56 protein-coding genes and 2 tRNA genes (1 of these 58 running past the window's edge) are annotated in these 56339 nt (G+C 65.2%); 29 read left to right on the top strand and 29 right to left on the bottom strand.

The window, feature by feature from the left end:
• The 3 genes in view from B4400_RS18015 to B4400_RS18005 are tightly spaced (at most 46 nt apart) and all read right to left on the bottom strand, a layout consistent with a single transcriptional unit that may run on beyond the window.
• Positions 1–448, bottom strand: the 5' portion of a protein-coding gene (locus B4400_RS18015; RefSeq protein WP_078310178.1) for a serine/threonine-protein kinase. 362 nt of this gene lie to the left of the window's left edge; 448 of the gene's 810 nt are visible here — the first part of the coding sequence; its start codon is at positions 446–448; its stop codon lies beyond the left edge, outside the window.
• Positions 449–494: 46 nt separating this feature from the next.
• A complete protein-coding gene (locus B4400_RS18010; RefSeq protein WP_078310175.1) occupies positions 495–3434 on the bottom strand; it encodes an MMPL/RND family transporter in 2940 nt (979 codons plus the stop codon).
• Entirely contained in the window at positions 3431–3853 is a 423-nt protein-coding gene (locus tag B4400_RS18005; protein ID WP_139361468.1) for an MmpS family transport accessory protein, read from the bottom strand. The genes B4400_RS18010 and B4400_RS18005 overlap by 4 nt, the downstream gene beginning before the upstream one ends.
• A gap of 164 nt (positions 3854–4017) precedes the next feature.
• Here B4400_RS18005 and B4400_RS18000 point away from each other — a divergent pair, with 164 nt between their 5' ends.
• The gene (locus tag B4400_RS18000) at positions 4018–4680 is read left to right on the top strand and encodes a TetR/AcrR family transcriptional regulator (RefSeq protein WP_078310171.1); all 663 of its coding nucleotides are present in this window, start codon (positions 4018–4020) and stop codon (positions 4678–4680) included.
• Here the strand turns inward: B4400_RS18000 and B4400_RS17995 are convergent.
• Positions 4677–5597 (bottom strand): bifunctional helix-turn-helix transcriptional regulator/GNAT family N-acetyltransferase, encoded by a 921-nt coding sequence (locus B4400_RS17995; RefSeq protein ID WP_078310167.1) that lies wholly within the window; start codon positions 5595–5597, stop codon positions 4677–4679. The two genes, B4400_RS18000 and B4400_RS17995, sit on opposite strands and share 4 nt — an antisense overlap.
• A gap of 83 nt (positions 5598–5680) precedes the next feature.
• Here B4400_RS17995 and B4400_RS17990 point away from each other — a divergent pair, with 83 nt between their 5' ends.
• Both B4400_RS17990 and B4400_RS17985 read left to right on the top strand, forming a co-directional pair.
• Entirely contained in the window at positions 5681–6631 is a 951-nt protein-coding gene (locus B4400_RS17990; RefSeq protein WP_078310164.1) for a 4-(cytidine 5'-diphospho)-2-C-methyl-D-erythritol kinase, read from the top strand.
• A 231-nt stretch (positions 6632–6862) separates the two neighbouring features.
• Positions 6863–8512: a fatty acyl-AMP ligase gene (locus B4400_RS17985; RefSeq protein WP_078310162.1), complete on the top strand. Its 1650-nt coding sequence runs from the start codon at positions 6863–6865 to the stop codon at positions 8510–8512.
• Between the two features lie 6 nt (positions 8513–8518).
• On the opposite strand, the gene B4400_RS17980 is transcribed toward B4400_RS17985, so the two are convergent.
• Together B4400_RS17980 and B4400_RS17975 are read right to left on the bottom strand one after the other, a co-directional pair.
• Complete coding sequence (locus B4400_RS17980; protein WP_078310159.1) at positions 8519–9166, bottom strand: maleylpyruvate isomerase family mycothiol-dependent enzyme; 648 nt, start codon at positions 9164–9166, stop codon at positions 8519–8521.
• Entirely contained in the window at positions 9153–10052 is a 900-nt protein-coding gene (locus B4400_RS17975; RefSeq protein ID WP_078310156.1) for an alpha/beta hydrolase, read from the bottom strand. Before B4400_RS17975 ends, B4400_RS17980 begins: the two co-directional genes overlap by 14 nt.
• Before the next feature lie 85 nt (positions 10053–10137).
• On the opposite strand from B4400_RS17975, the gene B4400_RS17970 reads away from it, so the two are divergent.
• Positions 10138–10746, top strand: coding sequence for a TetR/AcrR family transcriptional regulator (locus B4400_RS17970; protein ID WP_078310153.1), 609 nt, complete (start codon positions 10138–10140; stop codon positions 10744–10746).
• On the opposite strand, the gene B4400_RS17965 is transcribed toward B4400_RS17970, so the two are convergent.
• From B4400_RS17965 to B4400_RS17950, 4 genes are all read right to left on the bottom strand, one after another.
• Entirely contained in the window at positions 10747–11769 is a 1023-nt protein-coding gene (locus tag B4400_RS17965) for a beta-ketoacyl-ACP synthase III (RefSeq protein ID WP_078310150.1), read from the bottom strand.
• 30 nt (positions 11770–11799) lie between these two features.
• The gene (gene pth / locus B4400_RS17960; protein WP_078310581.1) at positions 11800–12366 is read right to left on the bottom strand and encodes an aminoacyl-tRNA hydrolase; all 567 of its coding nucleotides are present in this window, start codon (positions 12364–12366) and stop codon (positions 11800–11802) included.
• Positions 12367–12393: 27 nt separating this feature from the next.
• Positions 12394–13047 carry a 50S ribosomal protein L25/general stress protein Ctc gene (locus B4400_RS17955; RefSeq protein WP_078310147.1) on the bottom strand — a complete coding sequence of 218 codons (654 nt, stop codon included), beginning with the start codon at positions 13045–13047 and terminating at the stop codon, positions 12394–12396.
• A 178-nt stretch (positions 13048–13225) separates the two neighbouring features.
• Complete coding sequence (locus B4400_RS17950; RefSeq protein ID WP_078310144.1) at positions 13226–14110, bottom strand: oxidoreductase; 885 nt, start codon at positions 14108–14110, stop codon at positions 13226–13228.
• Positions 14111–14150: 40 nt separating this feature from the next.
• Here B4400_RS17950 and B4400_RS17945 point away from each other — a divergent pair, with 40 nt between their 5' ends.
• On the top strand, positions 14151–15329 hold the full coding sequence (locus B4400_RS17945) for an erythromycin esterase family protein (RefSeq protein ID WP_170915051.1): 1179 nt from the start codon (positions 14151–14153) through the stop codon (positions 15327–15329).
• Here B4400_RS17945 and B4400_RS17940 read toward each other — a convergent pair.
• The 4 genes from B4400_RS17940 to B4400_RS17925 form a co-directional block, all read right to left on the bottom strand.
• On the bottom strand, positions 15316–15996 hold the full coding sequence (locus B4400_RS17940; protein ID WP_078310141.1) for an LpqN/LpqT family lipoprotein: 681 nt from the start codon (positions 15994–15996) through the stop codon (positions 15316–15318). The genes B4400_RS17945 and B4400_RS17940 overlap by 14 nt on opposite strands.
• Positions 15989–16975, bottom strand: coding sequence for a ribose-phosphate diphosphokinase (locus tag B4400_RS17935; protein WP_078310138.1), 987 nt, complete (start codon positions 16973–16975; stop codon positions 15989–15991). Before B4400_RS17935 ends, B4400_RS17940 begins: the two co-directional genes overlap by 8 nt.
• A 183-nt stretch (positions 16976–17158) precedes the next feature.
• Positions 17159–18607: a bifunctional UDP-N-acetylglucosamine diphosphorylase/glucosamine-1-phosphate N-acetyltransferase GlmU gene (gene glmU / locus B4400_RS17930; RefSeq protein ID WP_078310136.1), complete on the bottom strand. Its 1449-nt coding sequence runs from the start codon at positions 18605–18607 to the stop codon at positions 17159–17161.
• Between the two features lie 16 nt (positions 18608–18623).
• Positions 18624–18695, bottom strand: a tRNA-Gln gene (locus B4400_RS17925).
• 151 nt (positions 18696–18846) lie between these two features.
• Between B4400_RS17925 and B4400_RS17920 the strand changes: the two genes are divergently transcribed.
• The 6 genes from B4400_RS17920 to B4400_RS17895 all read left to right on the top strand — a co-directional run bounded on the left by B4400_RS17920 (position 18847) and on the right by B4400_RS17895 (position 21269).
• Complete coding sequence (locus B4400_RS17920; protein ID WP_070936308.1) at positions 18847–19440, top strand: TetR/AcrR family transcriptional regulator; 594 nt, start codon at positions 18847–18849, stop codon at positions 19438–19440.
• 128 nt (positions 19441–19568) lie between these two features.
• Positions 19569–19748 (top strand): hypothetical protein, encoded by a 180-nt coding sequence (locus B4400_RS17915; protein WP_078290626.1) that lies wholly within the window; start codon positions 19569–19571, stop codon positions 19746–19748.
• A 94-nt stretch (positions 19749–19842) separates the two neighbouring features.
• Positions 19843–20139 carry a hypothetical protein gene (locus B4400_RS17910; protein ID WP_078310577.1) on the top strand — a complete coding sequence of 99 codons (297 nt, stop codon included), beginning with the start codon at positions 19843–19845 and terminating at the stop codon, positions 20137–20139.
• 102 nt (positions 20140–20241) lie between these two features.
• Positions 20242–20481 (top strand): hypothetical protein, encoded by a 240-nt coding sequence (locus B4400_RS17905; RefSeq protein ID WP_078310133.1) that lies wholly within the window; start codon positions 20242–20244, stop codon positions 20479–20481.
• 129 nt (positions 20482–20610) lie between these two features.
• Positions 20611–20880: a hypothetical protein gene (locus B4400_RS17900; RefSeq protein ID WP_078310130.1), complete on the top strand. Its 270-nt coding sequence runs from the start codon at positions 20611–20613 to the stop codon at positions 20878–20880.
• 89 nt (positions 20881–20969) lie between these two features.
• Entirely contained in the window at positions 20970–21269 is a 300-nt protein-coding gene (locus tag B4400_RS17895; RefSeq protein WP_078310128.1) for a hypothetical protein, read from the top strand.
• Positions 21270–21297: 28 nt separating this feature from the next.
• Here the strand turns inward: B4400_RS17895 and lysA are convergent, their stop codons facing one another.
• Positions 21298–22644 carry a diaminopimelate decarboxylase gene (gene lysA / locus B4400_RS17890; RefSeq protein WP_078310125.1) on the bottom strand — a complete coding sequence of 449 codons (1347 nt, stop codon included), beginning with the start codon at positions 22642–22644 and terminating at the stop codon, positions 21298–21300.
• Between the two features lie 107 nt (positions 22645–22751).
• Here lysA and mfd point away from each other — a divergent pair, with 107 nt between their 5' ends.
• The 4 genes from mfd (at position 22752) to efeB (B4400_RS17870) (ending at position 30793) form a co-directional block, all read left to right on the top strand.
• Complete coding sequence (gene mfd, locus B4400_RS17885) at positions 22752–26405, top strand: transcription-repair coupling factor (protein WP_078310122.1); 3654 nt, start codon at positions 22752–22754, stop codon at positions 26403–26405.
• Positions 26402–27385 (top strand): nucleoside triphosphate pyrophosphohydrolase, encoded by a 984-nt coding sequence (locus B4400_RS17880; RefSeq protein WP_078310119.1) that lies wholly within the window; start codon positions 26402–26404, stop codon positions 27383–27385. Before mfd ends, B4400_RS17880 begins: the two co-directional genes overlap by 4 nt.
• 109 nt (positions 27386–27494) lie before the next feature.
• The gene (gene efeU, locus B4400_RS17875) at positions 27495–29549 is read left to right on the top strand and encodes an iron uptake transporter permease EfeU (protein WP_078310116.1); all 2055 of its coding nucleotides are present in this window, start codon (positions 27495–27497) and stop codon (positions 29547–29549) included.
• Between the two features lie 17 nt (positions 29550–29566).
• Positions 29567–30793 carry an iron uptake transporter deferrochelatase/peroxidase subunit gene (gene efeB, locus B4400_RS17870; protein ID WP_078310114.1) on the top strand — a complete coding sequence of 409 codons (1227 nt, stop codon included), beginning with the start codon at positions 29567–29569 and terminating at the stop codon, positions 30791–30793.
• Here efeB (B4400_RS17870) and efeB (B4400_RS17865) read toward each other — a convergent pair.
• Genes efeB (B4400_RS17865) through efeU (B4400_RS17855) form a run of 3 tightly spaced genes read right to left on the bottom strand, consistent with a single transcriptional unit; the run spans position 30790 to position 34098 of the window.
• The gene (gene efeB, locus B4400_RS17865) at positions 30790–32061 is read right to left on the bottom strand and encodes an iron uptake transporter deferrochelatase/peroxidase subunit (RefSeq protein ID WP_078310112.1); all 1272 of its coding nucleotides are present in this window, start codon (positions 32059–32061) and stop codon (positions 30790–30792) included. The two genes, efeB (B4400_RS17870) and efeB (B4400_RS17865), sit on opposite strands and share 4 nt — an antisense overlap.
• On the bottom strand, positions 32042–33196 hold the full coding sequence (gene efeO / locus B4400_RS17860) for an iron uptake system protein EfeO (protein ID WP_078310109.1): 1155 nt from the start codon (positions 33194–33196) through the stop codon (positions 32042–32044). Before efeO ends, efeB (B4400_RS17865) begins: the two co-directional genes overlap by 20 nt.
• The gene (gene efeU, locus B4400_RS17855; protein ID WP_078310106.1) at positions 33193–34098 is read right to left on the bottom strand and encodes an iron uptake transporter permease EfeU; all 906 of its coding nucleotides are present in this window, start codon (positions 34096–34098) and stop codon (positions 33193–33195) included. Before efeU (B4400_RS17855) ends, efeO begins: the two co-directional genes overlap by 4 nt.
• A 221-nt stretch (positions 34099–34319) precedes the next feature.
• Here efeU (B4400_RS17855) and B4400_RS17850 point away from each other — a divergent pair, with 221 nt between their 5' ends.
• From B4400_RS17850 to B4400_RS17820, 7 genes are all read left to right on the top strand, one after another.
• Complete coding sequence (locus tag B4400_RS17850; RefSeq protein ID WP_078310574.1) at positions 34320–35039, top strand: lytic transglycosylase domain-containing protein; 720 nt, start codon at positions 34320–34322, stop codon at positions 35037–35039.
• A gap of 83 nt (positions 35040–35122) precedes the next feature.
• On the top strand, positions 35123–36415 hold the full coding sequence (gene eno / locus B4400_RS17845) for a phosphopyruvate hydratase (RefSeq protein ID WP_078290586.1): 1293 nt from the start codon (positions 35123–35125) through the stop codon (positions 36413–36415).
• 29 nt (positions 36416–36444) lie between these two features.
• On the top strand, positions 36445–37074 hold the full coding sequence (locus tag B4400_RS17840) for an FtsB family cell division protein (protein ID WP_078310103.1): 630 nt from the start codon (positions 36445–36447) through the stop codon (positions 37072–37074).
• A complete protein-coding gene (locus B4400_RS17835; RefSeq protein ID WP_078310100.1) occupies positions 37071–37550 on the top strand; it encodes a DUF501 domain-containing protein in 480 nt (159 codons plus the stop codon). Before B4400_RS17840 ends, B4400_RS17835 begins: the two co-directional genes overlap by 4 nt.
• Positions 37547–38500 (top strand): Ppx/GppA phosphatase family protein, encoded by a 954-nt coding sequence (locus B4400_RS17830; RefSeq protein ID WP_170915048.1) that lies wholly within the window; start codon positions 37547–37549, stop codon positions 38498–38500. Before B4400_RS17835 ends, B4400_RS17830 begins: the two co-directional genes overlap by 4 nt.
• A 217-nt stretch (positions 38501–38717) precedes the next feature.
• Complete coding sequence (locus B4400_RS17825; RefSeq protein WP_078310093.1) at positions 38718–39608, top strand: alpha/beta fold hydrolase; 891 nt, start codon at positions 38718–38720, stop codon at positions 39606–39608.
• Complete coding sequence (locus B4400_RS17820) at positions 39605–40477, top strand: sulfite exporter TauE/SafE family protein (RefSeq protein WP_286151203.1); 873 nt, start codon at positions 39605–39607, stop codon at positions 40475–40477. Before B4400_RS17825 ends, B4400_RS17820 begins: the two co-directional genes overlap by 4 nt.
• Here B4400_RS17820 and B4400_RS17815 read toward each other — a convergent pair.
• The 4 genes from B4400_RS17815 to B4400_RS17800 all read right to left on the bottom strand — a co-directional run bounded on the left by B4400_RS17815 (position 40404) and on the right by B4400_RS17800 (position 44515).
• On the bottom strand, positions 40404–41591 hold the full coding sequence (locus B4400_RS17815) for an MAB_1171c family putative transporter (protein ID WP_078310088.1): 1188 nt from the start codon (positions 41589–41591) through the stop codon (positions 40404–40406). The two genes, B4400_RS17820 and B4400_RS17815, sit on opposite strands and share 74 nt — an antisense overlap.
• A complete protein-coding gene (locus tag B4400_RS17810) occupies positions 41588–42106 on the bottom strand; it encodes an ImmA/IrrE family metallo-endopeptidase (protein ID WP_078310084.1) in 519 nt (172 codons plus the stop codon). Before B4400_RS17810 ends, B4400_RS17815 begins: the two co-directional genes overlap by 4 nt.
• A 2-nt stretch (positions 42107–42108) precedes the next feature.
• The gene (locus tag B4400_RS17805) at positions 42109–42588 is read right to left on the bottom strand and encodes a transcriptional regulator (protein WP_078290593.1); all 480 of its coding nucleotides are present in this window, start codon (positions 42586–42588) and stop codon (positions 42109–42111) included.
• Between the two features lie 85 nt (positions 42589–42673).
• Positions 42674–44515 carry a fatty acyl-AMP ligase gene (locus tag B4400_RS17800; RefSeq protein ID WP_078310082.1) on the bottom strand — a complete coding sequence of 614 codons (1842 nt, stop codon included), beginning with the start codon at positions 44513–44515 and terminating at the stop codon, positions 42674–42676.
• Between the two features lie 312 nt (positions 44516–44827).
• On the opposite strand from B4400_RS17800, the gene B4400_RS17795 reads away from it, so the two are divergent.
• The 4 genes from B4400_RS17795 to B4400_RS17780 all read left to right on the top strand — a co-directional run bounded on the left by B4400_RS17795 (position 44828) and on the right by B4400_RS17780 (position 47459).
• Positions 44828–44901, top strand: a tRNA-Leu gene (locus B4400_RS17795).
• Between the two features lie 133 nt (positions 44902–45034).
• The gene (locus B4400_RS17790; protein WP_078310079.1) at positions 45035–46240 is read left to right on the top strand and encodes an FAD-dependent oxidoreductase; all 1206 of its coding nucleotides are present in this window, start codon (positions 45035–45037) and stop codon (positions 46238–46240) included.
• Between the two features lie 26 nt (positions 46241–46266).
• Positions 46267–46839 carry a DUF4389 domain-containing protein gene (locus B4400_RS17785; protein ID WP_078310572.1) on the top strand — a complete coding sequence of 191 codons (573 nt, stop codon included), beginning with the start codon at positions 46267–46269 and terminating at the stop codon, positions 46837–46839.
• Positions 46836–47459 carry a class I SAM-dependent methyltransferase gene (locus B4400_RS17780; protein WP_139361463.1) on the top strand — a complete coding sequence of 208 codons (624 nt, stop codon included), beginning with the start codon at positions 46836–46838 and terminating at the stop codon, positions 47457–47459. Before B4400_RS17785 ends, B4400_RS17780 begins: the two co-directional genes overlap by 4 nt.
• Positions 47460–47474: 15 nt before the next feature.
• Here B4400_RS17780 and B4400_RS17775 read toward each other — a convergent pair whose 3' ends face one another.
• Together B4400_RS17775 and B4400_RS17770 are read right to left on the bottom strand one after the other, a co-directional pair.
• On the bottom strand, positions 47475–49874 hold the full coding sequence (locus B4400_RS17775) for an FtsX-like permease family protein (RefSeq protein WP_286151232.1): 2400 nt from the start codon (positions 49872–49874) through the stop codon (positions 47475–47477).
• A gap of 128 nt (positions 49875–50002) precedes the next feature.
• Positions 50003–50701: an ABC transporter ATP-binding protein gene (locus tag B4400_RS17770; protein ID WP_078310564.1), complete on the bottom strand. Its 699-nt coding sequence runs from the start codon at positions 50699–50701 to the stop codon at positions 50003–50005.
• Positions 50702–50907: 206 nt separating this feature from the next.
• Between B4400_RS17770 and B4400_RS17765 the strand changes: the two genes are divergently transcribed.
• Positions 50908–52230, top strand: coding sequence for an acetyl-CoA hydrolase/transferase family protein (locus B4400_RS17765; RefSeq protein WP_078310561.1), 1323 nt, complete (start codon positions 50908–50910; stop codon positions 52228–52230).
• Positions 52231–52232: 2 nt separating this feature from the next.
• Here B4400_RS17765 and B4400_RS17760 read toward each other — a convergent pair whose 3' ends face one another.
• Positions 52233–52892, bottom strand: coding sequence for a DUF3060 domain-containing protein (locus B4400_RS17760; protein ID WP_078310075.1), 660 nt, complete (start codon positions 52890–52892; stop codon positions 52233–52235).
• 297 nt (positions 52893–53189) lie between these two features.
• Here B4400_RS17760 and B4400_RS17750 point away from each other — a divergent pair, with 297 nt between their 5' ends.
• Together B4400_RS17750 and B4400_RS17745 are read left to right on the top strand one after the other, a co-directional pair.
• Positions 53190–53579, top strand: coding sequence for a VOC family protein (locus B4400_RS17750; RefSeq protein ID WP_078310067.1), 390 nt, complete (start codon positions 53190–53192; stop codon positions 53577–53579).
• Positions 53580–53623: 44 nt separating this feature from the next.
• The gene (locus tag B4400_RS17745) at positions 53624–53998 is read left to right on the top strand and encodes a hypothetical protein (protein ID WP_078310063.1); all 375 of its coding nucleotides are present in this window, start codon (positions 53624–53626) and stop codon (positions 53996–53998) included.
• Between the two features lie 31 nt (positions 53999–54029).
• Here B4400_RS17745 and B4400_RS25065 read toward each other — a convergent pair whose 3' ends face one another.
• The 4 genes from B4400_RS25065 to B4400_RS17720 form a co-directional block, all read right to left on the bottom strand.
• Positions 54030–54644 carry an LGFP repeat-containing protein gene (locus B4400_RS25065; RefSeq protein ID WP_139359880.1) on the bottom strand — a complete coding sequence of 205 codons (615 nt, stop codon included), beginning with the start codon at positions 54642–54644 and terminating at the stop codon, positions 54030–54032.
• 130 nt (positions 54645–54774) lie between these two features.
• A complete protein-coding gene (locus B4400_RS17730; protein WP_078310059.1) occupies positions 54775–55251 on the bottom strand; it encodes a hypothetical protein in 477 nt (158 codons plus the stop codon).
• Positions 55244–55831, bottom strand: a complete 588-nt coding sequence (locus tag B4400_RS17725; protein ID WP_078310056.1) for a hypothetical protein — start codon at positions 55829–55831, stop codon at positions 55244–55246. The genes B4400_RS17730 and B4400_RS17725 overlap by 8 nt, the downstream gene beginning before the upstream one ends.
• Before the next feature lie 177 nt (positions 55832–56008).
• Positions 56009–56339: lipoprotein LpqV (locus tag B4400_RS17720; RefSeq protein ID WP_212566661.1), on the bottom strand; the 331-nt coding region annotated here is incomplete at its 5' end.

Genomic DNA, 56339 nt, shown 5'->3' with positions numbered 1-56339 from the left:
AATCGGTGAGTACGGCGCTACCCGAGTGCCTGCGCATGATGTTGGACGGCTTCACATCGCAATGCACCACCTGGGCTTCGTGGATGTAGTCGAGCGCTCCGGCGATCTGTTGCAGGGCAGACAGTTTGATGGGCATGATCCAGCTCTGATCCGTGCCCACCAAGTCATTCGCCGAGCCGCCGGTGAGCGCCTCCATGGCCAGCCAGTCCTCACCGCGTTCGTAGACCGTGATGATGCGGGGATGTGAGAACCGTTGGGCCAATTCGAATTCTCGGTGCAATCGGTCGATGTTCTCCGGATTTCGATGCCGTGGATCCAGCACCTTCAGCGCGACCGTAACCCCGCCCTCGTCATCGTCACGGTGTGCGAGGTAGACCTGTGCCGTCCCGCCACGGCCCGCAAGGGAGTCGATGACGTAGCCGTTGAAGTCGCCACCCGGTGCAGGCATGTACCGAGGGTGTCATGAGTCGCGCAGCGTAGTGGCGGATTTCGGCTTAGTACGCGTGTCTGGGGAACTCCGAAGACGGGTCTGGTCCCGCACCGGCCGGCGCCGGGGGCGGCGGTACGTCTGTCGCCGGCTGCGGTGTTCTCGGCGGTGGCAGCGGCCGGGTGCGCACGTTCAGCGGCCACCAGAACCAGCGGCCCAGCAGGGTCGCGATGGCCGGTGTCATGAACGACCGCACCACGAGGGTGTCGAAGAGCAGGCCCAGGCCGATGGTGGTACCCACCTGGCCGATGATGGTCAGGTCGCTGATGGCCATGGCCATCATGGTGAAGGCGAAGACCAGGCCGGCGGAGGTCACCACACTGCCGGTACCGCCCATCGCCCGAATCATGCCCGTCTTCAAGCCACCCGGCAGTTCTTCCTTGAGTCGGGAGACCAGTAGCAGGTTGTAGTCGGAGCCCACGGCGAGCAGCACGATGATCGCCATCTGCATGACCATCCAGTGCAATTCCTGGCCCAGGATGTACTGCCAGATGATAACCGACAAGCCGAATGACGCGCCCAGGGAGAGCAGTACGGTGCCGACGATCACCAGCGAGGCCACGAAGCTACGCGTGATGAGCAGCATGATCAGGAAGATCAGGCACAGCGCGGAGATACCGGCGATCATCAGGTCGTAACGGGCGCCGTCGGACATGTCCTTGAATGTCGCTGCGGTGCCGCCTAGTTCGATCTTGGCGTCCTCGAGGGGGGTGCCCTTGACGGCTTCGATCGCGGCCAGCTTGATGGGTTCGATATGCGAAAGGCCTTCGGGCGACGTGGGATCACCGCGATGCGAGATGATCATCCGCAGCGTCTTGCCGTCGGGGGACAAGAACATCTTGAGACCGCGTTTGAAATCCGGATTGTCGAAGATCTCCGGCGGCAGGTAGAACGAATCGTCGTTCTTGGCCTTGTCGAAGGCCCGTCCCATGGCGGTCGAGTCCTTGCTCGTCTCGTCCTGCAGGTCGTACATGCCCGCCATGGTGCTGTGCATCGTCAGCATCATGGTCTGCATCGATTCCATGAGCGGGATCATGTCCCGCATGTCCGCCACCATCTGGGGCATGATGACGTCCATCTTGTCCATGGAGACGACCATGCCGTCCATGTTCTCGGTGAGCTCGTCGATCTTGTCGAGCACCTCGAAGATCGATCGGAACGCCTGACAGATCGGGATATCGAAGCAGTGCTTCTCCCAGTAGAAGTAGTTCTTGATGGGGCGGAAGAAGTCGTCGAAGTTCTCGAGGCTGTCCCGCATGTCGTGGATGGTGCCCTGCAGGTGATGCATGTCGCCGATCATCTGGTGCATCACTGAGGTGAGCTCGGTCATGTTGGCCAGCATCTTTTTCATGGTGGCGACCATGACGCCCATTTGGTCGGCTTGGACCTTCATATCGGCCATCCGGTCCTTCATCAGCTTCAGGTTCTGAATCTGGCCGACGCCTTGGGCGCTGATAAGGAAGGGGATGGAGCTATGTTCGATCGGGGTGCCCTGGGGGCGGGTAATTGCTTGCACGCGTGCGATACCCGGCACCTTGTAGACGGCCTTGGCGAGCTTGTCGATGACCAGGAAGTCCGCGGAGTTCCGCATATCGTGATCGGATTCCAACACCAGCATCTCCGGGTTCATCCGGGCCGGGTCGAAGTGCCGGTCGGCGGCCTGGAAGCCCTGATTCGCGGGAATGTCCTTGGGGATGTACTTCTTGTCGTCGTAGCTGGTCTGGTAGCCGGGAAGTGCGGCCAGACCGATGATGGCGATCGCCATCGAGGCGGCCAGGATCGGTCCGGGCCAGCGCACGATCGCGGCGCCGATGCGACGCCAGGTGCGAATTCGCATGGCGCGCTTGGGTTCGAAGAGCCCAAAGCGGCTTCCGATGGTGATCAGCGCCGGTCCCAGGGTGAGGGCGACGGCCACGGCGGTCAGAACCGCCACGGCACAGGGGACGCCCATGGTCTGGAAGTACGGCATGCGCGTGAAGCTCAGGCAGTACATGGCGCCGGCGATCGTCGATCCCGTGCCCACGATGACATGCGCCGTGCCATGGAACATCTCGTAGTAGGCCGCTTCGCGATCCAGCCCATTGACGCGGGCTTCTTGATAGCGACCGATCAGGAAGATGGCGTAGTCGGTTCCCGCCGCGATGACTAGCACCACAAGGAGATTCACCGCGAAGGTGGACAGTCCGATGATGTGGTTGTCGCCGAGCACCGAGATCATTCCGCGTGCGGCACCCAACTGGACGCCCACCATAAGGAGCACCATCAACACGGTGAAGATCGACCGGTAGAAGAACAGCAGCATCACGATGATGACGATGAAGGTCAGTCCGGTGATCTTGATCATGCTGCTGTCGCCGGCATGGGCCAGGTCGGTCTGCAGCGCGGCGGGGCCGGTGACATAGACCTTGAGCCCGTCCGGCATCGGCTTCGCGTTGCCGTGCTCATCCGTCGTCAGTTTCTTGATGACGCTGCGCACGGACTCGATCGATTCGTTCGCGAGCGTCTCGCCCATATCGCCGGCGAGGTTCAGCTGAACGTAGGCGGCCTTGCCGTCAGTGCTTTGCGCACCGGACTCGGTGAGGGGATCACCCCAGAAGTCCTGGACGTGCTGGACATGTTTGGTGTCGGCGCGCAGCTGCGACACCATCTCGTCGTAGAACTTGTGCGAGCCAGGGCCCAGCGGTTGGTCGCCCTCCAGCACGATCATGGCGGCGCTGTTGGAGTCCGACTCTTGGAAGAGCCGCCCCATGTCCTTCATCGCCTTCATGGACGGCGCGTCGTTTGGGCTCAGCGAAACGGTGTTCGCTTGAGCCACCTGTTCCAGCTGGGGAGCGGAAAGGGCGAGGATGACGACAACCGCCACCCAGCCGATGACGATGGGGATCGACAGGCGCCGAATCCATTTAGCGATGAAGGTGGGCTCGCCGTTGGCGTGTGCCCCGCTCATGCGGACTTCACAAAGCAGTAGACGTAGGCGCTCACCTCGTTGGTATACCTCTCGTCTTTTACTTCGCCGTTGGCCGTGATGCGGCAGCCCAGCCCATCAGCATTGCGGGCTTGAGCCAGGATGTTTCCCGTCATCGACGGTGCCGTCGTGACGATCTCAATCGACCACGGTAGCGTCGCCCCGTTGATCTGGTGGGGCTCCCCTTCCTTGTCGATGTAGTTGATGTCCGCGATGGTTCCGGGCGGGCCGAAGATGTCGTAGACCACATGCTTGGGCTTGGAGTTGTTTTTGTCGTCGGTCATGCTGCCGGCGTAGGTGGGCAGCTGATGAGAGCCGAAAATGCCGCGAATCCGCCATACCGCGAAGCCTGCGATGGCGAGCACCAGCACCATCACCACCGGGATCCACGCCCGCTTCAATGCGCTGAGAATCGCAGGACCCCTTCACCCGTTGCTGCCGACCAGATCGATTACCGGACAATGTATGAAGCCTTCGCGCATAACGCATAGCGTGTGCGTTACAGGCAACCTACCAGCGGGTAGGTGTGCCCGCAAGTCACACGCCGTGCGTTATCTTGAGATGGATGACACACCTGGGTTTCCGGCGCGCACGTTCTGAGGAGAACAAGCGTCAACGTGCGGCAACGATCGTGGAAGCCGCGCGTTCGTTGGCGTTGGAATCCGGTGTCGCGTCGGTCACTCTCACGGGTTTGGCCCATCGGGCGGGTGTTCATCACTCCGCGGTGCGCCGCTACTTCAGCTCCCATAAAGAGGTGCTGCTGAGGCTCTCGACGGAGGGTATGGCCGCGCTCGCCGAGTCCGTCTGCTCGGCATTGGACGGCTCGCACGAGCGGTCGCCCGCGGACGTCGGTGCCGTGCTGTCGAGTTCTCTGATCGCGGCGCCGTTGTTCTGCGATCTGCTGGGCAGTCAATATCTGCACCTTGAGCACGAGGTGGAACTCGGCCATGTTCGTGAGGCCCAGCGTGCCAACCAGGCAGCTGCGATGACAATCGTCGACGCGATTGAACGTGCGGTGCCGCAGATCGACCGCAAGGGTGCGCTCGACATCGTCACGTCGGCCTTCGCGCTCGCCGGGATGCTGTGGCAGTTCACTCATCCACCCGAGGGTCTCGAGCACGATTTCGGCGAAGAGCCGGGCTTTCCGGAGGATTGGGACACCGATTTCGGCAGCACGCTCACGCGGCTGCTGACCGCCACGTGCATCGGGGCCGCGAAAACGCTTTAGGTGTCGAGGTGCTTCTCGAACCAGTGGTGTGCGTACTTCTCGTCGTTGAACGCGGCGACCTCGCCATAACCCGCGGAGCGGTACATCGCGATCGCCTCGGTGAGTGCCCGATTGGTGTCCAGGCGAATCGTGCGCGCGCCGTGCGTCATCGCTCGCCGCTCCAGCTCGGCGAGAATTCGTTTCCCAAGCCCCATGCCGCGGACATCGGGAGAGATCCATACCCGTTTGACCTCGGCCGCTTCGATGATCTCGTCGGCGTTCCTGAGCAGCTTCAGCCCGCCGCAGCCGACGGGCTCCTCGTGCAGGGTGGCGACGAGCAGCATTCCGGCGGGGGCGGAGAGTTCGGCATCGCCGGCGGGCAGGGCCAGCGCCGGGTCGAACCCGTTTTCGAGCCGGGCGGCAATCTCCTCAAAATAGGCACGAATGCAGTACCGGGCCTCGGGTGAGCGGGTGTCCATGATGGCGATCTGAACCTGCGAGGCCACGAAGAGCCGTTCGACCTCGGCCATGGCGTCGGCGAGCCGTTGCCGCTGGTTGATGCTGAGCGGTTCCAGGATCGACCGTGCCAGGTCATCGGAGCGGCGATCGAGCTCGGACAGTTCGGCGCGGCCGGCGCCGGTGAGGCGCGCGGTGCGCACCCGGGTATCGCCGTCCGCGGTGCTCACCTCGATCAGTCCGCCGCCTTCCAGTGCCCGCAACAATCTGCTGAGATATCCAGAGTCCAGGCTCAGGCGGGCGCGCAGCTCGCGGATATCGCATCCCCCCGAAGGCCCTGAGCCCTGGGTGCCGATCTCCCACAGCACTCGCGATTGCCCCAGCGGGCGGTCTCGGGCGAGGTATTCGCTCTCGAGGACGCCTATCCGTTGCGTGACGGTTCTGTTGAAGCTGCGTAGGCCATCGACCAGGGCATCTGTCATTTACCTGACTTTAGTCAGATAAAGCCGCGATGTCCCCGTCGTTTGACGGGTAACGGCCATACGCGCCGCCAGAACGTACCCTCATGGGCGTGTCCGAGACCGTCTCCGATTGGGTGCCCACCGGCGCGGTGACCGTTCGGGCGCCCGGCAAGGTCAACCTGTACCTCGCCGTCGGAGATCTGCGCGAGGACGGCTATCACGAGCTGACGACCGTTTTCCATGCGGTATCGCTGGCCGATGACGTCACGGTTCGGGATGCCGACGTGCTCTCCGTCGATGTCGTCGGGCAGGGCGAGGGTGTGGTGCCCACGGACGAACGCAACCTTGCCTGGCAGGCTGTCGAGCTCTTCGCCGACCACGTCGGCCGCGCCCCGGACGTCTCTATTTTCATCAACAAGGACATCCCGGTCGCGGGAGGTATGGCGGGCGGATCCGCCGATGCGGCCGCGGTGCTGGTCGCGATGAACGAGCTGTGGCGCGCCGGTGTGCCGCGCCGCGATCTGCATCACCTGGCCGCTCAGCTCGGCAGCGATGTGCCGTTCGCGCTGCACGGGGGAACCGCCCTGGGCACAGGCCGGGGCGAGCAGCTGGCCACTGTGTTGGCACGCAACGTTTTTCACTGGGTGTTCGCCTTCGCCGACGGCGGATTGTCCACGCCGGATGTATTCCGGGAGATTGACCGGCTGCGCGAGAACGGCGATCCGCCACGGCTTGACGCATCCGACGAATTACTCGGTGCACTCGCCGCCGGCGACGCGCGGCGGCTGGCGCCGCTGCTGGGTAATGAACTGCAGGCCGCCGCGGTCAGCCTCAACCCCGGTCTGCGGCGCACGCTCCGCGCCGGGGAGTCCGCGGGTGCGCTCGCGGGGATCGTGTCTGGTTCTGGCCCTACCTGTGCATTCTTATGCACCTCGGCCGAGGATGCGGTGCAGGTGGGCGCCGAGCTGGCTGGCGCGGGTGTGTGCCGGACCGTCCGGGTGGCCAGCGGGCCCGTGCACGGTGCGCAGGTCGTTCAGGGCCGCAGCGACGGCTAGACACGCCGAGCAACGCGACACGCCGAACGGCCAGATCACAGTAGGTTTGGCCGTCGATTAAGAAAAGCCTAAGATGCTACGGGACCAGAAGAAGGCACCCGGACTGTCACCTGAACGATATGAATCCGCTGCTAAAGACACTGCGCGCGCCTACCGCGCGTCGCGGCGGCTATGGCGGACTATCCGATAAGGACGCGTGACTCGCCCAACAGGCCTAGGCCAGGAGGAACTGTGAGCAGGTTTACCGACGAGCTGTACGCGAACGCGCTCTCCAGCGTCAAAGGCATGGTTACCGGCGAACCTGACACTCCTGTGCGGCATACCTGGAAGCAGGTGCACGAGCGCGCCAAGCAGCTGGCCGGTGGTTTGGCCGCCGCAGGCCTCGGGTCTGACGATGCGATCGGCATGTTGGTGGGCATGCCCGTCGAGATCGCCCCGGCGATCCAGGCGGTGTGGATGCGTGGCGCCTCGCTGACGATGCTGCACCAGCCGACCCCGCGCACCGACCTCGCGGTCTGGGCCGAGGACACCCTGAAGGTCGTCGACATGATCGGCGCCAAGGCCGTCATCGTGTCCGCGCCGTTCGACGCCGCGGCTCCGGTGCTCGAGGAAAAGGGCGTGATCGTCGTCCAGATCAAGGATCTGTGGGATGCCGATCCGATCGAACCCGCCGATGTCGACGAGGACGCCGTCGCGCTCATGCAATTAACGTCGGGGTCGACTGGTTCCCCGAAGGCAGTCAAGATCACCCACCGCAACCTGTACGCCAATGCGCACGGCATGTACGTCGCCTCCAAGTACAAGCCCGAGTCCGACGTGATGGTCAGCTGGCTGCCCTTGTTCCACGATATGGGCATGGTCGGCTTCCTCACAGTGCCGATGTTCTTCGGCGCGGAGCTGGTGAAGATCACCCCGCTGGACTTCATGCGCGATGTTCTGTTGTGGGGCAGGCTGATCGACAAATACAAGGGCACCATGACGGCCGCCCCGAACTTTGCCTACTCGCTGTTGGCCAAGCGGCTGCGCAACCAGGCCAAGCCGGGTGACTTCGACCTGTCGACGCTGCGGTTCGTACTCTCCGGTGCCGAGCCGGTGGACCCGGCAGTGGTCGATGACCTGTGTGATGCCGGAAAGCCGTTCGGCTTCAAGTCCTCTGCGATGGTCCCCGCCTACGGTATGGCGGAAACTGCTCTGGCCGTGTCCTTCTCGGAGGTTGAGGCCTCCGGTCTGATTGTCGACGAGGTAGATGCCGACTTGTTGGCCGCGCTGCGTCGGGCCGTTCCCGCTACCCGCGGAAATCTCCGTCACCTGGCGACGCTGGGCCCGCTGTTGCCCGGTATCGAGGCGCGTGTCATCGATGAGGACCTGAATGTGCTGCCTCCGCGCGGCGTCGGCGTCATAGAGTTGCGCGGCGAGTCGGTGACACCCGGTTACGTCACCATGGGTGGATTCCTGGCGGCGCAGGACGAAAACGGTTGGTACAACACGGGTGACCTCGGTTACCTGACGGAGCGTGGGCATGTGGTGGTCTGCGGTCGCGTCAAGGACGTCATCATCATGGCGGGCCGGAACATCTACCCGACCGATATCGAGCGTGCGGCCGGTCGCGTCGACGGTGTGCGGCCAGGTTGTGCGGTCGCCGTGCGCCTGGAGGCCGGAGTCGACCCCAAGAACCAGCGCGAGACCTTCGCGGTCGTGGTGGAGTCCAACGCATTCGAGAACGCGGACGAGGTTCGCCGGATCGAGCAGCAGGTCGCGCACGAGGTTGTTGCCGAGGTCGATGTGCGGCCACGCAATGTGGTGGTGCTCGGACCGGGCAGCATTCCGAAGACCCCGTCGGGCAAGCTACGCCGCTCGACGTCGGTGGCCCTCGTCATCTAGGTGCCGTTAGCGTCGCGCACGTGATCCGAGTCGTTCCGTGAGCACCGCGGCGCCCTCACCGGTCAGGTATGTGAGCATTCGTGGCCTGCCGGCCAGCACCGATGTGAGTGCGGCGGCCGGGCCTTGCACGACGGGGCCCGATCTACCGTGAGCCCAACGGGCATCTGTTGCACGCAACCGTAGCCCCCGCGCGGTGAAGTAGGCGGGGACAAAAGGATTCGGCAGCCCCACTTGCGTGTTGAGCACCCTGACGAGAATGCCCGTGGGTATCGACGAGGTGCGGTCGAGCGCGAACAGGATGTCCAGTTCGTGGACCACGTGATCGCCCAGGAGCAGGCTGCGCGGACAGACCTTGCCGATTCCGGTGGGTCGGTTGATCAACCCGCGATAATCCCGCAGGAGTTCCTCGGGCGAGCGATCAGCGGCCAGACTCCTTGCCGTCCTGGTGTTTTCTCGGTCGAAGGACCGCTGTCGGACCACCCCCGCAGTGATGCCGCGTACCGAGGCGCTGCATCCAATCACTAGATGCGCCAACACCTCATGGTTCGACCACTCGGTACACAGGCTGGGGCCCAGCCAGTCCGTCTGGCTGAGATCCGCCACGGCATCGAGGAACCTCGCGTCGTTGGCGCGAAGGATGTCAGCGCGCGACATGGAGGTGCTCTCGAAGAAACACGGTTTGGTCGGCCAGCGCACGCTCCAGCACCGGTGGCTGATAGATGTCGAAATGGCCTGATTCGTAGTGGAATTCGACGCCGTGGGGCGCGCGCCGCGCCACCAGCTCGGCATAGCGGGGATTCATCAGTTCCTCGCGGTCGCAGACGCAGACCAGCAGCGGTGCGGCAATTCTCCGTGCGCGACGCAGGGCAGAGGTGAATACCAGTGTGGACGCGTCGGCGGCCGCCATCTGGTTGTCGAACTCATGGCCGGGTGGGCATGTGGACTCCCAGCCGGCCAGGGCGCCATCGGTGCTCACCAATGCTGAGTCTCCCGGCGGCCCCACAATCGGCACGTACCGTCTCGGCCGACCGAATGCTTTGCGCACCAGATCCTCGATGATCGGGAGGCCGAGCCGCAGCATCGACCAGAGGCTGGAAGTGCGCGTGGCCCCGGGCCCGTGCACGATGGGGCACTGGATGACCGCTGCGGCGAGATCGTCACGGCCGGCGGCCACCAGCGTCACATGCATGGCACCGAGGCTGGTGCCCCACAGCGCGATGCGATCGCCATCGATATCCGGGTGGTTCTGCAGGAACGCGATGGCCGACTCGACATCGTGGCGTTGCTTTCGCATCGAGAATTGTTGGCGAGGTAAACCTTCGGAGGCGCCCGTGTAGCGGTAGTCGAATGCCAACGTGGCGATTCCGGCTGACGCGAAGTGCCTCTCGTACTGCGGCAGCATCATGTCGTGGGTGGCGCCCAGGCCGTGCACCAGTACAACCGCGGGATGACGCCCGGGTTCGGCGGGACGGGTGAGCCATCCGGCGCATCGAATGCCGGCAGATGAGAATCCGACACGTTCGGTAGTGGACGGCGTCATGAGGTCGCTCCCTGGGTTTCTATAGGTACGATGTACGTATAGATTGAGACTGCAATACGTACGATGTACTTGTCAAGGGGGATCCATGAAAGCGCGCTTTACCAAGGATGAGATAGCGGCGACCGCACTGGAACTCGTGGATACCAAGGGGTTGGCTGCGTTGAGTATGCGATCGCTGGCCACGGCGCTGGGCACCGGGCCGATGACTCTCTACAACTATGTCGACGACAAGGAAGGGTTAGAGGAGCTGGTGGTGACGGCGGTGATGGCCGCCGTGCCCGCGTACCAGCCGTCTGCGAATTGGCGGTCCGATGTCGAACGGATCGCGCGGGGCATCTGGACTGCGGTAGGTGAGCACCCGGCGGCCATCCCGTTGGTGCTCACCCGTCGAATGTCCTCGCCTGCCGGTTTCGCGGTAATCGATGCACTCATTGCTGCACTCGGCCGCGCTGGGCTTGACGAGGAGAGTCGGCTGGCCGCGTTCAGAGCGGTGTTGGGATTCGCACTTGGCTCCGCGCAGGCCGGCCTGGGAGATGACAGCAGGGGAGCTGCGACTCAGATCGGCGGGGTAGCCGGTGATGCCTATCCGAACGTGGCGGCACTCGCCAAAGTGGCGCAACAGAGCAGTTCTGCAACCGAATTCACGCTCGGGATCACCATGCTGCTCGATGGGATCGCGATGCGGGGGCGCTGACTACTCGAACGGAACGGGTGGCATCCTGACCACCTGGGCGGCATAGCTCAGTCCGGCGCCGTATCCGATGAGCAGGGCCAGGTCGCCCGGCTTAGCGGCTCCGGTCGACAGTAGACCCTCCATGGCCAGCGGCACAGACGCGGCAGAGGTGTTGCCGGTGTGCTCGATGTCGTTGGCGATCACCGCATCTGAACGCAGATGCAGGTTCTTGGCCAGCAATTCGTTGATCCGGCTGTTGGCCTGGTGCGGCACGAAGACGTCGATATCCTCCGGGCCCACCTTGGCTGCCTCCAGGGCGCGTTGCCCCACCTTGCCCATTTCGAATGCGGCCCAACGGAATACCGAGGTTCCCTCGATGCGCAGATAGGGGCGCGGGCCGTCCGGGTCGGGCGCCGCCGCGAAGTCCATCCAGTCGATATCCTGACGAATAGCGTTGGCCTGACTGCCGTCGCTGCCCCATACCGTGGGGCCGATGCCCTGTTCGGCGGTCTCGCCGACGACGACCGCGCCGGCCCCGTCGCCGAAGATGAAACAGTTGCCCCGGTCGGTCATATCCAGTGCGGGGGAGAGCTTTTCCGAGCCGATGACCAGCACCTTGCTGGCGCTGCCACCGCGGATCATGTCGCCCGCCACGCCCACTGCGTATCCGAAGCCGGCGCAGCCCGCGGACAGGTCGAACGCCGGGACACCCTGGGCTCCCAGCGCGGTGGCGACGGCCGGGGCGGATGCCGGCGTCTGCAGGTAGTGGGTGCTGGTGGCGACGATGACGGCGTCGATCTCGGCGCCGGTCAGCAGGGCGTTGGCGATGGCCTTGCGTCCGGCCTCGATGGAGAGGGTTTGGGCGGATTCGTCGTCGGCAGCGAACCGGCGGGTCTTGATCCCGGTGCGGGTGTAGATCCACTCGTCCGAGGACTCGATGTGCTCGCAGATCTCTTCGTTGGTGACGACGCGTTCGGGACGGTACGCCCCCAGGCTGAGCAGGCCGATCTTGTTGACGCCGGTGATCTCCGCGATGTCGGTCATGAGGAGACCATAGCGGGGCCATCCGGACGTCTAAGTCCAGGCATGCACCTGATTCTGTGCTGCCTCCAGGCCCAGGCGGATCAGGAGCTCGGTGGCATCGACACCCTGCTCACACAGGAGGGGAACCTGTTCGGTCTCCGCCTTGGCGAAATTCTCCAATACGAACGTGGCCGGATCCTTGCGGCCGGGAGGACGCCCGACACCCAGGCGGACCCGCAGATAGTCCTTGGTGCCCAGCGACTGGGACACCGAGCGCAGCCCATTGTGGCCCCCCTCGCCGCCGCCGCGCTTGAGTCGCACCGTGCCGAAATCGAGATCCAGTTCATCGTGCATCACGATGACGTTGCCCGGGGGAACCGAAAAGAAGTGGGCCAGCGCGGCCACCTGTGGGCCGGAGGTATTCATGAACGTGCGCGGCTTGGCCAGATTCACGGCCCGGCCGCCGAGGCGAATCGTCGTCGCCTCGGCGCCGGACTTCTTGTGCGGCTTGAATGTCGCGCCGTCCTTGGCCGCCAACAGGTCGGCAACCATGAATCCGAGGTTGTGCCGGGTCTTGGCGTAGGTCGGCCCGGGGTTGCCCAGGCCGACCACCAGCACGGCATCGTCGGATACGTCGGGCACGTCTTACTCCTCGGAGGAGCCCTCGGCGGCCTCGTCCGCGGCGGGAGCCTCGGCAGCACCTTCGCCGCCGCCACCCTCGGCGTCCATCTCATCGGCGGTCGGGGCCGCGACGACGTTGATGACCAGGGTCTCGGGATCGGAGATCAGGGTCGAGCCCTTGGGCAGCTCGATCGATCCGGCGGTGATCTGGGTGCCCGCGGCAAGGCCCTCAACCGACACGGTGAGGAACTCGGGGATCGACAGCGCCTCGGCCTCGATCTCCAGGGTGTTGGCGTCCTGGGTGACCAGGGTGCCGCTCTCGGCGTCGCCCTCGATGTGGACGTTCACCTCAACGGTGACCTTCTCGCCCTTGCGCACGACCAGCAGGTCCGCGTGCACCAGGTTGCGGCGGATGGGGTGAATCTCGATGGTCTTGGTGAGGGCCAGCTGCTCGCGCCCCTCGATGTCCAGGGTCAGGATGGCGTTGGTGCCGGTGTGGCGCAGCACGGCCGCGAAATCGCGGGCCGGCAGGTTCAGGTGCTCGGGGGTGGTGCCGTGGCCGTACAGGACCGCGGGAACCAGGCCGTCACGGCGCGCGCGGCGCGAGGCGCCCTTGCCGGTGTCCGTGCGGACGGTGACGGTGAGGTTATTGCTGGTGGGGGTGTTCTTCTTGGACATTTGGTCTACTCCTTGCGTTTCGTTAGGCACGGCGCAGGGAGGACATCCGGGGCGGAGGCCCCGATGAGTACAAGATTCCCGTCGATAACGGTGGGAAGACCCACCCTCGCCGTGACAGCCCGCTCAGAGTAGCCGAGCACGCGCCCGAAAGGCCAATCAGCTCGGGTGTCAGTGCTGGTCAAAGGGCAAAGGAAACCCCGGTGAGCTGCTCGGACAGGTCCCACAGGCCCTTCGCGCTCTCGGCGTCCTGTGCTCTGCGGCTGCGGCCCACCGGCTTGGGGTAGCCCTTGGCCTCGAACGGCCCGTCCGGCCCGATGTATGTGTCACCCGGCAAGTCTTGGGATGCGGCGTACAGCGCCGGGAGGGCGCCATGTGCGGCGTCCTGTGCGAAGAGGTTGCCGGTCTTCAGCGCGATCTCGAAGAGCGGATTCCCGCTGTGCGACTGCAGCTCGGTGGCGGCCACACCCGGATGGACGGTCAGAGCGCGGACCGCTGATCCGGCCGCGCTCAGGCGGCGCTGCAATTCCTTCGTGAACAGCAGGTTGGCGAGCTTGGATGCGCCGTACGCCCCCGCGCGGGTGTACCCGCGGCGCTCGTAGTTGAGGTCGGCCAGGTTGATCTTCCCGGCACGGTGGGCGACGGATGCCACCGCGATCACCCGGTCGGTGATCTTGGGCAGCAGCAGGTTCGTGAGCGCGAAGGCGCCGAGATGGTTTGTGCCAATCTGGCTTTCGAAGCCATCGGCGGTCTTGGCCTGCGGCACCATCATGATGCCGGCGTTGTTCACCAGGATGTCGACGGCTTCGACGGTATCGGCGAAGGCGCGCACCGAAGCCAGGTTGGCCACGTCGACCTGTCGAACCTCGGTGCTTCCGGTGATGGTTGCTTGGGCGGCCTTGCCCTTCTCGGTGTTGCGCACGGCCATCACGACATGGGCACCCACCCTGGCCAGCTCGCGTGCGGTCTCCAGGCCGAGTCCACTGTTGGCTCCGGTGATGATGACGGTGCGGCCCTCGAATGACGGCAGTTCTGCAGCGGTCCATGTGGTCGTCGACTTGGTCACGGGGGCTGACCCTAATGGCCAAGGCCGATACCGTCGAGGTGTGACTTTTGAGGTAGACATCGACGCCTTCCTTTCGGGGCTGAGCACCCCGCCCCGCCTGCTCGGCATCGGCGAACCCACCCATGGACCGCAGGAGTTCGGGCATCTGCGCAATCGGCTGCTTCGTCACCTGGTGGCCGAGCGCGGTTTCCGGTCGGTCGCGGTGGAGAGTGACGCTGTGGCGGGGTTCGCCGTCAACCGGTATGTGACGACAGGGGAGGGGACTCTCGAGGACGTGCTCGATGCCGGGTTCAGCCACGGCTTCGGCGCCTACGCGGCTAGCCGCGAGCTGGTCGAGTGGCTGCGCGACTGGAACGTCGGCCGAGAACCCGGCGAGCAGGTGCGGTTCTACGGTTTCGACGCCACCACCGAGATGATGGCCTCACCGAGCCCGCGCGACACCCTTCTTGCGGTGCACAGGTATCTGTCAACCGGTGGTGCCGTCCTGCCATATTCGGAGGACGTGATCACCGATCTGGTGGGCGACGATGCCGCCTGGTCTCACCCGGACGCCATGATCGATGCCGCGGTTTCCATCGGGCGATCGGCTCCGGCACGCCAATTGCGGCTGATTGCCGATGAACTCGTGGTCGCATTGGAGAGGTACGCCCCGGCATTGCGTGCCTCAACCTCGCCAGAGCAGTTCTGGCAGATGTGCACTGTCGCCCGTGCGGCGGTCGGCCTGCTGCGGGCGCATTTCGCGATGGCCGACCCGGGCCCGTCCCGGATGTCCACCATGCTGGGTGTCCGGGATGCGCTCATGGCCGAGAATCTGGAGGCGATCGCCGACGCCGAGATACACAGCGGCCCAACGCTGGTGTTCGCCCACAACGGGCATCTGCAGCGACATCAGACCACGGTGTCCATGGGCTCCGTACAGTCCAGCTGGTGGTGTGCCGGAGCGCTGGTCGCCTCGGCGGGCCGCGTCCCGTATGCGGTCATCGCGGGCGATTTCGGCACCCATGAGTCCGCGGACATCGGTGCGCCGCATGCCGACACCCTGCATGGATGGATGTGGAGCTGGGGCCCCGACCGGATCCTCTTCCCTGTCACCGAGATTCCCGGCGGATTGTCGCCCCGGCAGGACGTGCCGCCGCGGTCCGGGTGCTACCCGGTCGATCCCGCTGACGTAGAGGGCGTGGACGCCATCGCGTTCATTCGGAGTCTTACCGCTTGGTGATCTTGAGGCCCTCGGTGAGGGTGGCGACATCTTTGGACAGTGCCGCGGACTGCGCCTCGGTGGTGGTCACGGTGAGCTGCACGAGGTAGTTCAGCGACCCGTCCGGCACGATGACGTCCCGGTTCCACGAGTGCACCCGCACGTTCTGGTTGTCGTAGATGCTCTCGATAGCGGCCGACGGATATCCCTGGAAGTCGTCCAGGGATGAGGTGATCTTCTGAAAGTTCTGGGTGTTCTCCGCATCGGAGAAGCCGTGTTCGGTGATTGCCTTGCGGGCGTCCAAGGGGCCGTCCAGCTTGATGAGGTAGATCACCGCACTCGGTGTCCGGCCCTGATCGGCTCCGCTGGGTTTGTCGCTGATCAGGTAGGCGGGATCGAGCGAGCCCAGGTTCTCCCAGCCCTCGGGCAGCGGGACCTCGACGCGCACGTTCGCCGGACTCGCCGGGGACACCGGGACGACCGTGACGCCAACGCTTTGCAGGTAGTCGTTCATCGACAGCGGCGTGGCGGTAGGAGGGGCCGTGCTGCTCGATGGCGAGCTGCTCGGTGTGGTGCTGCCTGACGTCGGGCTAGGTGATGAAACGGCTTGTGGTTCGGGTTGTTTCGAGTCGCATCCGGCCGTCGCGAGCGCCATCAGGCACCCGGCGACCAGCGCGGCGCTACGCATTCCCGTCGAAAAGTCCTGTTACCGAACCGTTTTCGAAAACCTCGCGGATGGTGCTGGCCAGCAGCGGCGCGATCGACAGCACCGTCAGCTGCGGGAAGCGCTTCTCCTCGCCGATGGGCAGTGTGTTGGTGACGAGCACCTCGCGGGCGCCGCAGTTGGCCAGACGCTCGGCGGCGGGGTCGGACAGCACGCCGTGGGTGGCGGCGATCACGACGTCCTTGGCTCCGGCCTCGTGGAGCAGCCCGACCGCTCCGGCGATGGTGCCACCGGTGTCGATCATGTCGTCAGTGATGACGCAGGTCTTGCCGGTGACGTCACCGACGACGCGGTTGGCCTTGACCTGGTTGGGCACTCGCGGGTCACGCGTCTTGTGAATGAAGGCCAGTGGCACACCGCCGAGCGAGTCGGCCCACTTCTCGGCGACGCGCACGCGCCCGGAGTCGGGGGAGACCACCACGACGTCCTCGCCGTTGCTCACGTAGTGCTCGGCGATGTATCCGCACAGCAGCGACTGGGCCCGCATGTGATCCACCGGTCCGTCGAAGAAGCCCTGGATCTGATCGGTGTGCAGGTCCACCGTGACGATGCGATCGGCGCCGGCGGTCTTGTACAGGTCGGCTACCAGGCGGGCCGAGATCGGCTCGCGGCCGCGGTGCTTCTTGTCTTGGCGCGCATAGGGGTAGAACGGCAGGATCGCGGTGATCCGCTTGGCGCTGCCGCGCTTGAGGGCATCGATCATGATCAGCTGTTCCATCAGCCAGGTGTTCAGCGGTGCCGGATGCGATTGCAGGACAAACGCGTCGCAGCCGCGCACTGACTCCTCGAACCGCACGAAGATCTCGCCGTTGGCGAAATCGCGGGCGGTCTGAGCGGTCACCTCGACATCGAGTTCCTTGGCGACCTGTTCGGCCAGTTCAGGGTGCGCGCGACCCGAGAACAGCATCAGATTCTTGCGGTTATCCGTCCAGTCGGTGCTCACGGCGCAGCTAGTCCTCTTGGGTTGGTAATTTTGGGCTTTGCAACGACGGGGCCGGGTTCCGTCCCGTCGGGGTAATCGTACGGACCTTTCCCTGGTGACTGGGAGCGGGTTGCCGGAATTTGAACGCGAGATGGCCAAACCCGGCATTCGCCGGGCGTGAGCAGCGGTGTTCCCACCCGGCGATCAGGAATCCCTGGACGCTTCCTCGGCGGCCTTGGCGGCGTCGCTTCCCGGGCGCTTCTGCGCCACCCAGCCTTCGATGTTGCGTTGCGGACCGGCCGACACCGCCAGCGCGCCCGGTGGCACATCCTCGCGGATGACCGTGCCGGCGCCGGTGTACGCCCCGTCACCGACGGTCACCGGGGCCACGAACATGGTGTCCGAACCGGTCTTCACGTGCGAGCCAATCACGGTGCGCCGCTTGGTTTCTCCGTCATAGTTGACGAATACGCTGGATGCTCCGATGTTGCTGTGCTCGCCTATGTCGGCATCGCCCACATAGGTCAGATGCGGCACCTTGGTGCCGCGGCCCACGGTGGAATTCTTGACCTCCACAAACGCGCCCAGCTTGGCGCTCTCGCCCGTCACTGTGCCCGGCCGTAGGTACGTGAACGGCCCGATGACCGATCGCGCGCCGATGGTGGACCCCTGGCCATGGGTGCGGATGACTGTCGCCGAGTCGCCGACCGTGACGTCGATGAGCGTGGTGTCGGGGCCGATGTGGCAGTGGCTGCCGATGACGGTCTGCGAGTGCAGTTGGGTGCCGGGCGCGATGGTCGCGTCTTGACCGATTCGGACATCGACGTCGATCCAGGTGCTGGAGGGGTCGACGATGGTGACCCCGGCGCGCTGGTGGAAGCGGATGATTCGCCGATTCAGCTCGGCGCCCAGTTCGGAGAGCTGTACGCGATCGTTGACGCCGGCCACCAGTGCGCTGTCGTCAACATGGTTGGCGTGCACCACTTTTCCGCTCTGGCGGATGATCGACACGGCATCGGTGAGATACAGCTCGTGTTGTGCGTTGTTGGAGCGCAGCTGAGACAGCGCGGCATGCAGCGGCCCGATGTCGAAGGCGTAGACCCCGGCGTTGACCTCACCGATGGCGCGTTGGCTGTCGGTGGCATCGGTCTGTTCGACGATCGCGATGACCTCGCGGTCCTGTGTGCGCAGGATGCGTCCGTAGCCGGTGGGATCGGCCAGGGTGGTGGTCAGCAGGGTGGCGGCGGCCGGTTCGGATGTGTGCCGGCTGATCAGTCCCGCGAGGGTGTCGCCGTCGAGCAGCGGGATATCGCCGGACGTGACGACGACGGTGCCGGTGAAGTCCGCGGGTAGCGCCTGCAGGCCGCACGCCACGGCGTGCCCGGTGCCGAGCTGCTGCTCCTGCACGGCGACGCCGATCGTGCGGTGCAGCGACTCGGCGAGGATTTCGACGGCGGTGGCAATGCGTTCACGATCGTGTCCCAGCACGATCACCAAGTGGTCGGGATTGACGCTGGCCGCGGCATGCACCGAGTGCGCCAGCATCGAGCGGCCGCCGAGGGTATGCAGCACCTTGGGGATGTCCGAACACATACGAGTACCGGCACCCGCAGCCAGCACGATTACTGCGGTCCCAGCGGAATTGCCTGGCATTTCCTACTCCCTACTGCTCCGTCGCCAGGACTCGAACCTGAACTATCTGAACCAAAATCAGAGGTGCTGCCGATTACACCACGACGGACTGTTACAGAATGAAGACTGTAGTCGACCAAGGAGCGAGGCTTGCCCGAGCGACATTAGGTCCACAAGCTCGGTTATGCGACCGAGGAAAGTGATGGCACATGGCGGTACCTAGTAGGCCGGATGGCCCCGGGCGGACTCCTCGCGTCCGGATGGCCGGCACTGAGCGCCGCCGCCAGCTGATCGATGTCGCGCGGTCGTTGTTCGCCGAACGCGGGTATGAGGCCACCTCTATTGAGGAGATCGCGCAACGCGCCGGGGTGTCCAAACCGGTCGTCTACGAGCATTTCGGTGGCAAGGAGGGCCTTTACGCCGTTGTGGTGGATCGTGAGATGTCGGTGCTGCTCGACGGCATCACGTCGTCGTTGACGAGTTATCGCTCACGGGTGCGGCTGGAGCAGGTGGCGCTGGCCCTGTTGAGCTACATCGAGGACCGCACCGACGGGTTCCGGATCCTGATCCGGGACTCACCGCCCGGGGTGAGCTCGGGGACGTATTCGAGTCTGCTCAACGACGCGGTCAGCCAGGTGTCGAGCATCCTGGCGGGCGATTTCCAGCGCCGTGGCCTGGACGCCGAGATGGCACCGCTCTACGCGCAGGCGCTGGTGGGTCAGGTGTCGATGACGGCCCAGTGGTGGCTCGATGCCCGGGAGCCCAAGAAGGAAGTGGTGGCGGCGCACATCGTCAACCTGTGCTGGCATGGCTTGAAGCATCTGGAAGCAGATCCGCAGCTACATGAGGAATGACCCGTCAGGCAGGAACATCTGCGCGCTCCGCACCGTTTGACCTAACGAGTGGTTCGGATGGGAGGTGGTCGGTCGTGACAGCGATTCGCCTCGTTCTTGGCGTCGCGGCCGCGCTCGCGGTTGCCGTCATGGGTGCTCCCACTGCGGCCGCGGACAACTGCAGCGGCCCCCTGACCGCACGGGTGTGTGTGAAGCCGGGCAACGCCGAGTTGCATTCCACGCCGAACCGGGAGTTCATCCCGGACGTTCCGCAGGCATCGCCGTGGCTCGTCGTCGGGGGTACCGGCTCGGGCATCTGGATCCCGTGACAGAACCGGCGGACAGGGCCGAACCAGTGCGTGACATGCGTCGATCACCTAGAATTTAACTTGTTGGGGTTGACCACAGGATGAGGTGTTTGTCATGACGTCAGTAGTTGTGCGATGGGCAGTGATCGGTGCTGCCGCGGCCGCGTTGGGCGCCTTGCCTGTGTCGCTGGCCTCCGTTGCCGCGGCCGATCCGCAGTGTGCGGACCCGGCCATGTGTCAATCCGAGCCGCCTAACCCCGAGAATTGCAATGGCGGACCCGACGACATGGTGTGCACCCGTGCGGGAGACGCGGAACTGCACTCGTCGCCGAACCCGGCAGACATCCCACCGGTACCGCAGGCCGAGACTCCGCCCTGGATGGTTTTCGGTAACCCCGGTATGGGTCACTAGCAGGTCGGTACCGGGACAACACCCCTTGGTAATTGCTTTCGGATCCTAACGAGTCTAACGTTGACTTGTTAGCGAATCTAAGCATTAAAGGGGTGTTGTTCCGTGCCTGGGCTTCGATACGCCGTGGCGGTGGCAGCGACGGGTCTACTTGCGGCGGTTCCTGTTGGCATTGAGGCGACGAGTCCGGCGGGTGTGGCCCTTGGCGGCCATGGGCACTGCGCGCAGCCCCGGACGGGTTCCGAGGTGTGCATAACGCCTGGTGACGCCGAGCTACGATCGTGGCCGGATCCGGCCGACCTGCCGACTCCGCCCGACGTTCCGGTGCGTCCCGACAACCTCTGAATGGCTGCCCGGGAACGCGCGTGCGTAATTCTGGCCGATAGGTTCGGAAAAGCTGTGAACTAGCTGTATGACGTGCGAAAAGCGCCTAAAGTCAAACCCTGGGGTTGATGGATAGGCGAGGTGCTTGTCATGACGTCAATACTGATGCGATGGGTGGTGGCAGTCGCGGCGGCAGCAGCGCTGGTCGTCATGCCCGCGGTACTGGCCCCGGCGGCGGGGGCAGAGCAGCCGTGCGCGGATCCGGCGATGTGTCAGGCGCCGACTCCCGCGGCTCCGGTGCACGAGGACGCCGAATTGCACTCGAAGCCAAATCCGGCGGACATCCCGCAGGCTCCCCAAAGCGGCATGCCGCCCTGGCAGATGATCAATGCTCCCGGAGAGGCGCGCAATCACCCCTGAGTCATGGCGTGGTTGGCAGTTAGCTGTGAACTGACTGGGAAAATGCCGGTCCGATGGCGACGTGAGGCAGGCGGACCTATCGTCTTCTTATGATGTTTGTGCTGGTACGGCGTGCGGCGCTGCTGGTGGCGGCGGGTGTCACCATCGGTACGCCGTTGGCTTTGGGCGTATCTCACGCCGATCCCCCGTGTGCGCCGGGTGCGGCCGCCTGCGCGCTGCCCACAGCGGTCGTTCCGCCGGCCGGAGCGCACGAAAAGTGCAGTGCGCCAAAACCGGGTGAGGAGGTCTGCTCCGAACCCGGTGACGCCGAGCTCCACTCAACCCCTACGGCCCACATCCCTGCGCCGCCCCTGACGGTGGCCCCGACCAAGAGCGGCGCCGCGCTGTAGGCGAACGAGCGTAAGGGCCGTTGTTGCCCTACTGCGCGCCGCAGTCTCGTGACAGCAGATCGGCGATGGTCTCGCGGCGTACCAGCTCACGCACCCGTCCATCGCGGACCGCGAGCACCGGGGGACGTCCGACCAGGTTGTAGGACGAGGCCATGCTGTGGTTGTACGCACCGGTGCAGGCCACGGCCAGCACGTCGCCGGGGCGTACATCCGAGGGCAGGCTGACATCGCGGGCGATCTCGTCGCCGGATTCGCAGTGCCGCCCGGCCACGGTCACCAGCTGCGGTGGCGCAGACGGATGCCGATTGGCCAGAGCCACACTGTATTTCGCGTCGTACAGCGACACGCGGGGGTTGTCGCTCATGCCGCCGTCGACGGCCACGAAGGTGCGTCCGCCGGGCTGGGTCTTGACCGACACCACCCGGTACAGCGTCACTCCGGCGCGCGCGGAGATGGCGCGACCGGGCTCCACCACGATGCGCGGGCGTGGGAAACGCTCAGCCGCGCAGGCGGCGTCGAGGGCGTCGTCGATGAAATCGGCCAGTTCGGCCAGGTCGAGTTCGGGATCACCCGAGCGGTAGGGCACACCGTGGCCGCCACCGATATTGAGTTCACTCAAGATCACGCCGTGTTTGGCCCGGATATCGGCCATCGCTGCGATCATGCGGCGGATGGTCTCGCCGTAGAGCGCGCAGTCGGTGACCTGCGAGCCGATATGGCAGTGCAGGCCCACCAGGTTCAACAGGGGTTGGTCAAGAACGCGGCGGGCGGCTTCGGTGGCATGCCCGCCGTGCAGCGGAAACCCGAATTTCTGGTCGGTGACGCCCGTCGTCACCGCGGCATGGCCGTGGATGTCGATATCGGGGGTCACGCGCACCAGCACTCGCTGGCGCTTGGACAGCCGGGTCGCCAGGAACATGATCTCGGTATAGGAGTCCACCACGATCCGGCCCACACCCACTGCGGCTGCGTCACTGAGTTCATCAGGGGTCTTGGCGTTGCCGTGCATGATGATTCGTTCCGGATCGAAACCGCCCGCGAGTGCGGTCGCCAGCTCACCGGAGGAGCAGACGTCCAGCGACAGGCCCTCCTGCGCCACCCAACGCGCGACATCGGCGGTCAGCAGTGCCTTGCTGGCATAGGCGACCTCGATCTCGCGCAGGGTGCTGCGATAGCGACGGGCGCGGTAGCGGAAGTCTTCCTCGTCAAGTACGTACGCGGGGGTGCGGAATTGGTCGGCGATTTCCGAGAGCGCCGTCTCTCCGACGCACATCCGGCCCTGCTCGTCCAGGTGTGTGGTGACCGGCCATACGGCTGGGTCGACGCGTGGGCGCGCCACGTTATGTAAGGACGGCAGGAGGTCCAGAAGTGTCATGCATCCACCGTGCGCCTGTGGCGATCGCATGCGGAGTTTCTTGACGTGGCCTTGACGGAGATGGGCCGGATATTGGCGAGATCTGGGCGCCGTAGAATGAGCAGACCATGACTGTGACTGCCCCGCCTCTCGCCGGGGTGATCCGGACAGCCTTGCGGGATCCCGCATTCGATGTTCTTGCCCCGGCCATCGCCGCCAAGACCGGCCTTGATCTGACGGCACCGTCGTGTGCCCGCGCATTCGTCGTGACTGGTATCGCCGACGCGAGCAATGCACCCGTCTTGGTTGTGACGGCCACCACCCGGGAGGCGCAAGACCTCGCCGCCGAGCTGCGCGACGTATACGGCGATGCGGTGACGCTGCTCCCGTCCTGGGAGACGCTTCCGCATGAGCGGTTATCGCCCGGTGTCGACACCGTGGGTGCGCGGCTGCAGGTGCTGCACCGGCTCGCGCATCCGGAGGATGCCCGGATGGGGCCACCGCTGCGGGTCGTGGTCACCACGATTCGTTCGCTGCTGCAGCCGATGTCTCCCGGTTTGTTCGATCTTGAGCCCGTGGAGCTCACGGTCGGCGCCGAATCGGATTTCGACGGATTGATCGCCCGCCTGGTCGAGCTCGCCTACACCCGGGTGGACATGGTGGCGGGCCGTGGTGAGTTCGCGGTGCGCGGCGGCATTCTCGACGTCTTCAGTCCCACCGCAGACCATCCGGTGCGCGTCGAGTTCTGGGGCGACGAGGTCAGCGAGATGCGCTATTTCTCGGTCGCCGACCAGCGATCGATCCCCGAGCTGGAGGTCACCTCCGTGCTCGCGATGCCCTGTCGCGAACTGCTACTCACCGCGCAGGTGCGTGCCCGTGCCGCTGAACTCGCCGCGGTGGCAAGTGCCTCCGCAGAGGTGCCCGATGAGCACCGGATCGGGACCGGAGTGGGGGAGATGCTGGCCAAGCTGGCGGACGGTATCTGCGTCGACGGGATGGAATCTCTGCTGCCCGTGCTGCATTCGGGTGAGCTCACCATGCTGGTCGACCATCTGCCCGATAGCGCTCCCGTGTTGGTCTGTGATCCCGAGAAGGTCCGCACTCGGTCGGCCGACCTGGAGCGCACCGGCCGTGAGTTCCTGGAGGCCTCCTGGTCGGTTGCCGCGATAGGTGCAGATGCGCCGATCGATATTGCCGCACTGGCCGATTCGGGGTTCAGGGAGCTTGATGACGTCAAGCACACCGCCGATGAGGCCGGACATCCGTGGTGGTCGCTGAGCCCGCTGAGTATGGGTGACGACAAGTCCATCGAGCTCGCGGTACGCCAGTCGCCATCCTCGCGCGGTCACAAGGAGGGCGCCGCGGAGATTTTCGCGATGCTGCGCGCTCATGTGATGACGGGTGGACGGGCGGCCGTGGTAGCCGCCGGTGCGGGCACCACCCACCGGATTATCGAGCAGCTGGCCGAAACGGAAACGCCTGCGACACTGCTGGAGCCGGGAGCCGAGCCCGCCGAGGGAGTGGTCGGAGTCCTGCGCGGTCACCTCACCGATGGCGCGGTGCTTCCGGGGGCCAATATCGTCATCGTCACCGAGACTGACCTCACCGGCAGTCGCGTGGCGGCCACCGATGGCAAGCGGCTACCAGCCAAGCGCCGCAACCAGGTTGACCCGCTCGCCCTCAGCGCCGGCGATCTGGTGGTTCACGATCAGCACGGCATCGGGCGATTCGTCGAGATGGTGGAACGCACCGTCGGCGGAGCCCGCCGGGAGTATCTGGTGCTGGAGTACGCGTCGAGCAAGCGCGGAGCCGCCGCCGGTGGGCAGAGCGATCGCCTGTATGTACCGATGGATTCCCTTGATCAGCTGTCCCGGTATGTGGGTGGTGAATCGCCCGGCCTCAGTCGCCTCGGGGGTAGCGACTGGACTAACACGAAGACCAAGGCGCGTAAGGCTGTTCGCGAGATCGCCGGTGAGCTCGTCGCGCTGTACGCCGCTCGCCAGGCCGCACCCGGGCATGCCTTCGCGCCGGACACTCCGTGGCAGCGGGAGATGGAAGACGCCTTCGGCTTCGTCGAGACCGTCGATCAGCTGACCGCCATCACCGAGGTGAAATCCGATATGGAGAAACCGGTCCCGATGGACCGGGTGGTGTGCGGCGACGTGGGCTACGGCAAGACCGAGATCGCGGTGCGGGCGGCGTTCAAGGCCGTCCAGGACGGTAAGCAGGTCGCGGTGCTGGTGCCCACGACACTGTTGGCCGACCAGCACCTGCAGACCTTCACCGATCGCACCGCGGGATTCCCGGTGAAGGTGGCGGGCCTGTCCCGATTCACCGATCCGGCCACCTCGAAGCTGGTCATCGAGGGAATGGCCGACGGCTCAGTCGATATCGTGATTGGCACCCATCGTCTGCTGCAGACGGCTGTGCGGTGGAAGGACCTCGGTCTGGTGATCGTCGACGAGGAGCAGCGCTTCGGCGTCGAACACAAGGAACACATCAAGGCGCTGCGCACCCATGTGGACGTTCTCACCATGAGCGCCACCCCGATCCCGCGCACCCTGGAGATGAGCCTGGCCGGCATCCGGGAGATGTCGACCATCCTCACGCCACCGGAGGAGCGGTACCCGGTCCTGACGTACGTGGGCCCGCACGACGACAAGCAGGTGGCGGCGGCATTGCGCCGTGAGCTGTTGCGCGACGGACAGGCGTTCTACGTGCACAACCGGGTGAGCACCATCGACAGGGCCGCGGCCCGACTGCGTGAGCTGGTGCCGGAAGCCAGAGTTGTTGTGGCGCATGGTCAAATGCCCGAGGAATTACTGGAGCGAACCGTCGAGGGGTTCTGGAACCGGGAGTACGACATCCTGGTGTGCACCACCATCATCGAGACCGGGCTGGACATCTCCAACGCCAACACACTGATCGTGGAACGGGCCGATATCTTCGGACTGTCGCAACTGCATCAGCTGCGTGGTCGCGTCGGCCGCAGCCGGGAACGTGGGTATGCGTACTTCTTGTATTCGCCCGAGGTGCCGCTGACGGAGACCGCGTACGACAGGCTCTCGACCATCGCGCAGAACAACGATCTGGGTGCCGGTATGGCCGTGGCCATGAAGGATCTGGAAATTCGTGGCGCGGGCAACGTGCTCGGCGTCGAGCAATCCGGTCACGTCGCCGGGGTGGGTTTCGATCTCTACGTCCGGCTTGTCGGCGAGGCTGTCGAGGCATACCGCGCGGCCGCCGACGGGAAGACGGTGCAGACCGCGGAGGAGCCCAAGGAGGTGCGTATCGATCTTCCGGTCGACGCGCATCTGCCGACGGACTACATCGGCAGCGATCGGTTGCGCCTCGAGGCATACCGCAGGCTGGCGGCGGCCGGGGACGCCGCGCAGATCAATGCGGCCGTGGAAGAGCTGATCGACCGTTACGGGCCGCTGCCGCTTCCGGTGCAGCGACTGGTTGCCGTGGCCTCGCTGCGGTTGCTGTGTCGCGAGATGGAAATCACCGATCTTTCGGTGGCCGGCACCAATATCCGGATACAGCCGCTACCACTGCTGGATTCGGCGCAATTGAGGCTCAAACGTTTACACCCGGCGGCTCAATATCGCGCGACGACTTCCGTTGTCCAGGTTCCCATCCCGCGCGCCGGCGACGGGGGTGTGGGATCGGAGCGGATCCGTGACCTGGAGCTCGTGCATATGATTGTTGATCTGCTGCTGGCATTGTCGGGGCGTCCCGCGGGCAGTGTTGATATAACACGAGTGGAGGTGAGCAAATGACCGTCATCCTTGTGGACCCACGCCATCCGTCGATGGTCCCGGTCGAGGCGGTTGGTTTGCTCGCCGGTGATCTGCAGTACACCGAGGAGCTCCCGGTCCGGCTGGCGTGGTCGCTGTCGACCGCGCGTCCGGTGTACATCGGAGAGGATGCCCCCGCGCTGTTGTCCTCGGACCGCGATCATCCGGAGGTGAAGGCGCGGATCGGGGCAGGGGCCAAGGTCATCGCGCCGCCGGTGCGTCAGGGCGAGAAGCTCATCGACGCGGTGGCGGTGATGGACCGGCTGCGGACGAACGGCCCGTGGGAGAGCACTCAGACCCACGATTCCCTGCGCCGGTACTTACTCGAAGAGACCTACGAGCTGTTCGATGCCGTGCGCACCGGTGATGTGGACGAGCTCCGCGAAGAGCTGGGAGACGTACTGCTGCAGGTGCTCTTCCATGCCCGCATCGCGGAAGACGCCCCGGAGCATCCATTCAACATCGACGATGTCGCCGAGGCGCTACTGAACAAGTTGGGTAACCGCATTCCGGTAATACTCGGCGCTGGTGGGGATTCCAGCTCGATCTCGCTGGAAGAGCAACTGGCGCAATGGGAAGAGCGCAAGGCGCAGGAGAAGGATCGCGACTCGTGCCTGGACGGTGTGTCCAGTAGCCAGCCCGCGCTCGCACTTACTCAGAAGGTGCTGGGCAGGGTGACGGCTGCGGGGCTGCCCAAGGAGTTGATCCCGGCGCAGCTGCTGTCGGTGACCATTGAACTCGAGGGCGACGCCGAGAACCAGTTGCGTGCAGATGTTTTGGAGTTCATGGACACCGTGCGCCGCGCCGAGAGAGCCATTCTGGCCGGGCGGCGCGGTGAGGATGTCGCCGCAGGGTTGGCCAGCACGGACCTGCGCGGTGTGGACGGCGAGGAGTGGCGCGAACATTGGCTGCGTAATCCGGTTGAGGCGTCTGCCGACGACGCCGATGCAGAGTCGGTGTAGACCCAGACGGTAGCTACGTCCGCGCCGGACGGGCCTTTGTGCCCGGCTTCGCGGGACTATGGTCCGCACAGCATTTGCACAGCATTTAGGTACGCCATACCTTATCTAGGTGGTCTTATCGGATGCGGTTCCCAATCTGCTTATAGGCCTGAGGGAGGGCCTGGAGGCGGGGCTCGTGGTGAGCATTCTGCTTGCCGCTGTCCATCGTTCACCGCTGGCGGCCGAGGGGCGCCGGGCCACCGCCCCGGTATGGCTGGGCGTGCTCGGTGCACTCTCCGTGTCGGCCAGCTTCGCGGCGGTGCTCAACTCCACGACCAGCTCGCTCGGTGCACATGGCCAGGACGTGGTGGGCGGCGTACTCAGCATCCTCGCCGTCGGATTGGTCACCGCGATGATCTTCTGGATGTCGCGCACCGCCGCCAGCCTGTCTGGCGAGCTGTCCGGGAAGGTTGAGCACGCCCTCATCCTCGGTGCGGGTGCGCTGGCGCTGACGGCGTTTTTGGCTGTAGCCCGCGAGGGACTGGAGACAACGCTGTTCTTCTGGACCGCGGCCAAGGCGGCGGGGGAGACCACCGGACCGGTGATCGGCGGTGCGATCGGGCTGGCGATCGCGGTGGCGCTGTGCTGGCTGCTGTATCGCCGCGCGGTCAAGCTCAACCTCAGGGTGTTCTTCACGCGTACGGCCGTGGTGCTCATCGTGATCGCCGCGGGCATCCTTGCGTATGGCATCGGCGACCTGCAGACCGCGGGGTGGCTGCCCGGGCGGGCCTGGTACGCATTCGATCTGAGCCAACACATTTCAGCGGACTCCTGGTGGGTCACCATTGTCACGGGCATCACTCAGCTCACCCCGCGGATGACCGTGCTGCAGGTGGTGGCGTGGGCTGGGTACCTGATATTGGTGATACCTCCGTTCTTACGGGTGTCACGCCAAAACCATTCGCCCACGGGCGCGCCGGAAACGGACGGGGAACCGTCGGCCTTCGCCCGGCTGATTGGGCAGCGTCCGCTCGCGGTTGCCGCGGCCATCGTGGTGGTGCCGGTACTCGCCGCGGCCGCGGTGATCGCGATTCTGCCGTCCGCCGATCGCGATGCCGGTACGCAGGTGACCGTGACTGCCACGGGGTGCGCGGAGGACTGGAAGTCCGCTGGCACTGGAGTGCAGACATTCTCTGTCGTGAACAAGTCGGGTAAGACCGGTGAGATCAACCTGGTGGATGGCAGCAACGGCGTGGTGGCCGAGATCGAAACTCTCGGGCCGTCTACTAGCTCCACGATCACCGCAACGCTCTCTGACGGGACGTACACGTTCGCGTGTCTGATGGCCGGAGAGCCGGTCAGGTACTCCGCGCCCCTGCAGGTCAGCGGGAACGCCGTTGCTGATGCGCCCCGGCCTGTCGTCAGGGTGACCGAGGACGACCTCAAGCCGCCGATGGAGGCCTACCGGCGTTACGCCGATAATCTCTTGGCTGCACTGGGCGCCCAGGCGCGGGCACTTCGTACCGACCTTGCCGCGGGAAACGTCGAAGCGGCTAAGAAGGATTGGACGCCGGCGATTCTGACCTGGAATCGGATCGGTGCGGCGTATGGCAGTTTCAAGGACTATGGGGACGCCATCGCCGGGCTGCCGCACGGGCTCGCAGAGGGAGTGCACGATCCCGACTTCAAAGGCTTGCGCCGCCTGGAGTACGGGCTGTGGCATGGGCAGCCCGCGTCCACGTTGGTGCCGGTGGCAGACGAATTGGTGTCCACTATCGACACGCTGCGTGCGCATCTGGCGGACGTGATGACCGAACCGGCCGATCAGACAAAGCGCCCACACGAAATCCTCGAGGACACCTTGCGATTCCAGCTGATGGGTTACACGAACCAGGGGGCGGGCACCGAGTATCCGGAGGCGGCGGCCGCGGTCGAGGCCACCCGGGCGGTACTGGGTCAGTTCTCCGCGCTGATCAATGCGCGTGATCCAAAACTGTTGGGAGAAATCAATTCCCAGCTAGAGATTCTTGACGCAGCACTCAGGGCAACGCAGCAAGGGGGTCGCTGGCGACCGCTTGTCCAGGTGCCGCTGGCCGGCCGCCAGGCGGTGGATGCCGCGCTAGGGCAAGTGCTTGAGACGCTTGCCTCGGTACCGCTGCTTATCGAACTCCCGCCGAGCCGTTGACCAAGGAGTCGCGCAATATGGATGTCAACCGCAGGAATTTCCTACGCGGCGCTGCCATCGGTGCCGCAGGCACCGCGGTAACGGGTGCGGTGATCGTCAAGGGTGCCGAAGTCGACGCGAACGCGGCGGCCGTAGCCGTACCGCCGAGTCGATACCCCTTCCACGGGGCCAGGCAATCGGGAATCCTCACCCCGGTTCCCGCCGAGAAACAGAATTTCGCCTGCCACGTGGCCTTCGACGTGACGTCGAAGAACAGGGATGCGCTGGCTGCGGCCCTCAGGAAGCTGACCGAGCGGGCGCGGTTCCTGTGTACCGGTGGCACCCCGCCCGAGCTGGGTGTGGGGCAACCGCCCGCGGACAGCGAGGTGGTCGGGCCTGTGGTCGAGCCCGATGGGCTGACGGTAACGGTGGCCGTCGGGCCGAGCCTGTTCGATACCAGATTCGGGCTGACCGACCGTAAGCCTGCCAAGCTCAAACCAATGACGGTGTTCCCCAATGATTTTCCCGAGGCGGCGTGGTCACACGGCGATCTGTTGGTTCAGCTGTGCGCCCACAATCCCGATACGGTGCATCACGCGCTGCGTGACATCACCCGTGCGGTGCGCGGCGATCTGCAGATGCGTTGGCGGATTGAGGGGTACAACTCGCCGCCGCGTCCGTCGGGAACGGGCCGCAATCTGTTGGGCTTCAAGGACGGCACCGCCAACCCGGTGTCCGACGATGCCGAGAAGCTGATCTGGGTGGGCCAGGGTGAGCCGGCCTGGACCGCGGATGGCACCTACATGGTGGTGCGCCTCATCCGGATGCTCGTGGAGTTCTGGGACCGTGTCTCCATCAATGAACAGGAGCGGATGTTCGGCCGCCGGCGCGATAGCGGCGCACCGCTGGACGGCAACAACGAGTTCGACACCCCCAACTACGCGACTGATCCCGAAGGTCAGACCATTCCTCTCGATGCGCATATCCGGCTGGCTAATCCGCGCACCACGGAGACAGACAGTCAGCGGTTGGTGCGGCGCTCCTATAACTACGACCTGGGCGTGGATCTGAACGGGAACATGCAGTCGGGCCATGTGTTCGTCTGCTTCCAGCAAGATCTGGAGCGCCAGTTCGAAACCGTACAGAACCGGTTGAACGACGAGCCTCTCGTCGACTACGTACAGCCGTTCGGTGGCGGGTACTTCTTCGCGCTGCCCGGTGTTACCGATGAGAACGACTGGTACGGAAGGGCCTTGCTCAGTTAGCCGAAGAGTGCCTGACCCCAGTACTCCTTGGGGCCCAGCCCCGGCGGGCAGGCGAAGAGGGCCGAGCCGGTATGCAGGATGTATTCGTTGAGGGCGTCCTCGGTGGCCAGCTTGCGCTGCATCGGGATGAACTGGGTCTGCGGATTGCGCACGAAGGCGATGAAGAACAGTCCCGCGTCCAGATGTCCGAAGCCGTCCGATCCGTCGGTGAAGTTGTAACCGCGACGCAAGATCTCGATACCGCCCAATTCCTCGGCGGAAGCCAGCCGCACGTGCGCGTCCACGTCGAGCAGCGGTTCCCCGTCGGACTTCTTACCGCTGAAGTCGATGGCCGCGAACTCGTCGGCCTGCCCGATGGGCGCGCCGGATCCCTTGGCGCGCCCGATGACTCGTTCCTGCTCGTTGAGTACGGTGCGATCCCAGCTCTCGATCAGCATCCGGATGCGCCGTGCCACCAGGTAGGTGCCGCCCGTCATCCATTCGGGGTTGTCGCCCTTGGCCACCCAGACACTGGTGTCGACCTTCCCGGTGTCTTCGGCCTTGATATTGCGGGTTCCGTCCTTGAACCCGAACAGGTTTCGCGGTGTCACCTGCGACCGGCTGGTCGAGGAGGTGCGGCCGAATCCGAGCTGCGACCACTTGACTGCGACGGTTCCGAAGCCCACCCGCGCCAGGTTACGGATGGCATGCACCGCGACTTGAGGGTCGTCGGCGCAGGCCTGAATACAGATATCGCCGCCACAGCGGGCGGGGTCCAGCTTCTCGTTACGGAACTTCGGCAGCTCCTGCAACGGGGGCGGCAGCTTGTCGGCGATGCCGAACCGGTCCACCCCGTCCTTGCGGAAGAATGAGGGCCCGAACCCGATCGTCAGGGTCAGCGCGGAGGAGGCCAGGTCCAGCGCCTCGCCCGTATCCGTTGGTGGGGCATAGGGATTGCCGTCTACCGCACCACCGGGTGTGGTCTCCTGCCCCTGGGACATCCGCTCGGCCATGTCGGTCCACTGGCGCAGCATCGCCTGCACCTCGCCGCGAGTGGCGTTGGGCATCACGTCGAAGGCGCAGAAATGCATCCGGTCCTGTGCCGGGGTGGTGATCCCGGCCTGGTGATCGCCCCGGAACGGGACCTTGACGTTGACCGGCCCGGTGCTGGCCGCGCTCGCCCGACCGCCCAGCACTCCCGCGCCCGCGGCCCCGGCGACGGCGGCGGTGACCCCCGCCGCGCCCAGCAGCTTGCGGCGGTTGAAACCACTACCGTCCGGCGATGACACCTTGGACCTCGCTGACCTCCTTGGACAACGCGTCGATGGCGTGTGCCAGCTCGATGCGCTGATCCTGGGGCACGGTGTCGTACAAGACGAATCCGTCACCCTTGCGGTACTTGCCCAGTAGCGTGTCGACTTCCTTGAACCGCTTGTCGATCGCCTGCCCCAGTTCGGGCTTGCGCTCATCGAGGATCGGCCGCACGGTAGCGATCGCGTTCTGCGAGCCGTCGACGTTGGCCTGGAAGTCCCACAGGTCGGTGTGGCTGAACGTCTCTTCCTCACCGGAGATCTTCGTCCTGGCCACCTCGTCGAGTAGAGTCTGCGCTCCGCCCGCGATCTTGGTGGTGTTGATGTCGAAGTCCTTGGCGCGCACGCCGTCCGAGAGCTCCTTGATGTCCTTGAGCAGCTGATCGGCGATGGCGTCGGTGTCCGGCTGGAGGCCCGTCACCCACAGATCCTTCTCCAGCCGGTGATAGCCGGTCCACTTCTCGCCGGGTTGAAGATCGGCCTCGCGCAAGTCGATTCGCGGGTCCAGGTCATTGGGGAAGGCCTCGGCGACCGGCTCGATCCGCTCGTAGTACACCCGGCTGGTCGGATACTGCGCCTTGGCGGAGGCGATGTCCTTGGCCTTGACCGCGTCGACGAACTTGGTGGCGGATTCACTGAGGGCGTCCACCTGGCTGATCACGTAGCCGCGGTAGCGGTCGGTGGCATCCTTGAACTTGCCCTCGGCGTCCAGCTTCACCGCGGCCCCGGTGATCTTGAAGTCGCCGCGGATGCCGTCACCGATCATGCCCGGCTTGCACGCGGTCTGATACGTACCCGGCTCGGTGAACTGCACGATGAGCTTGCGGTTGATGCCCGAGCCGATGTTCTCGACCTCACCGAGCGCGCGGTCGCCCTTGTCGTAGACGTAGAACTCGGTGACCTTCGACCCGTTGTTAGTTACCTGGAAAGTGACTGGGCCCGTGGCGGCCTCGGTTTTGGAGACCTCGCAGCTGGTATCGGTGGCGGTCACGGTGATCTCCTGACCGGCACCGGCGGCACCGCCCTGCGCGGGCTCCTTAGGGGTGCAGGCCGCCAGGGTTGTACCGGTGGCCACCGCAAGTGCGGTGGACGCAAAGGCGAGCGACAGTCTCATCCAGCGGTCCTCTCGGGTTGGGGTTCAGTGGTGTTGATTTCTTGGGGCTTTTCTTTGGGCGGCAAGGCCACCGGGCGCAGGAAGAGACCGAGCACGATCACCAGGTAGATGATCCAGCCCGTGAGTTGTAGCACCGTCGGGGTCGGTGTCACGTTGAAGATCCCGCGCAGCAGCTCGCCGTACCAGGCGCTCCAGTCGAACCAGCCGGTGATGTCAAAGGCTTTGTGGGACAGACCCGGAAGCCATCCGACCGTCTGCAGGGCGCCGATGCCATAGGACAGGATGCCGGCGGCCACCACCACCAGAAAGGCACCGGTGTACTTGAAGAACTTGCTCAGGTTGATCTTGATCGCACCGCGGTACATGCCGTAGGACAACACGGCCGCCACGGCGACCCCGGTAACGAGTCCGGCTAGGGGCCAGGCGGTTCCGGCCTTGGCGTACCCGACCATGAACAGTGCGGTCTCGACACCCTCACGGCCGACCGACAGGAAGGCGACGGTCAGGATCGCCAATGAGCCCGTTTCCAGTGCCTGGGCCATACCGTGGCGCAATTCGCCGGCGATGCTGGCCGCTGCGGTGCGCATCCACAGCACCATGGTCGTCACGATGGCCACCGCGACCAGCGAGGCGACCCCGGCGATCGCCTCGGCGCCCAGGTCGCTGATGGTGTTACTGCCGAAATGGATCGTCACGAAGATGAGCAACGTCATCGCGATGGCGCCGGCGACGCCCAGCCACACCCACCGCAGCGCATCGCGGCGGTTCGACTTCACCAGGAACGCCACCAGGATCATCACGACGATCCCGCATTCGAGGCCTTCGCGCAGACCGATGAGGCCGCTGCTGAAGTATTGCGAGAAGCTTGTCGGCCCGTCGGCTAGGACGCCGATACTGCCCATGTCCAGGGTCCTTTTCCGTCATGTGACTTTGGCTAGCCAACGCTTGCCAAGGTGCGGCTGACCTTACCTGAACAGGGTGCTTGGAGGCGATGGCACGGCATCGGCTGCATTCGTGTGTGTCCAGGTCGTGCAACGATGGAGGGCAATCCATCGCACCGTCTAGGAGTTCCGTCGTGTCGTCCCTCGCCGTGCGCTCCCTGTCGGCGCGCTTAGTGCGAATTGTGCTCGTCGTCTCCACTTCGATGTTTCTGCTGGCAGCAGGCTGTTCCTGGCAGTTGGGCGGGCGCTCGCCGCTACCTCAGGGGGTGCCGCCGCCGACCGGAGATCCGGTTCCCGACATCGCAACGCCGCCCGCGCACATCCAGGGCCGGCCCGCCGACCAGCTCCGTGAATGGTCGACTCCGCGTGCCCAGAAGACGGGAATCCCGGTCATCGCGCTGGAGGCGTATGCCTACGCGGCCAAGGTTGCCGAGCAGGAGAACCCGCGCTGCAAGATCGCCTGGACGACACTGGCCGGAATTGGCACCGTCGAGAGCCACAACGGCACGTATCACGGCGCCCAGCTGCAACCCAATGGCGACGCACTGCCGCCGATCCGTGGAGTGCGCCTGGACGGATCCAACGGAAACCTGCGGCTACCGGACACCGACAAGGGTGCGTTGGACGGTGACGCGAACCAGGATCGTGCGATGGGACCCATGCAGTTCATCCCCGAGACCTGGCGTATCTACGGTGTCCGGGCCGCCGGTGAGGGCGACCCCAGCCCCGACAATATCGACGATGCCGCGCTGTCGGCGGCGGGTTACCTGTGCTCCCGCGGTGGTGACCTGAGTACCACCGAGGGCTGGATCAAGGCGCTGTGGGCCTACAACATGTCGGACGTGTACGCCGAGCAGGTACGGGACTGGGCCGCGGCCTACGCCAAGGGCGGCTCGCTGTAGCACTAGTCTGTACCCGATGTTCTTCGCCCTGAGCGGCTCATCCCCGTACGACGTCGGAACCGCAGCACACCAAAGGAGAGACAGTGCCGATTCTTGAGCAGGTAGGCGCCCGCGAGATCCTCGATTCACGCGGCAATCCGACCGTCGAGGTCGAGGTTGCCTTGACTGACGGCACCTTCGCACGGGCGGCCGTCCCCTCGGGCGCCTCCACCGGTGAGCACGAGGCCGTAGAACTGCGCGACGGCGGCGCGCGTTACGGCGGCAAAGGCGTCACCAAGGCCGTGAACGCCGTGCTCGACGAGATCGCCCCGGCCATCATCGGCGAGAGCGCCGATGATCAGCGCCTCATCGATCAGGCTCTGCTCGACCTTGACGGCACCCCCGACAAGTCGCGCCTCGGCGCCAACGCCATCCTGGGTGTCTCGCTGGCCGTCGCGAAGGCCGCTGCCGACTCGGCCGGACTGGCACTGTTCCGGTACTTGGGCGGCCCGAACGCACACATCCTGCCGGTGCCGATGATGAACATCCTCAACGGTGGGGCGCACGCCGATACCGGGGTCGATGTCCAGGAGTTCATGGTCGCGCCCATCGGCGCGCCGAGCTTCAAGGAGTCGCTGCGCTGGGGCACCGAGGTCTACCACTCGCTCAAGTCCGTGCTGAAGAAGCAGGGCCTGTCCACCGGCCTCGGGGATGAGGGTGGATTCGCGCCCGATGTCGCCGGCACCCGAGCCGCGCTGGACTTGATCAGCATCGCGATCGAGGCGACCGGCCTCAAGCTGGGCTCGGATGTGGCGCTGGCGCTGGATGTCGCGGCCACCGAGTTCTACAGCGCCGCAGACGGTTACAGCTTCGAGAAGGAGAAGCGCACCGCCGAGCAGATGGGCGCGTTCTACGCCGAGCTGCTCGACGCCTATCCGCTGGTGTCCATCGAAGACCCGCTGTCCGAGGACGACTGGGACGGATGGGTGGCGCTCACCACGGCGATCGGTGACCGCGTTCAGCTGGTCGGCGACGACCTGTTTGTCACCAACCCCGAGCGCCTGGAAGAAGGCATCGAGCGCGGTGCCGCTAATGCCCTGCTGGTCAAGGTGAATCAGATCGGCACCCTCACCGAGACCCTCGACGCGGTGACATTGGCGCACAGCAGCGGTTACAAGACGATGATGAGCCACCGCAGCGGCGAGACCGAAGACACCACCATCGCGGACCTGGCGGTCGCGGTGGGTAGCGGTCAGATCAAGACCGGCGCCCCGGCGCGTAGCGAGCGGGTGGCCAAGTACAACCAGCTGCTGCGCATCGAAGAGACGCTCGGGGATGCCGCCCGCTTCGCGGGCGACTTGGCCTTCCCGCGTTTCTCGATCGAGACGTCCGACTAGCGGACAAGCTGGCGGGCTGAGGCCGAGCTATGGCTGAATCCAAACGCCGCCCCGCGTCCGGTAGGTCGCGGGGTCCGGCTCCGGCTGCCCGTAAGCGGACGCCGGTCAAACGGCCGGCGCAGAAGGTTGTCAGGGGTCCCGCGCGCAGCGGTCCGGCGGCACCGGCCAAGGCACCCAAGGCCGGCGGGGCCACCGGCGCGGTGGCCGCGTCGATCGAACGCAGCGCGGAGCATCAGTCCGAGCAGCGCCTCGGGTCCACCGCGCGGCGAGCCGCCATCCTGGCGGCCGTGGTGTGTGCGCTGACCCTCACCGTGGCGGGTCCGGTCCGCACCTACTTCTCGCAGCAGGCCGAGCGGAATCAGCTCGCGGCCGCGGAAGCCCAGCTGCGGGACCAGATTGCCTTGCTCGAGGACAAGAAGCGCCGACTGGCGGATCCGGCCTATATCGCGGCCCAGGCGCGTGAGCGGCTGGGGTTCGTGATGCCGGGCGAGGTGCCGTTCCAGGTGCAGCTGCCGAACACCCCCGTCGATGCCAAGCCGCAGGGTCAGGGGCCGGTGGACAACGGTAATCCGTGGTACACCAATCTGTGGCACAACATCGCCGACTCTCCCACCGCCGTACCGACTGCGCCGTCGGCGTCACCGGCTCCGCTGCCGTGATCTCCGACGACGACATCGCCGCGGTCACAGGGCAATTGGGCCGCGCTCCGCGAGGAATGCTGGAGGTCTCCTACCGTTGCCCCAACGGTGAGCCGGCCGTCGTGAAGACCGCTCCGCGGCTACCCGACGGCACGCCGTTTCCCACGCTCTACTACTTGACGCACCCGGCCCTGACGGCGGCGGCGAGCCGCCTGGAATCCGGTGGGCTGATGCGCGACATGACCGATCGCCTTGCCTCCGATGAGGATCTGGCCGCCGCGTATCGGCGCGCCCACGAGAGCTACCTCGCCGAGCGTGATGCGATCGAACCGCTCGGCACCACGGTGACCGCGGGCGGAATGCCCGACAGGGTGAAGTGTTTGCATGTGCTGATCGGGCATTCGCTTGCCGTGGGACCGGGAGTCAATCCCTTGGGGGATGAGGCGATTCGAGAGTTGGCGGGCACCATGCCCGGCGTGCTGCCGGAGGTCTGGTGACCGCCGTTCGGGTGGGCGCCGTGGATTGCGGCACCAACTCGATCCGTCTGCTGATCTCGGATATCGATGACTCCGGGCGGTTGAGGGATGTGCATCGCGAGATGCGGATCGTGCGTCTGGGACAGGGCGTCGACGCGACGGGCGAGTTCGCGCCCGAGGCCATCGCGCGCACCCGGGTGGCACTCCGGGCGTATGCCGACCTGATGGAGTCTCGTGGAGTACAGCGGGTCCGCATGGTTGCCACCTCGGCCGCGCGGGACGTCTCGAACCGCGAGACATTTTTCGCGATGACGGCCGAGTTGCTCGGATCCGTCGTTCCGGGGGCGGTGGCAGAGGTCATCACGGGCACCGAGGAGGCCGCGCTGTCGTTCGCTGGCGCGGTGGGGGAGCTGGACTCGACGGCCGCGCCCTACGTGGTTGTGGACCTCGGCGGTGGGTCCACCGAGACGGTGATCGGTGATACCGGCGGGGTTAAGGCCAGCTTCTCGGCAGATATCGGTTGTGTGCGGCTCACCGAGCGGTGCCTGCACTCGGACCCGCCCACCGCAGCGGAAATCGCGGCGGCACGCGATGTGGTGCGGGCACAGTTGGCGCGGACATTCGCCGTGGTGCCGGTCGAGCAGGCGCGAACGTGGGTGGGGGTCGCGGGTACGTTCACCACGCTGGCGGCGCTGGCGCACCGGCTGGACGCGTACGACCCGGCCGCGATCCACCTGTCGCGGGTGCCGTTGGGGCGCCTTTCGGAGGTGACGTCCGAGTTGATCGCGATGCCCCGAGCGCAGCGGGCTGCCCTGGGGCCGATGCACGAGGGGCGTGTCGACGTCATCGGCGGTGGATCCATCGTCGTCCAGGAATTGGCGCGCGAGTTATCCGGCCGCGCCGGGATCACCGAGCTGGTGGTCAGCGAGCACGACATCCTCGACGGGATCGCGATGTCCTTACGCAGGTAACTGGGCCTTAACACGCGCCCCTGTGACCTGCGTAACAGTTGACAGTCTTGCCCCTCCTCCGGTTGACAAGTTAGTCAAATCAACTGACAGTTGATATATCAACACGGCTCGATAACGGACAGTTGAAGTCTGGTAAACGGTCAGTTGAGAGGCGCAGCGTCGCGCACGAGCCCGGATCAGCAGATGTTTGATGACGTGCGGAAGGTTTGGATTCCTAATGTCCGGATTGATGTCGAACGCCGAAGTACGCGAAATTGGGCTCTTGGAAACAGGTTTCGTGCGACGGCCCGACCCGGATGGTGCCGCGGTTGCCTACCGGACATATGGACGCGCCCGGCCTGGTGTCGCCGATGTGGTGCTGGTGCATGGCAGCCTGCAGAACTCGGCGGTGTGGTCCAAACACGGCTACATCGCGCAGCTGTCTCAGCAGTACCGGGTGACCACCATCGACGTGCGCGGGCACGGCGCGAGTGAGAAGCCCGACCACCCCGGTGGATATGCCATCGCCTCGTCGGTGCGGGATGTCTGCGCGGTACTGGATCACCTGGGCATCCATCGGACCCACTACATCGGCTACTCGCTCGGCGGGCGCATTGGGCTCACCCTCGCGGCCACGGCCCCGGAGCGGCTCACCTCGCTGGTGGTGGCGGGGTCCTCACACCGGCCGCAACGCGGCGCGGTGGACGTTCTCATCTTTCCCAACGCCGTTCGTGTGGTGGAGGAGTCCGGTCTGGAGGCATTCGTCGACGGCTGGGAGGCGCACCGCGGTCAGCAGATGGGCTCAGGATTTCGGGCGACCATCGAGGCCCTCGGCCAGCGTGGCCTGGCGGCGCTGCTGCGGCAGTGGGATGCCGAGCCGGGTGTCGCCGAAGACGCCTTGCTGCAAATCGAAACGCCCACACTGTTTTTCGCCGGGTCCGAAGACCCTATGCGGCTGGCCGAATCGCGGGAGGCGGCGGTCCGGATGCCGCGTGCCTACTTCGCCCTGCTGGACGGTTGCAACCACGGGCAGACGGTGACGATGCGCGAGCGCATTCTGGATCGCGCCGAGGCGTTCTTCCGCCTGTCGGAGTTCTCCGATATCGAGAAGCTGCGGGTGGCCGGGTGACCGGAGATTCTGGGCTGCGCCCAAGCACAGCGACACTTGCCCGCATCGGTGTGCTCGGCGGTATGTCGGGCGGGCTGTTAGGCGGTGGCACCGGGGTGATCACCGTGCCCTCGCTGGCACGGGCGACCACGCTGAGCCGGGCCGTTATTCACGGCACCTCGACGCTGCCGAACGTTTCCGCCGCGATCGCGGGCAGCACCGTCTACGCGCTGCACGGGGCGAAGGTGGATGTGGTGGCCGGCGCCGGACTGATGGCGGGCGGTGTGATCGGCGCGGTGGTGGGAGCCAAACTGGTGGCACGCATCCCGGAGTGGATCCTCAAGGCGCTGTTCGTCTTTGTGCTGCTGGCCACGGCGCTCAAGCTGTTATTGAGTGCCGCCGGGATTGACCCCTCGGCGGGTGAGGCGTTGCTTCCCGACGATGTGCTCGCCCATGTCCCATCGGTCGTCGCTATCGGGGCTGTGGTCGGTTTCGTGGTCGGCGCGTGGTCTGCCGCGCTGGGTCTCGGCGGTGGGCTGCTGACGGTTCCGGCGATGCTGGTGCTGTTCGGTTCCGACCTGCACGTGGCGGAGGGCACCTCGTTGATGGTGATGCTGCCCAACGCGTTGGTCGCGGCGACCACACACCTGCGCCAGGGCACCGCTGATGCTCCGATCGGCTTTCGGTTGGCGGCATTCGCGTTGCCGGGAACCGTGATCGGGGCGCTGTTGGCGCTCGCCCTGAACGCGCGATGGCTCGCGTTGGTGTTCGGCTCTTATCTGGTGTTCATCGCCGTGCGCGAGATCGTGCGGGTGTTTACGAGCTCGCCTGCCCGTACGACGACGAAACCAAGTCCGGCGCCGGCGTCGCAGGCGTGTGTTGGCGGTTGATCTTCTGCAGCTCTCGGGCGACGTCCAGGAGCCAGCTCAGTTCTTCCTTGCGATTGGCGCCCGTGCGTTCACCGATGATCTTGGTGCCGGAGGTCTTGTCGTTCTGCGGTGCGGTGCGCTGTTGTTCGATGGCCGAATGAATCTGGCGCGCTGCTGATGTGGTGGACGCGTCTTCGGTGAGGTAGGGGCGGATGGCGCTCAGACCGTCACGAATCTCGACGATTCTGCGGTAGAGCCGGTAATTGTGATCACCGATTGAGGCCTGCGGCGGTGCCAGCGCGATCTGGGTGTTGCCCTCGTACAGCGCGGTCCACAGCGGCTCGAGTTGACGGTGCTGCCGGTAGGCCTGGATGCGTTGGTGCGCCGATGTGACCAGCTGTGAGAAGGACGGTCCCGCAAGGCCCACCACGATGAGGATTTGCCCGATGGTGGCGGCCAGTGGGGCCAGACGCTGCCAGGAGAAGCTGTCGTTGGTGATCATGCCGTAGATGGCCGAGTGCGCCCGCATGAGGCAGAACAACAGGCACATGGCTGCTCCGGCGGCGGTGAGCAGCATGCTGCGTCGCAGCCAGGCCACATCATGAAAACGGGCGTACTGCAGGCATTTGACGGTGATCAGCAGTGCGCCCAGGCCGTAGGTGATCAGATAGATCAGCATGTAGAGCACCCAGGCGGGCTTGTTGCCGTGCGAGGCGTAGAAGTCCTGTGGCAGTTCGGAAGTCGGTGCCACAAACCAGCAGAGAACCAATGCACCGCCGATGGCTACTGCCATGCCGACCCAGAGCCGCGCGCGCTGCACCGCACGCGGACCGGATTCACCCCAGAAGGTGATGACCGTGAGGACGCATGCTGTCCACGCCATCCCGCCCGAGAGGTTCAAGACGAGCCGACCCATGTTGTGCACGCCGACCAAGTTGTCGAACTTCTCGTACAAGGGTGGAGTCGCCAGGGTGACGGCGATCCCCTTGAAGAGGAAGGACAACAACAGTGCCACCGAGGCGGGTGGGCGGACTCGAGAGCGCAGCATCGCTGCGGCGACAATCACCACGGCGGCAAAGCTGAAGACGGCCGCTACCGAATACGCGGCGGCGGAGTCTTCGAAAACTGAGGTCACGGCGCCGCCGGTGAGCCTTCCAGCACGAGTGATGCCAGGATGCGCCGGAGGTTGGCGTTCGTGACCGCGATAGGGCGATGACTATCGGGACTGACACGCTGCCCCATCATCGAGGCGAGCATCTCTGCCTCGACTTCTTGATCGTCCAAGTAGCTTTCGCGGCACAGGATTTCGGCTAGCTCGCGGCTGCTTGCCCCGGTGTGCCCACACATCACATGGCTCAGTTCATGCAGGATGATGTGCTCGCGATGCATGGTGGTGGTGTCGCTGTCGTACACCACGTAGTCGGTGGCGTCGGTGCGGACCAGCAGGCCGTGCACGCCGCTGCCGGAGAGCGCGTAGGGCACGAGCTGGATATCACGCTCGCTGAGCTCACTGGCCCGGGCGCGGATGTCCTCGACGGTGGTCAGCGTATCCAGGCCCAGATCCGCGAGCTTGCGGGTGCATTGCTTGTGGATCGCCTGAAGTTCGCGAGTGGACCGTAGATCTGTTGTGAGACAACGCATCTTCGGCATGTTTACTGCCCGTTATTGACCGAGTTGTCTACCGTGGGCAGGCCCTGCAGCGCGCGCACGTGATCGAGCACGGCGGCGACAGTTTCCAGGCTCTGCTTGTTCAGGCCGATCGCGCGCAACGCGATCAGCTCCACCTCGTCCCGGGTGGTCTCGTCCAGGGCGCCGAGGCGCTCATCGAGCGAGTAGGTGCGCTCGGGGTCGGTGAGTACCGAGAGCGGTACGCGGAAGAAGTCGGCCAACGCGCCCAGCAGGTCGATGGCGGGACGGGCGCGCTTACCGGTGCGCAGCGCCGAGAGGTAGGCACCGCCGACCTTGATGCCGGGATGGGCCTTCTTGATGCCGTTGGCGACCTCGTCATTGGTCCACATGCGCCCATCGGGCCGACGATGCGAATGGAAGAGCGCATTGATGCGATCAGCGAGATTCGCGTCGGCGGATTTGGCGTCCTGAAGGGACACCTGCGGCGGGCTCGTCGTGGCCATCTACTAAGTCAAACATCGATGTCGCGAGCCCTCAACGCGAGGGGGCAGACTCACAGTGTGATTCAACCCACAGTTGAGGCGTGAATTAGCCGTATACGCCCGCGAGGTACTCGGCCTGGCAGGCTCGGCGTGCGAGCTTTCCGCTGGTGGTGCGGGGAATCGCGCCCGCGGCAACCAGCCGGACGTCGGCGACTGGCAGGGCATGCGTGCGTGAGATGGCGGCGCGGATGACTTCGGTTACCGGTGATTGCTCCACTCGTCCCGATCCGGGGGCGCGTTCGGCGACGATCACCAGGCGTTCGCTGGTGTCCGCAATGGCGGCTTCGGCGAGCTGATTGGCCGCGACGGAGAAGGCCGCGACGTAGCCCGAACGCACTGCGGGTGAGGATGCCGAGGCGGTCGCCTCGATGTCTTGGGGGTAGTGGTTGCGTCCGTCGATGATGACGAGGTCTTTGATGCGGCCGGTGACGTACAGGCTGTCGTTGAGGTACACCCCGAGATCCCCGGTGCGCAGCCAATGGCTATCTGCCGAGGTTCCGGTGGCATGGCTGCGGTGTTCGAGCCGTGAGCGCAGCCTGTTGTGGAAGGTCGCCTCGGTCTCCTGGGTGCGGCCCCAGTACCCGCGGCCGATGTTGTCGCCGTGCAGCCAGATCTCACCGATTTCTCCCTCGGGGAGTTCGGCTCCGCTTCGTGGGTCGACGATCACCAGCCACTGGCTGGAGATCACCTGACCGCACGAGACGTGGGCTACCGCGGTCGGGGCGTCAGCGGACACGGGGACGGCACGGTCCTCGGCGAGCTGGGCACGGTCCAGATAGATCATGCTGGGGCGTTCGTCGGGGGCGATGGTGGCCACGGAGAGCGTCGCCTCGGCCATGCCGTAGGACGGCTTGATGGCGGTGGGCGGAAATCCGTAGGGGGCAAAGGCCTCGTTGAATTTCTCGATCGCCGAGAGAGTGACCGGTTCGGATCCGTTGAGCAGGCCCGCGACATTGGACAGGTCCCAGGTTTCACCGGCCGGTGGGCGGCCGCGCTGCGCGGCGAGTTCGAAGGCGAAGTTGGGGGCCGCGGCGAACACCCGCCCGTACGCGGACTCGGTAGCGAGCTGTTTGATCCACCGCCGCGGGCGCCGCACGAAGGCCAATGGCGACATCAGGGTGATGTGACCGCCACACAGCGGGGGAAACAGGATCATGATCAGACCCATGTCGTGATACAGCGGCAGCCAGCTCACACTGCGGATGTTCTGATCCAGGCCGCCGGCCAGAATCATCTGAAGAACATTCGTACACGCCGCGCGGTGCGTAATTTCCACGCCTGCCGGGGTCCGTGTGGAACCCGAGGTGTACTGCAGGTAGGCGAGATCGTCGGTATCGAGCGCTGCGGGGATGAACGTTGCGCCCACCGAGTCCGGTACCGCGTCGATCGCGATGACCCGTGGCCGACGCTGACGAGGAAGCTTGCGCAGGAAGGCGTTCACCGATTCGGCGGCACTGTCGGTGGTCAGGATGACCGACGGGGTGGCATCGGCGAGCACTGCGTTGAGGCGTTCGGTGTGGCCGGGCAGCTCGGGGGCGAAGAGGGGAACCGCGATGTTTCCGGCCTGGATGGCGGCGAAGAACCCGATGACGTACTCGATGCCCTGCGGCGCCAGGATCGCGACACGATCACCCGGTTGCGTGACCTGCTGCAGACGTGCGCCGATGGCCCGCATCCGGGCGCTGAGGGTGTTCCAGCTCAGTTCGATGGCCACGCCGTCGTCGTCACGCGTGAAGTCCAGGTAGCGGTAGGCGGCGGTGGTGCCGAACTCGGCGATGTTGTGTTCGAAGTTTGAGAGCAGGGTGGTGCCGGGAGGAAGGTCGATCGCGCCATCGGCGTCGAGGTAATCCTCAATTCCGTTCTGGCGAATGGCCACTCCGTCTGACATATCTAACTCCCGACTCACGATGGAAAACACTACCTGCGCTAACTAAGCTATCTCTTGGTTCGCAGGTGACCCGTCGTACGAGGAGCGGGCGGCAACTGTCAATGTCACCAGATCGCGCGATCTGGTGACGAATCACACCAGAGCTCGATCGAATTCCGGTGGTGTACAAGGGGTATCACTATCTGCCGGAAACATTCAATGTGACGCCGGGGTGTGTCGGGCGGAGGTGTGATTTTTGTCGTATGTGCGAGGGGGTGGGGCGGAAGTTGGCGTCAGGGGAAGCGCCGGGTAGAACTAGGGCTGATCTGCGAGGCCCCCATAGCCCAATTGGCAGAGGCAGCGGACTTAAAATCCGCCAAGTGTCGGTTCGAGTCCGACTGGGGGCACAGAGTAATAAGCGGTAAAGGCACCGAACTGATGATCGTTTCGGTCCATCGCCAAACCCTGTACAGGGAGCTCGCCGCGGTCATACATTGAGCCGTGGAGCCAGAACGGCTCACGAGCCGACCCACGAGGCTGATGCCAGCAGCGAAGGCGCCGCCGCTGCGGGTCATGGTCGTCGGCGCCGGTGTCGGCGGTATCTCCATCGCCCGGGGGCTGTTGCGCGACGGCCATGACGTCACCGTCTACGAGCAGCGCCCGGATGTGCACGCCGGTGGTGGTGCGGTGACCATCTGGTCGAACGGTGCGACGGTGCTCAGACAGCTGGGCGTCGATATGGACCGGGCTGGCCAGCAGCTGTCCACGGTGCGGGTCATGACGTCGACGGGGCGCCCGCTGGCCACTTTGGACGTGGCCACGATCGCCGACCGGCTGGGCGAGCCGGTTCGGATGGTCCCGCGTCATGTCCTGCTTGAGCGGCTACTGAAAGACTTTCCGGCGGAACGTATTCGGTGTAATGCCCGGGCCGTCGGAGCGGTGGGTAACGGCGACGGGGCTCGGGTCGAGTTCGCGGATGGCAGCGTGGCCGAGGGAGACCTGGTGATCGGAGCCGACGGCAGGCATTCAATGGTTCGCGATGTCGTCGGTGCGGGGCGCGGGGAGCCGACCGGCTGGTGCAGTTGGCAGGGACTGACAACCCTCCCGAATGGCGCCGATGAGCACGTCGCCTTCGTCGTCATCGGTGAGCACGGAAGCCTCGGTCTGTGGCCAGCCGGAGGCTCCGAGGTGCAGTGGTGGTTCGACCTGCCCTGGTCGTCTGGTTTTGTCCGGCCGGCACGCCCGATCGACATGATCCGGTCCACGTTCGCCGGGTGGTCGGAGCCCGTCGATCGGGTGCTCGCGACGCTCACCGACGACGATCTGGCGCATTCGCCCTATCCCCATTTCCGCCATCCCATTCCCCGACCGGGCCACGGCGCGCTGACCCTGCTTGGCGATGCGGCTCACACCATGCCGCCCACCCTGGCGCAAGGGGCCAACCAGGCGCTGCTCGACACGATGGTGCTGTGCAAGGCGGTTTCGGAATTTCAGCGCGGCGCCAACACTGACCTGCCCGATGCGCTGCGCTGGTATGAGAAGACTCGCCGACGCCGTGCTGCGGCCGTGTCCCGGGTTGCCTCGCTGCAGGTTTCGCACGGTGAGGCCGTGCTGAGGACGGCGGCGATGGTCTCGGACCGTTTCATGACGTGGGCACTAGCGACGTTCTTGCAGTCGGTGAGTCATCGCCGGATGGCCGCTGACATCGACCGGGGCCATGCCGCCGACACAGCCTGCCGGCCGTGATGGCCGTGCCGGCCGACGCTGTCCGTGTGCGAGGTGCGATCGACGCGCCCTCACGCTGGCTCTTTGTCGTCAAATGGTGCGTGCTGGCGGTTCCGCACTACCCGATATTGATCGTCCTTTATGTCATGTATCCGGTATTGACGGTCGTCGCCGGTATCGCGATCTTGTTCACCGGGCGATATCCGCGGATCATCTTCGACGTCAACGTCGGGGTGCTGCGCTGGTCCTGGCGGGTGATGAACTACCGGTTTCCGATGAACAGCACCGATAGGTACCCGCCTTTCACGCTCGCCGCGCGGCCCGACTATCCGGGTGAACTGGAAGTCGACTATCCGGAACAACTTTCCCAGTGGGCGGTGCTGGTGAAGCTGATACTGGCACTGCCGCAGATCATCATCTGCTGGGCCATGGAGCCACTGCTGCAGGTTCTGGCCGTGATTTCCGCGGTGCGGTTGTTGGCCAGAGGCGCGGTGTCGACAGGCATGTTCGACCTCCTCATGGGAATCGTGCGGTGGCGTTACCGGGTGGCGGTGTACGTCTCGTTGATGTGCGACGAATATCCGCCATTCCGAATGGATTTGGGTGGTGGTGACACGTGAAGCATCGTAATCCGTTGTTCCCGTATGTATATCGGCTCGGTATGCCGATATTCGACCGGCTGTTCTATCGCCGATACCGGCGTGAGGCGATGAGTCTTGCGATGGGCAGACTGCTGATCGTGGGCGTTGGCCCGGGAACCGACCTCATGTTTCTTCCGCCCGCGGTGACATCGGTCGCGGCGGTCGAGCCGGAGGCGGCGATGCGTCGGATGGCTGGCGCCCTTGCGCGCCGCCGCGGCCTGGACGTCGACATCCTGGACGGAGTCGGAGAGTCGATACCATTCCCGGACAACAGTTTCGACTCGGTGCATGTCGGCCTGGTGCTGTGCTCGGTGGACGATGTGGCCGCAACCCTCGGCGAGATCCGGCGGGTGCTCGTCCCGGGAGGCAGGTTGGTGGTCCTCGAGCATGTCCGCGGGGAGGGCGTGATGGGGCGATTCCAGGATCTGATCGCCACGCCATGGTCGTGGCTTGCCTCCGGGTGCGAGCCGAACCGCCGGACCGTCGAAGCGATTGCCGCAGCCGGATTCGATACCAGGGGACTGCGCAACGTTCGGCGAACCCTGGTGCCGCCGCCGTGCACACCTCACCTGCAAGGCGTCGCCACTGTAGTCGAGTAGTGCTGTTCGACATAGCTATTCGACACTGACGGCCTCGATGATGTTGAGCCGTGCCGCGCGCCGTGCGGGTGGGACCGAGCCCAGCAGGCTGATCGCCAGCGCGCCTACGCTGAAGACCACCGCCATGGGGCTTGGCTGGAAGGTGACGTTGAAGTTCATGACGGTGCCGCTGACGAGGCTGAACAGCCACTGATCGACCAGACCGACCAGCAGCCCCGAGACACCGCCGACGACGCCGATGGCCGCGGCCTCGGCAAGAACCATGCCCAAGGTGTACCGGCGGCTGGATCCCATCGCCCGCAGCACACCGATTTCCCGGCGTCGTTCGAGTACCGAAAGCGTCAACGTGTTCAGCAGTGCGACCGCGGCGACGAACACCACGATGATCCACACGGCGTTGGCGATCAGCATGCTCTGGTGCAGTGGGGCTTCCAAACCGGCTAACGCCGCGCGGCCGTCGTACACGTAGTTCGGTGCGGGCACCACAGCGCGAACGTCGGCCAGCAGCCGTCCCGGATCAGTGCCCTCGACGGCGGTGACTTGCAGTGTCGTCGTGCCCGGGCGGTCAAACCATGCCCGCAGGTGATCCAGGCTCATCCCGACGGTGCCGATGACCGTCGAGAAATAGGGCACCAGGGCCAGCACGGGCGTGCGCTGCGGACCGTGGGGTGTTTGCAACTGCAATTCGTCGCCCACCCGGACGCCGAGAGTCTTGCCCAGGTTCTGGGAGAGCACCACGCCCCGGCCGGCGAGCACGTCATGACGTACCCGTTCGCCCAGCGCACGGAAAAGCGGATCGTGGGTGCCGGCGGAGAATCCATTGAGCATCACGCGGGTGCCGCCGATGACGGCGAATCCGGAGGCGCCTTCGACGACATTCGCGACGCCAGGGACCGCAGCCACCTTCTCGGTAAGACCTTGCGGCAGAGCATCGGTGGGGTAGCGGTCGGGTGAGTTCGCGCTCACCCAGACATCGACATCGGCGACGGGCGCGAAGATGTCGCGCGCGGATCGGATCATGTCGTTGTTCGTCCCGGTGATCACCACGGTGGTGACCACGGCGATGAGCACGGTCATCACGGTGGCCCACACCCGCCGCGGCGCGCGCTGGACCGTCGGTGCCGCCAGCGCCCCGGGTGAACCGAACAGTCGTGCCACCGTGGCTGTCGCGCGGACGACGGGTCCGGCGAGCGCGAAGCCCAAGGCGATCTCGGCGACGAATAGGGCGGCGATCGCGACGAAGGCGAGCGCCCCTGGTCGGTAGAGCACTGTCAGGAGCGACGCTGCCAACACCGCCACGGCCACGACTCCGCTGACGATACGCAGCCAACGCGGCACGTTGTCGGCCACGGAAACTCCGACGGGTGCCAGCGCTTCGATCGGTGACACTTTGTATACCTGCCGTGCGGCCATGGCCGACGCGGCAACGCTGGTGAGTACCGTCGCGGCGACGGCGGCCGGAATCGCGTAGTCGGGCAGCCAGTACTCGATGCGGGCTTCGAGCCCCTGGGTTACCGTCGGCGGCAAACGGCCAATCGCCTTTCGGCCCAGCAGTATTCCGAGGGCCGAACCGATGGCGCCGCCGATCAGCCCGAGGATCGCAGCCTCGGCGAGCATGTCGCGAACGATCGTGACGCGGCCGCCGCCGATTGCGCGCAGCATCGAGATGACCGGGCGGCGTTGGGCAATCGCCATGGTCATCGTCGTGTAGATCAGGAAGGCCCCGACCACCAACGCGACGGCCGCGCCCATCAGGGCCATGTAGTTCATGAGCTTGACACCGTCGCCGGCCCGGACCGCCCGCAGGCTCGGATCGGCGACGATCGCCCGTCCGTTCACGGCGGCCGTGACCTCGTCCCGGACTGCGGCGAGATCCGCACCCGGTGTCGTGGTGACCAAAATCGAATCGAGCTGACCTTGCCGTCCGGTGACCTCCTGCGCCAACGGCAGTGCGGCAAGCACGTAGTGCCCGCCGTTGAGATCCGCGAGTTGCTTGCCCGTGAGCACCTCGGCGACGGTCACCGAACCTGAGCCGAGCCGGAATGTATCGCCTTTCGCATGACCGACGGACGGTCCGATCTGGACACCGGCGGCCGTCCGCGAGGGTGCGTCAACCTTGACTCCGACTGCATCTTTCAGAGCGCCTTCCAGTGCGGCGCTGCGGTCGTCGGCGCCGAACAGCAGAACCGGTTCCGAATCTGTGGGTGCGGACATCCGGATCATCGGTGCCGCGGTCGCGACTCCGGGAATCTTGGCGACATCGGCCAATACCGCTTCGGGGAACCCCGCATCGGTGATACCCGATACCTCGAGCGCGGCGACTCCGGCGACTCCGTCCGCCAACCGGTTGACCGATCCGGTGATCGATCCGAAGATGCCGAATATCGCGACGAGATACATTGCGGAAACTGCCATTACGGCGATCGAGGCGATGGTGCGCCGACGATGCACGGTCAATTCGCGCAGACTGAACACGCGTAGCCTGCTCGCTGCGGCGGCGATGGTGGCTCCGGGGCCGTGCTGCTCCTGGCGTCCGCGACCACTCACCCTGGCGCCACCGACATCTCGTCGGAACCGAGCCGGCCGTCCTGCAGGGTGATGACCCGATCGGTTGCCGCGGCGGCGTCGGCGTTGTGGGTCACCATCACCACCAGGCGGCCGGAGCCTTCTTCATGGGCGACCTCGGCGAGCAGAGCCAGGATGGCAGTACCCGTATGGGAATCCAGGTTCCCGGTGGGCTCGTCGGCAAGGATCAGCGGTGGGTCCATCATCATGGCTCGCGCCACCGCGACGCGTTGCATCTCGCCGCCGGACAGTTCGGCCGGGCGGTGTTCGGTCCGCTTACCGAGGCCGACCCGGTCCAGCAGCCGAACCGCGTCCGCCTTCACCTTGCCGAGGCGGATGCCGTCGAGCAGCTTCGGCACCGCCACGTTCTCCCACGCCGAGAGCGTGGGCAGCAGGTTGAAGAACTGAAAGACGAACCCGACCCGATGATGGCGGAACTCCGACTGTTGCTCGTCGCGGAGCCTGCCGATCTCTTCACCGTCAAAGGTGATCGATCCCGAGTCGGGGGAGTCCAACGCCCCGAGCAGATGCAGCAGTGTGCTTTTCCCCGCCCCTGATGGCCCGACAATCGAGACGAACTGGCCGCCGGACAGGCGCAGGCTGATCTCGTCGAGGGCGCGCACCGTCTGCCCGCCAACCCTGTACTCGCGCACCACATTGCGCAGTTCGATGGCCAGTTCGCGCTGGGGTGTATCGGCGTTGTCCAGTTGTCTCAAGGTGGCCTCCCGCGAGACCGAGTTACCCGGCGCGCGGAGGCGCGGTCGGGATATGCGGAGCCTACTCCCGGCGTTCTCGCCACATATGGTCTTACGCGAGGTTCTTCGGTGAGCCCGGCAACCCCATTGGTCGAGCACCGCCCACCGGTTCATGCAAGATGGGTGCCATGCCGCAGGAGCTCACCGCCGAACAAGCCGCTGCACTGTTGAACCCCACCGATACGCTGGGAATCCCTCTTGGCCCTGGCCAGCCACCGGCCTTACTGCGTGCCCTCGGTGTGCGCACGGACTGGACGGATCTGCGGGTGTACGGCGCGCTGCTTGCCGTCGGCACCGAGCTGTTCTCTCGCCAGGGTGTGCACTACCTGTCGGGCTTCTTCGGCCCGATTGAGCGCGCGCTACGCGACATGGGCGCCGATATCGAATTCGCCGCCGCGGACTTCCGCCGGTTCGGGCCATTACTTGAGCGCCAGTCGCCGCGGGTGATGACGACCGTCGCGACGCCACCGGATGCCGACGGCTGGTGTTCCCTGTCGCTGCACGCGGGCGGGACCATCGGTGAGTTGCGCCGTGCGGGCGCCGATCCGGAGCGACTGCTCATTGTCGAAGTCTCCGAAGGATATCCGCGCACCTACGGGTTCGGGGAGCAGCATCGCCACGCGCTGCACATTGATGAGATCGACATCATGGTGCACTCGACGGATGCGCCGCTGGCGCTGCCCGGGGGCGATGCGGCGCCGTCGGATGTCGACAGGGCCATCGCCCGGTACGCCGTGAGCTTCATCGGCTCGGGGGCGACATTGCAAACCGGAATTGGCGCCATTCCCAACCAGATTGCGACTCTGTTGGCCGAGGGGGACGGCGGCAGCTATGGGCTGCACAGTGAGATGTTCACCGACGGCTGCATGCGACTGCACCGCGCCGGCAAGGTCGCCAACACCGGTAAGGGGCAGTACGACGGCGTGAGCGTGACCACCTTCGCGTTCGGGTCGCCAGAGCTGTACGAATGGCTGGACGGCAATACCGATGTCGCGTTCCTGCCGGTGGAGATTGTCAACGCGCCGGAGGTAATCGGCGCCAACAACGACATGATCTCGATCAACGGTGCGCTCTCGATCGACATCCAGGGACAGGTTGTCGCCGACACCATCAACGGGGGACAGTTCAGCGGGATCGGTGGCGCCGAGGACTTCGTGGCCGGGGCCGGGCTGGAGCTGTCGGACCGCTCGCTGATCTGCCTGCCCTCAACCTTCGAAAAGCATGGTGTGCTGCAGTCACGCATCGTGCCGTGGTTCGGCCCGGGTGCCGTCATCACCACGCCGCGTCATCAGGTCGACGTGATCATCACCGAGTACGGCGCCGCAGAGCTGGAAGGCAGAACGGTCCGAGAGCGCGGAGAGGCGCTGGCATCCATCGCCCACCCTCAGTTCCGGGATGAGCTGTTGGCGGCTGCTGAGCGTGCGTCGAATGGCCGCTCACCGGTCAGCTGAGCTCAGCCCTGCTCGACGGTGTTGTTGTTACCGGACGTGGAGACTTCCGGTTCCCCGGAGTGGTACGTGACTTTGTTGTCGAAACCCGACGCGCCGATCGTGCGCGCCGCTTCCACGGTCACCGTGTTCTCGACACCCGATACCGTGAGGGCGTCGCAATTGCCCACGATGTCAACGGTATTGGACACTCCGCTAACGTTTACCGAGCAGTCGTCGCAGTTGACCGTTATCTGCTTGTGCGTACCGGAGACGCTGAAGGTTGAGCCGGGCGGCGCATACGTGGGGCCGGGGGTTGACGTGGTTGACGGTGTCGCACTGGTCCGAGTCGGGAGCCTGACGACGGTTGACCTCACGGGACGTGGCGTTGAGGGGCCCGAGCTCGTCGGAACATTGTGCGGGAGTGTGGGTTTGGCAGCGTAGAAGATAAGTCCGGCCACTCCCGCGGTGATCACGGCGAAGAACACCATGAATCGACGGCGGAACTTGCGGACGGGAGAACGGGGCGGATACGGCGTGCCATACACCGGCGGTGGATACGGACTCGATACCTGCGGCGGATACGGGCTCGGGTTGGTGACGCCCAGTTCCGACCTCCGGGCCGTCTCGCTCAGTGAGCGTTCTAGCTCCCGGATTCGGGCTTCGGGGTCACCATCCGGCTCCACCTACAGATGGTCGCACACTGAGACTCACACGGCGATAGCCTTTGGCAATGACAGACGCGGGGGATGGCGTGAACAACGTTCGCTGCACGCAATGCGGCACCGAGGGTTCCGAGATTGGGTTCCTGGGACAAAATGGGCAAAACTCCGCCGGGCATGTGTGGTGGGTGGAAGGTCCTATCAAGATCGGGTTTTTTGGTGCCAGGCGCCGCGGTGCTCGTCGGGTGATTGATGCGTGGCGTTGCCCCAACTGTGGGCATCTGGAGTTGTTCGCGGGTACATGGTTGTAGCGTTTTGGTTATGGGTTCCACCGAAGTTGTGACTGCTGAACCACAACTCTTCGTCACCGACTTTGACCGCGCCGTTGGCTTCTACGTCGATACGCTCGGATTCGAGCTGGCTTTCACTTACGGTGAGCCAGCGTTCTATGGGCAGGTCCGTCGCGGCGGCGCGAGTCTGAATCTGCGCAAGGTCAAAGGACCGGTTTTTGACCGTAATTTCCTTGCTACTGAACGTGATCCGATTTCCGCCACGCTGACGACGTACAAGCTGGGCCCGCTCCACGATGAATACCAGGCGGCGGGTGTGTCCTTCCACCAGGCGTTGCAGACCGAGGAGTGGGGCAGTGTCACCTTCATCGTGAAGGACCCCGACGGGAACCTGCTGTTGTTCTCCGGCGTGGAGGCTTGAAAAGAAGCTCTCGCCATGGGGGCGCTGAGCGATGACAATGAGGCATGCGATTGCCAACCTCATTGGAAGGGCTCGTCACCGACGGCGGCAAGTCCATCGTCTACGGCGAGCCATACACGACAGCCGACGGCACTCTAGTCATCACGGTCGCCAAGGTGCGTACCCGTGGCAGCGGCACCGACGGCGAACCCCTGGAAACACGGGCGAGACCACTGGGCGTATTCGTCGTCAAGGACGGGAATGCTCAATGGCAGCCCGCCTTTAACGCCGACCGCGCCTCGACACTGGGCATACTGACCGGCTTGATCTCGGCGGTGTTGGGACTGACAGCCCTGATCCGGCGGCCACCGTGGCCGGATCTCACCTTGCCGGGTTGGTCGCCAGCGGAGAACCCGCACTGGTTCCGCGACAGGCGCTGACTGCTCAGCGCCCGTCGCGGTAGCCCATCCGCTACTTCGGGGTGACGGTCTCTTTGAAGGTTCCGTCGCCCTGGTTCAGCCAGGTGATGGTGCCCTTCTGGAATTCGCCGATCCAGCCGCCCTTGGCGACATCGGGTCCGCCGGCAGTCTCAGCTTCGTCGGCGGTGGGGAAGCCGAGCGTGCCGCCCGCTCCGCCCTGTTCGGTGTACACCTTCAGGATTTCGCCCTGTACCAGGTGTGCGCCGGTGGCCGGCGAACTGAAAATGGTGCCCTTGGCGAATGCCTGCACCGTGCCATCGCCCACCTTTTCGGGCTGTCCGGTCGGCAGGCCGAGCTTGGCCTCGCCGCCGGCCTTGGTGTACGCCTCGGCAACCGGCGGCTCCAGCGTCACATCGCCGACACCCGGCACGTTGACGGTGGAAGGCGCCCCGGCGACGACGGAGGACACCGCACTGCTTGCCGACGATGCGGCACTCGATGCGGCGCTACCACCAGCGCTGATGGCCGACGATGCCGCACTGGTCGCGCTGGATAGCGACTCCTTGGCGGCGTTTCTGTCATCTTGAGAACACGCGACAACGACCGCCGCGGATAAGGCGACGATGGAAACCGCGCCTGCTGCTCGTTTCATCAGATTGGTATCCATGATCCGAACGTAACAACATAAACGCGCCATTTAGGTGAGTTTGTCGATGTTCACCTATTGGCCATTGAGTGATTTCGTTGCAAATACCGGTGCTATTCGCCCCGAAAATGCACCGAAATGGCGTGGCCGACTACGACGCCGGAGTCAGCTCGCAGACGTAATCGCCGACATCAATATGTACCTCGGCCGCATCCGGAACCGTGGGAGTGGGCACGACGTTCAGCTGAAACTGCTCGCGGCCGAAGTCGTCGGTGGTTCCCGGCCACTGTTCCTGCAGGATGTCACTGATCAGGCCCGCGACCGCCGGCTCGGTGACCCGGTAGGTCTCGGCCTGGCAGAACTTCGAGTACACCTCGGTGACCCGGATGCGTGCCTTTTCGATAGGCAGGGTGCCCAGGTCATCGCCGGTTTCGGGATCGCGGACAGCGGTTCCGGTGGCCCCGATGACCGAGAAGATCATCCCGACCTCGACGCCCGCGTCATCACCCTTGTTGACCAGCACCGAGTAGCGGTCGACGATATCGGCGACCTTTCCGATGATGGGGTCGACGGGCTCTGGCTCCAGATCACCAGCCGATTGCTCCACCGGTTTTGTCTCTTCAGGCATTGCCCACGCCGACCGTGTAGTTGTTGGGGCGCGCAGCGGTCTCGATCTTTTGCCGCTCCGGCTGTCCGGCGGTCTCGGCCGTGGCGAAATCAGTCTTGGCCTTGGCCACTGCGGTGCTCGAGACATTCTCCGACTCGCGCAGTGCCTGGAAGGCGTGGCGCAAAGTCAGACGGCTGATCGTCAGCGCAAGGTTCAGGGCGCTGGAGGCGGACTGCTTGTTGCCCTCGTTGAGATCGTTGGACGCGCTCGCGAGGTGCTTGTCCACGTCGATCATGCCCTGCAGAGTCACCATGGTGGAGTACGCCGACTGCCCGACATTGCGGTCAAGCTTGTTGCTCTGCTGAATGCGGTGATAGAGATCGGCAATCAAGATTCCGGAGACGAGGGCGAGCAGTGGCGTGACGATGCCCTGCACGAATCGGACGAGTTCGGTGTCACCCGCCGTAAAGCCGACAACCGCTGCGACGATGGTTGCGACAACTGCCGCTCCGACGATCGTCCAATGAACCAGCGTGGGCTTCGGAGGAAGCTGATCTGAATTTGCCAACGTCGTTACCGTCCGTTCGGTGAGTGGACACATTCGTTGCATCCGTGACCCCATGAGCACTGACCGGAGCATGCTAACACCGCGTGCGGGTTCGTCCAAGGTGAGGTTACGTGCATTACTCGATGTTTGCTGAGTGATGCGTTCGTGTCAGATTCTTCCGAATTCTGTTGAATCGCAAAGGAAATCGATGAGCGCCTTAGCGGGCTGTGCTTAGCACTGCTGCTCGGCGGCGGCATTCGTCGCCACGATCACCGCAGCTTGCCGGTCCGCGGGCAGCTCGTGCCAGGACTTGTGAAAGGTCCCTGGGCCCACGTTCCCATTGGTCTGAATGGACTGCAGGTACGCCTCGACGAGCTGGGCGGGGCCATCCTGCTTCCCGGTCATCCAGTCGGCCGCCGCGCGGCAGGCTTGGTAGTACTCCTCCTCCAGGGAGCTGGGCGCGGCGTCCACGGATGTCGTGACGCCCGCTGGGGACAGCCCAGAGCCGGAGGCGGGGGGTTGGGCGGCGGGTTTCTCGATGGGTGTGGTGGTGCTGCCGGTG

The sequence above is a fragment of the Mycobacterium sp. D16Q13 genome (assembly GCF_002013375.1).
Taxonomy (GTDB): domain Bacteria; phylum Actinomycetota; class Actinomycetes; order Mycobacteriales; family Mycobacteriaceae; genus Mycobacterium.
Note: the sequence above shows the minus strand (reverse complement) of the source record. Positions and strands in the feature narration are given on the sequence as shown.

Bases quoted from the DNA above. Each gene is read 5' to 3' on its own strand.
- B4400_RS17800 (WP_078310082.1), bottom strand. From the start codon at position 44,515: ATGTCAGACGGAGTGGCCATTCGCCAGAACGGAATTGAGGATTACCTC.
- B4400_RS17880 (WP_078310119.1), top strand. From the start codon at position 26,402: ATGACCGTCATCCTTGTGGACCCACGCCATCCGTCGATGGTCCCGGTC.
- B4400_RS17915 (WP_078290626.1), top strand. From the start codon at position 19,569: ATGGGTGCTCCCACTGCGGCCGCGGACAACTGCAGCGGCCCCCTGACC.
- B4400_RS17920 (WP_070936308.1), top strand. From the start codon at position 18,847: ATGGCCGGCACTGAGCGCCGCCGCCAGCTGATCGATGTCGCGCGGTCG.
- B4400_RS17750 (WP_078310067.1), top strand. From the start codon at position 53,190: ATGGGTTCCACCGAAGTTGTGACTGCTGAACCACAACTCTTCGTCACC.
- B4400_RS17975 (WP_078310156.1), bottom strand. From the start codon at position 10,052: ATGACGCCGTCCACTACCGAACGTGTCGGATTCTCATCTGCCGGCATT.
- efeB (WP_078310114.1), top strand. From the start codon at position 29,567: ATGGATGTCAACCGCAGGAATTTCCTACGCGGCGCTGCCATCGGTGCC.
- B4400_RS17825 (WP_078310093.1), top strand. From the start codon at position 38,718: ATGTCCGGATTGATGTCGAACGCCGAAGTACGCGAAATTGGGCTCTTG.
- glmU (WP_078310136.1), bottom strand. From the start codon at position 18,607: ATGCCAGGCAATTCCGCTGGGACCGCAGTAATCGTGCTGGCTGCGGGT.
- B4400_RS17840 (WP_078310103.1), top strand. From the start codon at position 36,445: ATGGCTGAATCCAAACGCCGCCCCGCGTCCGGTAGGTCGCGGGGTCCG.
- B4400_RS17980 (WP_078310159.1), bottom strand. From the start codon at position 9,166: ATGTCGCGCGCTGACATCCTTCGCGCCAACGACGCGAGGTTCCTCGAT.
- B4400_RS17940 (WP_078310141.1), bottom strand. From the start codon at position 15,996: ATGCGTAGCGCCGCGCTGGTCGCCGGGTGCCTGATGGCGCTCGCGACG.
- B4400_RS17990 (WP_078310164.1), top strand. From the start codon at position 5,681: ATGGGCGTGTCCGAGACCGTCTCCGATTGGGTGCCCACCGGCGCGGTG.
- B4400_RS17900 (WP_078310130.1), top strand. From the start codon at position 20,611: ATGACGTCAATACTGATGCGATGGGTGGTGGCAGTCGCGGCGGCAGCA.
- B4400_RS17965 (WP_078310150.1), bottom strand. From the start codon at position 11,769: ATGACCGACATCGCGGAGATCACCGGCGTCAACAAGATCGGCCTGCTC.
- efeU (WP_078310106.1), bottom strand. From the start codon at position 34,098: ATGGGCAGTATCGGCGTCCTAGCCGACGGGCCGACAAGCTTCTCGCAA.
- B4400_RS17730 (WP_078310059.1), bottom strand. From the start codon at position 55,251: ATGCCTGAAGAGACAAAACCGGTGGAGCAATCGGCTGGTGATCTGGAG.
- B4400_RS17765 (WP_078310561.1), top strand. From the start codon at position 50,908: ATGCCGCAGGAGCTCACCGCCGAACAAGCCGCTGCACTGTTGAACCCC.
- B4400_RS17955 (WP_078310147.1), bottom strand. From the start codon at position 13,047: ATGTCCAAGAAGAACACCCCCACCAGCAATAACCTCACCGTCACCGTC.
- B4400_RS17970 (WP_078310153.1), top strand. From the start codon at position 10,138: ATGAAAGCGCGCTTTACCAAGGATGAGATAGCGGCGACCGCACTGGAA.
- B4400_RS17725 (WP_078310056.1), bottom strand. From the start codon at position 55,831: ATGTGTCCACTCACCGAACGGACGGTAACGACGTTGGCAAATTCAGAT.
- B4400_RS25065 (WP_139359880.1), bottom strand. From the start codon at position 54,644: ATGGATACCAATCTGATGAAACGAGCAGCAGGCGCGGTTTCCATCGTC.
- B4400_RS17805 (WP_078290593.1), bottom strand. From the start codon at position 42,588: ATGGCCACGACGAGCCCGCCGCAGGTGTCCCTTCAGGACGCCAAATCC.
- B4400_RS17810 (WP_078310084.1), bottom strand. From the start codon at position 42,106: ATGCCGAAGATGCGTTGTCTCACAACAGATCTACGGTCCACTCGCGAA.
- B4400_RS17910 (WP_078310577.1), top strand. From the start codon at position 19,843: ATGACGTCAGTAGTTGTGCGATGGGCAGTGATCGGTGCTGCCGCGGCC.
- lysA (WP_078310125.1), bottom strand. From the start codon at position 22,644: ATGACACTTCTGGACCTCCTGCCGTCCTTACATAACGTGGCGCGCCCA.
- B4400_RS18010 (WP_078310175.1), bottom strand. From the start codon at position 3,434: ATGAGCGGGGCACACGCCAACGGCGAGCCCACCTTCATCGCTAAATGG.
- B4400_RS17895 (WP_078310128.1), top strand. From the start codon at position 20,970: ATGATGTTTGTGCTGGTACGGCGTGCGGCGCTGCTGGTGGCGGCGGGT.
- B4400_RS18000 (WP_078310171.1), top strand. From the start codon at position 4,018: ATGACACACCTGGGTTTCCGGCGCGCACGTTCTGAGGAGAACAAGCGT.
- efeO (WP_078310109.1), bottom strand. From the start codon at position 33,196: ATGAGACTGTCGCTCGCCTTTGCGTCCACCGCACTTGCGGTGGCCACC.
- B4400_RS17745 (WP_078310063.1), top strand. From the start codon at position 53,624: ATGCGATTGCCAACCTCATTGGAAGGGCTCGTCACCGACGGCGGCAAG.
- B4400_RS17790 (WP_078310079.1), top strand. From the start codon at position 45,035: ATGCCAGCAGCGAAGGCGCCGCCGCTGCGGGTCATGGTCGTCGGCGCC.
- mfd (WP_078310122.1), top strand. From the start codon at position 22,752: ATGACTGTGACTGCCCCGCCTCTCGCCGGGGTGATCCGGACAGCCTTG.
- B4400_RS17775 (WP_286151232.1), bottom strand. From the start codon at position 49,874: ATGGCAGTTTCCGCAATGTATCTCGTCGCGATATTCGGCATCTTCGGA.
- B4400_RS17995 (WP_078310167.1), bottom strand. From the start codon at position 5,597: ATGACAGATGCCCTGGTCGATGGCCTACGCAGCTTCAACAGAACCGTC.